This window comes from Nocardia sp. NPDC052566, from assembly GCF_044547285.1.
Taxonomy (GTDB): Bacteria; Actinomycetota; Actinomycetes; order Mycobacteriales; family Mycobacteriaceae; genus Nocardia.
In genome coordinates this window covers 634,388-692,058 of record NZ_JBIUAF010000001.1, presented here as the reverse complement: position 1 = coordinate 692,058, position 57,671 = coordinate 634,388, and the positions used below count along the sequence as shown (strand labels likewise).

At 65.8% G+C, this 57,671-nt stretch carries 48 protein-coding genes, 1 tRNA gene and 1 pseudogene (1 of these 50 cut by a window edge); 23 read left to right on the top strand and 27 right to left on the bottom strand.

From position 1 onward, the window contains the following. The first annotated feature begins 18 nt into the window (after window positions 1–18). Window positions 19–681, top strand: a complete 663-nt coding sequence (locus tag ACIG5A_RS02890; protein ID WP_397237017.1) for a GntR family transcriptional regulator — start codon at window positions 19–21, stop codon at window positions 679–681. Between the two features lie 42 nt (window positions 682–723). Beyond that, window positions 724–1,731, top strand: coding sequence for a 1-aminocyclopropane-1-carboxylate deaminase (locus ACIG5A_RS02885; protein ID WP_397237015.1), 1,008 nt, complete (start codon window positions 724–726; stop codon window positions 1,729–1,731). Here the strand turns inward: ACIG5A_RS02885 and ACIG5A_RS02880 are convergent. Further along, entirely contained in the window at window positions 1,710–3,041 is a 1,332-nt protein-coding gene (locus tag ACIG5A_RS02880) for a hypothetical protein (RefSeq protein WP_397237013.1), read from the bottom strand. The two genes, ACIG5A_RS02885 and ACIG5A_RS02880, sit on opposite strands and share 22 nt — an antisense overlap. A 142-nt stretch (window positions 3,042–3,183) precedes the next feature. On the opposite strand from ACIG5A_RS02880, the gene ACIG5A_RS02875 reads away from it, so the two are divergent. Genes ACIG5A_RS02875 through ACIG5A_RS02865 form a run of 3 tightly spaced genes read left to right on the top strand, consistent with a single transcriptional unit; the run spans window position 3,184 to window position 5,106 of the window. Next, a complete protein-coding gene (locus ACIG5A_RS02875) occupies window positions 3,184–3,756 on the top strand; it encodes a helix-turn-helix transcriptional regulator (protein WP_397237011.1) in 573 nt (190 codons plus the stop codon). Between the two features lie 49 nt (window positions 3,757–3,805). Further along, a complete protein-coding gene (locus ACIG5A_RS02870) occupies window positions 3,806–4,288 on the top strand; it encodes a group II truncated hemoglobin (RefSeq protein ID WP_397237009.1) in 483 nt (160 codons plus the stop codon). A gap of 11 nt (window positions 4,289–4,299) precedes the next feature. Next, entirely contained in the window at window positions 4,300–5,106 is an 807-nt protein-coding gene (locus ACIG5A_RS02865; protein WP_397237007.1) for an alpha/beta fold hydrolase, read from the top strand. A gap of 39 nt (window positions 5,107–5,145) precedes the next feature. Here the strand turns inward: ACIG5A_RS02865 and ACIG5A_RS02860 are convergent, their stop codons facing one another. Further along, window positions 5,146–5,871, bottom strand: coding sequence for a haloacid dehalogenase type II (locus ACIG5A_RS02860; protein WP_397237005.1), 726 nt, complete (start codon window positions 5,869–5,871; stop codon window positions 5,146–5,148). A 183-nt stretch (window positions 5,872–6,054) separates the two neighbouring features. On the opposite strand from ACIG5A_RS02860, the gene ACIG5A_RS02855 reads away from it, so the two are divergent. The 3 genes and pseudogenes from ACIG5A_RS02855 to ACIG5A_RS02845 all read left to right on the top strand — a co-directional run bounded on the left by ACIG5A_RS02855 (window position 6,055) and on the right by ACIG5A_RS02845 (window position 7,862). Continuing rightward, window positions 6,055–6,142: transfer RNA gene (locus tag ACIG5A_RS02855), tRNA-Leu, on the top strand. 317 nt (window positions 6,143–6,459) lie between these two features. After that, window positions 6,460–6,672 (top strand): annotated as a pseudogene (locus ACIG5A_RS02850) (GNAT family N-acetyltransferase); the annotation flags it as partial. Between the two features lie 45 nt (window positions 6,673–6,717). Beyond that, window positions 6,718–7,862, top strand: a protein-coding gene (locus ACIG5A_RS02845; protein WP_397237003.1) for an IS3 family transposase whose coding sequence is annotated in 2 segments (ribosomal slippage) — window positions 6,718–6,985 and window positions 6,985–7,862 — 1,146 coding nt in all. Because the reading frame shifts where the segments join, the coding sequence is not laid out codon by codon here. Between the two features lie 348 nt (window positions 7,863–8,210). On the opposite strand, the gene ACIG5A_RS02840 is transcribed toward ACIG5A_RS02845, so the two are convergent. Further along, window positions 8,211–8,669, bottom strand: coding sequence for a hypothetical protein (locus ACIG5A_RS02840; protein WP_397237001.1), 459 nt, complete (start codon window positions 8,667–8,669; stop codon window positions 8,211–8,213). A 178-nt stretch (window positions 8,670–8,847) separates the two neighbouring features. Between ACIG5A_RS02840 and ACIG5A_RS02835 the strand changes: the two genes are divergently transcribed. Further along, entirely contained in the window at window positions 8,848–13,119 is a 4,272-nt protein-coding gene (locus ACIG5A_RS02835) for a TIR domain-containing protein (RefSeq protein WP_397236999.1), read from the top strand. Between the two features lie 513 nt (window positions 13,120–13,632). On the opposite strand, the gene ACIG5A_RS02830 is transcribed toward ACIG5A_RS02835, so the two are convergent. The 4 genes from ACIG5A_RS02830 to ACIG5A_RS02815 all read right to left on the bottom strand — a co-directional run bounded on the left by ACIG5A_RS02830 (window position 13,633) and on the right by ACIG5A_RS02815 (window position 18,088). Further along, a complete protein-coding gene (locus ACIG5A_RS02830; protein WP_397236997.1) occupies window positions 13,633–15,483 on the bottom strand; it encodes a CHAT domain-containing protein in 1,851 nt (616 codons plus the stop codon). After that, window positions 15,480–17,180, bottom strand: coding sequence for a CATRA conflict system CASPASE/TPR repeat-associated protein (locus ACIG5A_RS02825; protein ID WP_397236995.1), 1,701 nt, complete (start codon window positions 17,178–17,180; stop codon window positions 15,480–15,482). Before ACIG5A_RS02825 ends, ACIG5A_RS02830 begins: the two co-directional genes overlap by 4 nt. Next, window positions 17,158–17,553 carry a CATRA system-associated protein gene (locus ACIG5A_RS02820; protein WP_397236993.1) on the bottom strand — a complete coding sequence of 132 codons (396 nt, stop codon included), beginning with the start codon at window positions 17,551–17,553 and terminating at the stop codon, window positions 17,158–17,160. The genes ACIG5A_RS02825 and ACIG5A_RS02820 overlap by 23 nt, the downstream gene beginning before the upstream one ends. Window positions 17,554–17,626: 73 nt before the next feature. Further along, entirely contained in the window at window positions 17,627–18,088 is a 462-nt protein-coding gene (locus ACIG5A_RS02815) for a hypothetical protein (protein WP_397236991.1), read from the bottom strand. Window positions 18,089–18,451: 363 nt separating this feature from the next. Between ACIG5A_RS02815 and ACIG5A_RS02810 the strand changes: the two genes are divergently transcribed. The 7 genes from ACIG5A_RS02810 (at window position 18,452) to ACIG5A_RS02780 (ending at window position 29,069) form a co-directional block, all read left to right on the top strand. Beyond that, the gene (locus ACIG5A_RS02810; protein ID WP_397236989.1) at window positions 18,452–22,207 is read left to right on the top strand and encodes a CHAT domain-containing protein; all 3,756 of its coding nucleotides are present in this window, start codon (window positions 18,452–18,454) and stop codon (window positions 22,205–22,207) included. Between the two features lie 483 nt (window positions 22,208–22,690). Next, the gene (locus ACIG5A_RS02805; RefSeq protein WP_397236987.1) at window positions 22,691–23,617 is read left to right on the top strand and encodes a DMT family transporter; all 927 of its coding nucleotides are present in this window, start codon (window positions 22,691–22,693) and stop codon (window positions 23,615–23,617) included. A gap of 222 nt (window positions 23,618–23,839) precedes the next feature. Next, complete coding sequence (locus tag ACIG5A_RS02800; protein WP_397236985.1) at window positions 23,840–24,808, top strand: phytanoyl-CoA dioxygenase family protein; 969 nt, start codon at window positions 23,840–23,842, stop codon at window positions 24,806–24,808. Continuing rightward, window positions 24,808–25,791 carry an L-histidine N(alpha)-methyltransferase gene (gene egtD / locus ACIG5A_RS02795; RefSeq protein ID WP_397236983.1) on the top strand — a complete coding sequence of 328 codons (984 nt, stop codon included), beginning with the start codon at window positions 24,808–24,810 and terminating at the stop codon, window positions 25,789–25,791. The genes ACIG5A_RS02800 and egtD overlap by 1 nt, the downstream gene beginning before the upstream one ends. Before the next feature lie 117 nt (window positions 25,792–25,908). Next, a complete protein-coding gene (locus ACIG5A_RS02790; protein WP_397236981.1) occupies window positions 25,909–27,810 on the top strand; it encodes an ABC transporter ATP-binding protein in 1,902 nt (633 codons plus the stop codon). Window positions 27,811–27,877: 67 nt separating this feature from the next. Next, entirely contained in the window at window positions 27,878–28,078 is a 201-nt protein-coding gene (locus ACIG5A_RS02785) for a hypothetical protein (protein ID WP_397236979.1), read from the top strand. 37 nt (window positions 28,079–28,115) lie between these two features. After that, window positions 28,116–29,069, top strand: a complete 954-nt coding sequence (locus tag ACIG5A_RS02780) for a helix-turn-helix domain-containing protein (RefSeq protein WP_397236977.1) — start codon at window positions 28,116–28,118, stop codon at window positions 29,067–29,069. On the opposite strand, the gene ACIG5A_RS02775 is transcribed toward ACIG5A_RS02780, so the two are convergent. Then, entirely contained in the window at window positions 29,056–29,331 is a 276-nt protein-coding gene (locus tag ACIG5A_RS02775; RefSeq protein WP_397238849.1) for a hypothetical protein, read from the bottom strand. The genes ACIG5A_RS02780 and ACIG5A_RS02775 overlap by 14 nt on opposite strands. On the opposite strand from ACIG5A_RS02775, the gene ACIG5A_RS02770 reads away from it, so the two are divergent. Beyond that, complete coding sequence (locus tag ACIG5A_RS02770; protein WP_397236975.1) at window positions 29,313–29,912, top strand: NUDIX domain-containing protein; 600 nt, start codon at window positions 29,313–29,315, stop codon at window positions 29,910–29,912. The two genes, ACIG5A_RS02775 and ACIG5A_RS02770, sit on opposite strands and share 19 nt — an antisense overlap. Before the next feature lie 4 nt (window positions 29,913–29,916). Here the strand turns inward: ACIG5A_RS02770 and ACIG5A_RS02765 are convergent, their stop codons facing one another. The 10 genes from ACIG5A_RS02765 to ACIG5A_RS02720 all read right to left on the bottom strand — a co-directional run bounded on the left by ACIG5A_RS02765 (window position 29,917) and on the right by ACIG5A_RS02720 (window position 40,541). Beyond that, complete coding sequence (locus tag ACIG5A_RS02765; protein WP_397236973.1) at window positions 29,917–30,603, bottom strand: pentapeptide repeat-containing protein; 687 nt, start codon at window positions 30,601–30,603, stop codon at window positions 29,917–29,919. Window positions 30,604–30,633: 30 nt separating this feature from the next. Then, window positions 30,634–32,457 (bottom strand): ATP-binding cassette domain-containing protein, encoded by a 1,824-nt coding sequence (locus tag ACIG5A_RS02760; RefSeq protein ID WP_397236971.1) that lies wholly within the window; start codon window positions 32,455–32,457, stop codon window positions 30,634–30,636. Continuing rightward, window positions 32,441–34,225 carry an ABC transporter ATP-binding protein gene (locus ACIG5A_RS02755; RefSeq protein ID WP_397236969.1) on the bottom strand — a complete coding sequence of 595 codons (1,785 nt, stop codon included), beginning with the start codon at window positions 34,223–34,225 and terminating at the stop codon, window positions 32,441–32,443. Before ACIG5A_RS02755 ends, ACIG5A_RS02760 begins: the two co-directional genes overlap by 17 nt. Beyond that, window positions 34,225–34,608 (bottom strand): adenosylmethionine decarboxylase, encoded by a 384-nt coding sequence (gene speD, locus ACIG5A_RS02750; RefSeq protein ID WP_397236967.1) that lies wholly within the window; start codon window positions 34,606–34,608, stop codon window positions 34,225–34,227. Before speD ends, ACIG5A_RS02755 begins: the two co-directional genes overlap by 1 nt. An 84-nt stretch (window positions 34,609–34,692) precedes the next feature. Beyond that, window positions 34,693–35,694, bottom strand: a complete 1,002-nt coding sequence (locus ACIG5A_RS02745; RefSeq protein ID WP_397236965.1) for a Gfo/Idh/MocA family protein — start codon at window positions 35,692–35,694, stop codon at window positions 34,693–34,695. Next, window positions 35,691–36,362 (bottom strand): PIG-L deacetylase family protein, encoded by a 672-nt coding sequence (locus ACIG5A_RS02740; RefSeq protein WP_397236963.1) that lies wholly within the window; start codon window positions 36,360–36,362, stop codon window positions 35,691–35,693. The genes ACIG5A_RS02745 and ACIG5A_RS02740 overlap by 4 nt, the downstream gene beginning before the upstream one ends. Next, window positions 36,322–37,593 (bottom strand): glycosyltransferase, encoded by a 1,272-nt coding sequence (locus ACIG5A_RS02735; protein ID WP_397236961.1) that lies wholly within the window; start codon window positions 37,591–37,593, stop codon window positions 36,322–36,324. Before ACIG5A_RS02735 ends, ACIG5A_RS02740 begins: the two co-directional genes overlap by 41 nt. Further along, entirely contained in the window at window positions 37,590–38,864 is a 1,275-nt protein-coding gene (locus ACIG5A_RS02730) for a nucleotide sugar dehydrogenase (RefSeq protein WP_397236959.1), read from the bottom strand. Before ACIG5A_RS02730 ends, ACIG5A_RS02735 begins: the two co-directional genes overlap by 4 nt. Before the next feature lies 1 nt (window position 38,865). Continuing rightward, window positions 38,866–39,849: an NAD-dependent epimerase/dehydratase family protein gene (locus ACIG5A_RS02725; RefSeq protein ID WP_397236957.1), complete on the bottom strand. Its 984-nt coding sequence runs from the start codon at window positions 39,847–39,849 to the stop codon at window positions 38,866–38,868. Next, window positions 39,846–40,541: a PIG-L deacetylase family protein gene (locus ACIG5A_RS02720; protein ID WP_397236955.1), complete on the bottom strand. Its 696-nt coding sequence runs from the start codon at window positions 40,539–40,541 to the stop codon at window positions 39,846–39,848. Before ACIG5A_RS02720 ends, ACIG5A_RS02725 begins: the two co-directional genes overlap by 4 nt. Window positions 40,542–40,658: 117 nt before the next feature. Between ACIG5A_RS02720 and ACIG5A_RS02715 the strand changes: the two genes are divergently transcribed. Further along, window positions 40,659–42,167, top strand: coding sequence for a class I adenylate-forming enzyme family protein (locus tag ACIG5A_RS02715; RefSeq protein ID WP_397236953.1), 1,509 nt, complete (start codon window positions 40,659–40,661; stop codon window positions 42,165–42,167). Here the strand turns inward: ACIG5A_RS02715 and ACIG5A_RS02710 are convergent. The 6 genes from ACIG5A_RS02710 to ACIG5A_RS02685 all read right to left on the bottom strand — a co-directional run bounded on the left by ACIG5A_RS02710 (window position 42,111) and on the right by ACIG5A_RS02685 (window position 49,722). Next, on the bottom strand, window positions 42,111–42,896 hold the full coding sequence (locus tag ACIG5A_RS02710) for a YqcI/YcgG family protein (protein WP_397236951.1): 786 nt from the start codon (window positions 42,894–42,896) through the stop codon (window positions 42,111–42,113). The genes ACIG5A_RS02715 and ACIG5A_RS02710 overlap by 57 nt on opposite strands. Before the next feature lie 79 nt (window positions 42,897–42,975). Continuing rightward, window positions 42,976–44,094: a hypothetical protein gene (locus ACIG5A_RS02705; protein WP_397236949.1), complete on the bottom strand. Its 1,119-nt coding sequence runs from the start codon at window positions 44,092–44,094 to the stop codon at window positions 42,976–42,978. Between the two features lie 33 nt (window positions 44,095–44,127). Beyond that, entirely contained in the window at window positions 44,128–46,170 is a 2,043-nt protein-coding gene (locus ACIG5A_RS02700; protein WP_397236947.1) for a carbamoyltransferase C-terminal domain-containing protein, read from the bottom strand. 5 nt (window positions 46,171–46,175) lie between these two features. Further along, window positions 46,176–46,454: an acyl carrier protein gene (locus ACIG5A_RS02695; RefSeq protein WP_397236945.1), complete on the bottom strand. Its 279-nt coding sequence runs from the start codon at window positions 46,452–46,454 to the stop codon at window positions 46,176–46,178. Window positions 46,455–46,633: 179 nt separating this feature from the next. Further along, window positions 46,634–48,250: a carbamoyltransferase gene (locus ACIG5A_RS02690; RefSeq protein WP_397236943.1), complete on the bottom strand. Its 1,617-nt coding sequence runs from the start codon at window positions 48,248–48,250 to the stop codon at window positions 46,634–46,636. After that, window positions 48,247–49,722 carry an aromatic amino acid ammonia-lyase gene (locus ACIG5A_RS02685; protein WP_397238787.1) on the bottom strand — a complete coding sequence of 492 codons (1,476 nt, stop codon included), beginning with the start codon at window positions 49,720–49,722 and terminating at the stop codon, window positions 48,247–48,249. The genes ACIG5A_RS02690 and ACIG5A_RS02685 overlap by 4 nt, the downstream gene beginning before the upstream one ends. A 67-nt stretch (window positions 49,723–49,789) precedes the next feature. Between ACIG5A_RS02685 and ACIG5A_RS02680 the strand changes: the two genes are divergently transcribed. The 3 genes from ACIG5A_RS02680 to ACIG5A_RS02670 are packed head-to-tail and all read left to right on the top strand — an operon-like array spanning window position 49,790 to window position 53,404. Next, on the top strand, window positions 49,790–50,794 hold the full coding sequence (locus ACIG5A_RS02680) for a polysaccharide biosynthesis protein (RefSeq protein WP_397236941.1): 1,005 nt from the start codon (window positions 49,790–49,792) through the stop codon (window positions 50,792–50,794). A 13-nt stretch (window positions 50,795–50,807) separates the two neighbouring features. Continuing rightward, window positions 50,808–52,127 (top strand): glycosyltransferase, encoded by a 1,320-nt coding sequence (locus tag ACIG5A_RS02675; protein WP_397236939.1) that lies wholly within the window; start codon window positions 50,808–50,810, stop codon window positions 52,125–52,127. After that, the gene (locus ACIG5A_RS02670; protein WP_397236937.1) at window positions 52,124–53,404 is read left to right on the top strand and encodes a glycosyltransferase family 4 protein; all 1,281 of its coding nucleotides are present in this window, start codon (window positions 52,124–52,126) and stop codon (window positions 53,402–53,404) included. The genes ACIG5A_RS02675 and ACIG5A_RS02670 overlap by 4 nt, the downstream gene beginning before the upstream one ends. 67 nt (window positions 53,405–53,471) lie before the next feature. On the opposite strand, the gene ACIG5A_RS02665 is transcribed toward ACIG5A_RS02670, so the two are convergent. After that, window positions 53,472–53,744 carry a hypothetical protein gene (locus ACIG5A_RS02665; protein WP_397236935.1) on the bottom strand — a complete coding sequence of 91 codons (273 nt, stop codon included), beginning with the start codon at window positions 53,742–53,744 and terminating at the stop codon, window positions 53,472–53,474. A 4-nt stretch (window positions 53,745–53,748) separates the two neighbouring features. Further along, window positions 53,749–54,840, bottom strand: a complete 1,092-nt coding sequence (locus ACIG5A_RS02660; RefSeq protein WP_397236933.1) for a DegT/DnrJ/EryC1/StrS family aminotransferase — start codon at window positions 54,838–54,840, stop codon at window positions 53,749–53,751. Between the two features lie 98 nt (window positions 54,841–54,938). Between ACIG5A_RS02660 and ACIG5A_RS02655 the strand changes: the two genes are divergently transcribed. Next, window positions 54,939–56,000, top strand: a complete 1,062-nt coding sequence (locus tag ACIG5A_RS02655; protein ID WP_397236931.1) for a DegT/DnrJ/EryC1/StrS family aminotransferase — start codon at window positions 54,939–54,941, stop codon at window positions 55,998–56,000. Window positions 56,001–56,002: 2 nt separating this feature from the next. On the opposite strand, the gene ACIG5A_RS02650 is transcribed toward ACIG5A_RS02655, so the two are convergent. Then, window positions 56,003–56,782, bottom strand: a complete 780-nt coding sequence (locus ACIG5A_RS02650) for a formyltransferase family protein (protein WP_397236929.1) — start codon at window positions 56,780–56,782, stop codon at window positions 56,003–56,005. Window positions 56,783–56,967: 185 nt separating this feature from the next. Here ACIG5A_RS02650 and ACIG5A_RS02645 point away from each other — a divergent pair, with 185 nt between their 5' ends. Beyond that, window positions 56,968–57,671, top strand: the 5' portion of a protein-coding gene (locus ACIG5A_RS02645) for a phytanoyl-CoA dioxygenase family protein (protein ID WP_397236927.1). It continues 214 nt past the right edge of the window; the window shows 704 of its 918 coding nt (coding positions 1–704); the start codon lies at window positions 56,968–56,970; its stop codon lies beyond the right edge, outside the window.

Below are 57,671 nucleotides of genomic sequence, written 5' to 3'. Positions count from 1 at the left end.
CGGCGTGCAATATGTTGCATGCCGATACCGGAGAGCCGCGGGATCGCCTCCCGATCGTTGTTGCGCGACAACGCCTATCGCGCCATCCGCGATGCCATCGTCGACGGCACGCTCGCCCCGGGCGAGCGGCTCAACGACGCCGATCTCGTGCAATGGCTCGGCGTCAGCCGCACCCCCATCCGGGAGGCGCTGACACGGTTGGAGCACGCGGGCCTGGTGCAGACGAAACCCGGCCACTACACCATCGTGAGCCCACTGGATATCCGCGATATCCGTGCCGCGCAGTCGGTCACGGGGGCCATGCACGAACTCGCGATACGCGAGGCGCTGCCGAACCTGTCCGGGGCCGAGGTGGCGGCCATGCGCGCGGCGAACAAACGGTTCGCGGACGCGTTGCGCCGCAACGACGTCGACGCGGCACTCGCCGCCGACGACGAATTCCACCAGGTGCCGGTGACCGCGAGCGCCAACGATGCCATCCATACCGTGCTCGAGCAGTTCACCCCGGTGCTGCGGCGGATGGAACGCCTGCGCTTCGCCTCGCTCGGCGGCCGGGCTTCGGTGGCCCAGCACGATCGCATCATCGACCGGTGCGCGGCCGGTGATGTCGACGGCGCGGTGGCCGCCGTCCGCGCGAACTGGCAGACGCTGCTGCCACTGCTCGACACCTTGTTGCCCTGACCGCTGTCGCACTGAAAATTATTGCCCCGAAAGGAATCACCGATGTCGCTCGACTCCTTCCCCCGCTATCCCCTGCTGTTCGGCCCGAGCCCCGTCCACCCGCTCGACCGGCTCAGCGACCATCTCGGCGGCGCACGCATCTGGGCCAAGCGCGAGGACTGCAACAGCGGACTCGCCTTCGGCGGCAACAAGACTCGCAAGCTGGAGTACCTCATCCCCGACGCGCTCGCCCAGGGCGCGGACACCCTGGTGAGCATCGGCGGCGTGCAGTCCAACCACACCAGGCAGGTCGCGGCGGCCGCGGCGAAGGTCGGCATGCGCGCGGTACTGGTTCAGGAGAGCTGGGTCGACTGGCCCGACGCGGTGAACGACAAGGTCGGCAATATCCTGCTCTCGCGCATCATGGGCGCCGAGATCCGCATGGTCGAGGCGGGTTTCGGCATCGGGTTCAAGGAAAGCTGGCAGCAGGCGATCGAGGACGTCCGCGCCGGCGGCGGCACGCCGTACGCGATCCCCGCCGGCGCCTCCGACCATCCGCTCGGCGGCCTCGGTTTCGCCGAATGGGCCTACGAGGTACAGCGTCAGGAACAGGAACTCGGCGTCTTCTTCGACACGATCGTGGTCGGCAGCGGCACCGGAAGCACCCAGGCAGGAATGATCGCCGGATTCGCCGGGCAGGACCGACCACGCCGGGTCATCGGCATCGATATCACCGCCACGCTCGCCGAAACCCAGGCACAGGTGGCCAAGATCGCCCGCGCCACCGCGGAACTCATCGGCGTCGGCCGTGACCTGCGCGACGACGAGATCATCGTGCTCGACGGCTGGGTCGGCGACCGGTACGGCATCCCCATCCCGTCCACCGTCGACGCCATCCGCCTCACCGGCCGCCTCGAAGGCGTGATCCTCGACCCCGTCTACGAGGGCAAGTCGATGGCGGGGCTGATTGATCTGATTCGCAACGGCGAGATCCCCAAGGACTCCCACGTGCTCTACGCCCACCTCGGCGGCCAGCCCGCGCTCAACGCCTACAGCGGCGCCTTCCACTGATTCGGCCGCTGTGGCACACCCGCGGCGGCGGTGACCACCGGCGTGGCCGCCGTCGCCGCGGCGTCGAGTGAGTTCATGATCGAAAGGTAGTGCCGCAGTGGCGGTGTCGGCTGCTGGGCGGCCTGTACACCGGCGGCGTCGAGCCGGTTCTCGCCCGCGCGGACAAGCTGCTCCACTCCCCCGACGCCGTAGGCCGCGACCGAGGTTTCGAGGGAGTAGATCGGAATCGACTCCGCGCCCATCGCGCGGGCCAGCCGCACATCGTCGACGAGGGCGGGCAGCGCTCGATAGGCGCCCTCGCCCGCGACGCCGAGGGTGAGCTGTCCGCGCACGGGGCCGAGCGCCTGCTGGGCCTGTCGCAGATAGTGCGCGATCAAGGCAGGGCCTGGATCGCCACCGATCGCCTCGGCGGTGCTCCGGTAGACCTGAAAATGCAAGGCCTGCGGCCCGTCCGGCAATCCCCACAGGTCGAGCGCATTCTGCAACGCGAGGTCGCCGTCGACCAGATCGTCCAGCGCCCACGGCACAGGCGCGCCGATCACCCGTGCGAAATGCCTCCGCGCATAGTCGTATACGGCCTCATGCCGCTCGATGGCGCGGCGCTGTGCCGCCGGGTCGATGCGACGGGCCAGCGCGCCGAGCTCGAATTCGCCTGCGGTGAGCGCGTTTATCGTGCTGAGCGGCGGCTCCATATCGTAGGCGATGCCCGCCAGATCGATCCGATTGTCCCGAACCCAGCCCTCGAGTGCGAGCGTGGCGGCGAGCTGATCGGGCGCGTTGTCCTGCGTGCCCCAGTAGCCGGCCTCGTAGGGCACGGCGACCCAGCCGAATACGGGAATGCCGAGCGCGTTCGCCTGCCTGATGATGGGCAGGGCGTCGTCACGGACCGGCGCTCCCGGCGGCAGCGCACCGAAGTCGCGACCGTAGCGAAGATGGAAATAGATCGGTACGTGGTTGCGCCGCAACAGATCCCACAACTCGGGGGTCCACATGCCGAGATCACGCTCGGCCCAGTAGTCGGCAGGAGTGGCCGGATAACCCTGCGGCGCACCGTTCACGAGGAATCTCTCGCCTGCCCAGAACCCGACCTTCGACCAATTGTCCTGCGGTGCGGGTGATTCCGCCGCCGCGATGGGTGTGCAGCCAAGGATCGCGAGCACCGCGCACCACAGCAGCAGCGGAACGGACCGGATGCGCGCAGGTCTGTGCCCCGCAGGAGCTGTGCCGCGCACCCGGGTTCCGCCGCGCGCACGGATGTTGCGGCGGCCGGCCGGTACGAGCCGGGTTTCGTCGAGCATGGGGACATTCATCGTCTGCCTTCTGGTTGGGGACGGGCCCGACCCGCGTGTCGTCGCCCGCCTGTCGCACATGAATGCACACACACCTAGATGCGCACACACTTATGGAGTGTAGGTGTGGGCACATAGGTGCGCAAACACATAGGATGGTCGGATGCTGGATCACGTCATCCTCGGCACGCTGGCGCTGCGCCCGATGTCGGGCTACGACCTGGGCAAACAGATGGACGGACCGGGCAGATTCATCGGCTACCGGGTCACCCGGCCGCAGGTCTATCGCACGCTCACCAAACTCTGCGGTCGAGGGTTGATCGAGTTCGAGGTCGATCCGCGCGAGGGCAGACCGGACGCGAAGGTGTACCGGCTCACCGCCGCGGGCAGGCGGGCGCTGCTCGATTGGGCGAACGCACCGTACGAGCCCGCGCCGCGACCGATGGATCCCGACTTCATGCTGCGATTCCTGTTCGCCGGGATCATCGGCCGCGACGTCACGGTGCGCACGCTGCGCACCGAACTCGACTATCGGCGGGCTCAGCGCCACGATCCGATGACCATCGATGAGTTGATCGCGATCAACGATCCGATCGCCGAGATCGATCCGGACTGGGCCGCACGGATCATGCGGACCGCGGACGGATATGGCAAAGCCTCCATGACCGCCTACATCGACTGGCTGGAGGCCACACTCGCGGAACTCGGCGAAGGCGATGTCTCGGCCGCGAGATAGGCTCTGTTCGTTGTGAATACAGCCGTGTCGTTCTGGATCGGAGTCATCGATGACGGAGGCAACTGAGGCGGGCAAGTCGGTCCCCAGCCTGTACGAATGGGCCGGTGGCATAACAGCTTTCGAGGCACTGACCACCGCGTTCTACCGCGAGGTGCTGAAGGACGAGCTGGTCGGCCCGCTGTTCCGCGATATGGACCCCGGCCACCCGAAGTTCGTCGCCATGTGGCTGGCCGAGGTGTTCGGCGGGCCCGCCACCTACAGCACCGAGCGCGGCGGCTACCACCACATGGTGCGCCAGCACCTCGGCAAGGCGATCACCGAACCGCAGCGCCGCCGCTGGGTCAACCTGCTGATGGACGCCGCCGACGAGGTCGGCCTGCCCGCCGACCCCGAATTCCGCGCCGCGTTCGCCTCCTACATCGAATGGGGCACCCGCATCGCGCACGCGAACTCGCAGCCCGATGCCAAGCCTCCGCTCGAAGCGCCCATGCCGCACTGGGGTTGGGGTGTGGCACCGCCGTACCAGCCGTAGTCTTGTGAACCATGCCGATTGCCACCCTCAACGGGATCCGACTCAGCTTCGACGTCACCGGAACCGGCCCGCTGGTACTGCTGATCATGGGAACCGGCAGCCCGGGGCGGGTCTGGCGCACCTACCAGGTGCCCGCCTTGGTCAAGGCCGGATTCCGGGTGGCGACGATCGACAATCGCGGGATCGCGCCCTCGGATGAGGGCGCACCCGGGATGAGCTTCGCCGACCTGGCCGCCGATGCCGCCGCGCTGATCGAACATCTCGGCGGCGGGCGCGCGCACGTCGTCGGCACCTCGATGGGTGGGCGGATCACCCAGGAACTGGCGCTGGCCCGGCCCGACCTCGTCGGCAAGGCGGTCATGCTGGCCACCGCGGGCAGGCCGCACCCGATGTCGCACGCGCTCAACCGCGGCGAGCAGGTACTGATCGAGCAGGGTGTGCAGCTGCCGCCGGAGTACGCGGCCTCGATCAAGGCGGTGCTGAACCTCTCGCCGCACACCCTCGAAGACCCCGCGAAAGCCCAGGAGTGGCTCGACATCTTCGAGTACGCCGCCTCGGCCAAACCCACCGCGGGCCTGCGCGCGCAGCTCGCCATCGACCGGTCGCAGAACCGCCTCGCCGACTACGCCAGGATCACCGCGCCGTGCCTTATCGTCGGATTCGCCGACGACCGGATGACACCGTCGTTCCTCGGCCGCGAGGTCGCCGCCGCCATCCCCGGCGCCCGCTTCGTCGAGATCGAGCGCTGCGGGCACTACGGCTACATCGAGCGCCCCGACGAGGTCAACCGCGTACTCGTCGACTTCCTCAGCGCGTAAACATCATCGGCTGACCGAAGCCGCACGAGCCTCCTGGGCTCAGCAGCCCAGGAGCTCGGCGAGTTCGATGTAACTACCAACGGTCACGTCGCTGACCGTGTCCGCACCCCGGTCGGCCTTGCGATGCGGCCCCTTCTCGGCGGGCCGCTCCAGGAAGGCCGTGCGGTTGCCCACCGCCCGTGCGCCATCGATATCCCACCCGTGCGCCGCGACCATCAGCACCTGCGCCGGATCGACATCGAGCAGCCCCGCGGCGGTCCGATACACCCGTGGCCCCGGCTTGTAGCTACGCGCAAGTTCAGCCGACACAATGCAATCGAACGGCAGCGCGGCCGCCTTGATCATCCGAGTCAGCAACGCGAACCCGCCGTTCGACAACGCCGCCACGGTGTAGCGACCACGCAGCCGGCCGATCCCCTCCACCGCATCCGGCCACGCGGGCAGCAGATGCCAAGCGCGGACGAGACGTTCGCGCGCCGCGTCATCGAGCACCGAGCCGATCCCATGCTCGTCGAGCAACGTGTCGAGCGATTCCCGATGCAACGTATCGAGATACACCCACTCCCGCTCGCCCTCCCGAACCCGTTGCATCGCGGGCAAATACATATCCCGCCACTCATTGGCGAACTCTCCGCCATCGAGCTCGACCCCGACCTCCCGGAAGACCGCCCCCGCCTGATCCGCGATCCCGCTGTACCAGTCCACGGTTGTGCCGAATACATCACACGCCACCACCCGAACACCGGCCCCATCGAACTCCGACATCCCTGCTCCTCCCGCCGAATACCATTGCCTCCCACCAACATCGCACACCCGATCACACCCCCTCCGCCGAACGCCCAACCCACCCCGGCACCGCACCGACCTCGCGATTAGGAATCTCCCCCACCCATGCCCTAAGCTCTTACCTCGCAGGCAACACAGCAATTCGCCTGCAACACAACACCTGTCCGGGTGGCGGAATGGCAGACGCGCTAGCTTGAGGTGCTAGTGCCCTTTATCGGGCGTGGGGGTTCAAGTCCCCCTCCGGACACCAGAAAGGTCGAATATCATTGCCCCACAATGATATTCGACCTTCCTTCATTTGACGACCCCGCCGGGCGGTCTTCCCCTGACCGGTCCGCGAATCTTGATGGCGGTTGTTTCTATTTGTTAGGTTGCCCGCCATGACCGCGCTCGGACCCGCCGCCTGGCCACCGTCCTCGATCAAGACCCAGCGACTGGTCCTCCGCGAGTTCGGAGCCTGCGACCGCTCGGCATTCATCGAACTGTTCACCTCGGCAAAGGTTGGCACATACATCGGCAGCGCGATGAACTCGAGCACACGATGCCCGAGGTGCCCGGACGCCGCCCGGACTCTTCGTGATCGAACACAACGCAGCGATGATCGGCATGATCACCCTCGACCGGCGCCACACAGAACGCCCGAGTCACGCCCGTCCAGATGCCGGAGATGTCGAACTCGGTTGCATGATCCTGCCGCAGGCGTGGGGATACGGCTACGCCACCGAGGCATGCGCAGCAGCAGTCGACTGGTTCGCACGGGACTGCCCCCGGTTTGGTTGATTCCTGATCTGTGAGGACTGCGTCCTCGCTGGAAGGATGTCCACCATGCCGAAGCCGTATCCGGAGGAGTTCCGCCGCGATGTCGTCGCTGTTGCCCGCAAGGGCAATGCCTCGATCAAGCAGGTCGCCAAGGATTTCGGGATCTCCGAAGCCTGCCTGCACAACTGGCTCAAACAGGCCGATATCGACGACGGCAACACCCCCGGCCTGAGGCGGGAAGAGTCCGCGGAACTGCGGGAGCTGCGCAAACGCACCAAGCAACTGGAACAGGAAAATGAGATCCTGCGCCGTGCCGCGGCGTTCTTCGCCCGCGAGCTGCCCTCAAAATGAGGTTCCCGCTGGTCCTCGACCTCGCCGCCGACGGGTTTCCCGTCGCGGTGACCTGCCGGGTCCTCGGCTTCACACCCCAAGCGTTCTATAAGTGGCAGCAAAACCCTGTGTCCCAACGTGATTGGGACGATGCCCACCTGATCGACGCCGAACGCGACATCCACGACGACGACCCCGCGTTCGGATATCGGTTCATCGCCGACGAACTCGGCGACCGCGGTATCAGGGCCGGCGAGAATCGGGTGCAGCGATTGTGTTCACAGCAGCGAATCTGGTCGGCATTCGCCCGCAAACGCGGGCTCAGCAGGCGGACGGGGCCACCCGTTCATGACGACCTGGTGGCTCGCGAGTTCACCGCATCGGCTCCAAACCAGTTGTGGCTGACCGACATCACCGAACATCGCACAGGTGAAGGGAAGCTCTATGTCTGCGCGATCAAGGACTGTTTCTCCAACCGGATCGTCGGCTACTCCATCGACGAGCGGATGACCGCCTCACTGGCGGTGACAGCCCTGCGCAACGCGGTCGCAATTCGCTCACCGATCGGCACCGTGGTCCACTCCGACAGAGGCAGCCAATTTCGGTCACGGCGATTCGTGCACGCGTTGTCGGCCAACGGATTACGCGGTTCCATGGGGCGCGTCGGGGCGTGTGGTGACAACGCTGCGATGGAGTCGTTCTTCGCGCTGCTGCAGCGCAACGTCCTCGACCGTCGACGCTGGGCGACCAAGGAGGAACTGCGCCTGGCAATCGTTATCTGGATCGAACGGACCTACCACCGGCGCCGCCGACAACGCCGACTCGGCCGCCTGACACCGGTCGAGTTTGAGACAATCAATCAGCCCGCACTCGCGGCCTGAAACACCACACCCCGCGAGTCAACCGAACTCGGGGCAGTCCCCACTGACAAACCTTGGTGTGCCGTTGACCCTCTGCACCCAGACCGCCAACGACCGCGCGATGCGCCTCGCAGCAAAGTTGGGGTTCGCCGAGGTGGACAGATTCGAGGAGTACGGCGCCGAGCAGTGGCTCGGCCTGTGGTCCCCGGTCACCGGGCCGTGCATTGGAAACCTTTCTCTCGCAAGAGAATACGGGCCGGGTCGCGATTCACGAATCTCGTGGTCACGAGGGGCAAGATGGGAACGTCCTTCGAATTGAGGTTGGCGAGGCTGCCATGCCGGTCGGCCTGTATCCAGCCGAACAGCAGATCAGCTGGGTGCGGGTTCAGAGTCGACACAGCCCGGTATCGCCCGCTTCGCCGAGTCCAGTTCCGGTGTCGGATACTTCTGGAGCACTTCCGTTTCCCGGGTTGCGCCGCCTAACAACGTTTGTTTGAGATCGGTTAACATCTGCTTCACGTTTGCGGATTCAGTAGTGCGAGTCGCTTCCGCAATGGACCTGACCTCGCGGGCCGTTCGACGCTGGTCATCCGCCAGCGCTTTGGCGCGGCCTGCCCCTTCACCGTTGGGTGGGTCGCCGAATTCCTCGTTCTTCACGGCGAGATCGTCCAATAGCCGTGCGAACCCGTCGATTGCATCGGCGAGTGCTGGTTGACCGTTCGGGACGATCGCCTTTTCGAGCAGCTTGCGAAATAGACCGGCAGCGCTGTTTTTGTACTCGCTCTCCGCTTTACAAACCGTGCGAGCGTAGTCATCCAGGTTTCTCACCGGTGTGCCAGGGCCCCCACAGCCGCTAGCGAGCATGAAGGCCACCACCACGGCTACGAGAAGCGAGTTCCGCCCGCGCATGTTTCCAGGGTTGCATGGTTGATGTGGACGGTAGCCTGGATCGCGCGAATCAGCGAATCATCGTGGCAAAGACCCACATACAACACCTCATGCGAGGATGATTTTCGGCGTGGCCCGGATTTTCATCAGCCATTCCAGCCGGGACAACACCGCTGCGGCTGAACTGAAGCAATGGCTGGTCGAAAATGAACCCGGGTTGCGGGACGAGATCTTTCTCGACTTCGATCCAGCCACCGGGATAGTGCCTGGCAGCCAATGGAAAGAAGCGCTGGCGCGGGCGGCGGACCGGTGCGAGGTCGTGATCTGCCTGATCTCGCTGGCGTGGGAGCAGTCCGCCGAGTGCCTCGCCGAAGCCCGCTATGCCGAGTATCTGAACAAACCGCTCTTCTGCGCCCGAATCGACCCGCGAGCGCGCGGAGAACGGATACGCACCTGGCAGATGTGCGACCTGTTCGCCGACGACGGCCGCCAAAGGCTACTCGACGGGCTGCGGCGGATTGGCATCGGCGCGGAACACTTTCCGTGGCCTCCACCCGGAGAACTGCAACGCGCGCCGTACCGTGGCTGGCAACCCATGCAGGACGAGGACGCGGCAATCTTTTTCGGGCGCACGCCACAGGTGCAGCGGGCAATGGACACCTTGCGGGGCATGCGCGTCGGCCGTACCGAGGAGTTGTTCGTCATCCTCGGCCCGTCTGGGGTGGGGAAGTCCTCGTTCTTGCGCGCGGGACTGCTACCCAGGCTTCGCCGTGATACCAGGAATTTTCTGGTGTGCGACATCGTGCGGCCGGAACGAGCTGCCCTCACAGGGAATTTCGGGCTGGCATCAGCTGTCCATCGGCTTCGAGTCGCGCGCCAGTTCCCGGAGCCCGTTCTCGGTGATATCAAGACCGCCTGTTTGCACGGGGATTCTACCAGGATCGCCGCGTTGCTACGTGAGGTGCAGGAGTCGGACGGTGCCGTCCCGACGCTCGTGATTGCCATCGATCAAGCCGAAGAACTTTTCACCGCAGACGCAGAACCGCAAGCCTCCCAGCTATTTTCTCTGCTTTCCGAGCTACTGGGCGCGGGGGCCGGGCCGAACCGGCTCGAGCTCATCGTCATTGTGACCATCCGCGCCGATCGCTACGAAGCCCTTCAGAGCACTCCCGAACTCGCATCGCTCCATAGCCGCGAGTTCGGTGAGCTCAAGCCGATGCCCGCTACTCGGTTCAAGGAGGTGATCGCCGGTCCCGCGATCCGGCATGGTCTACGGCTGGACGACGGACTGGTCGAAGCGCTGCTCGAGGACGTCGCGGGCGGAGGCGCAGACGCGCTGCCGCTGCTCGCGTTGACGATGGCGCGGTTGTTCGCCGACTACAGCGGCACCGGAGAATTGACGCTGCCCAATTACCAAGCCATGGGCGGCATGCCCGACGTGGTGCGGACCGAAGTGAACAGCCTGCTGTCCAACGATGCGGAGATCCGCAGCGTACAGCTCGAACGACTCCGTGCTGCCTTCATCCCGTGGTTGGCGACAGTGAGCCCGAGTTCGACCGCACCACTGCGGCGGGTCGCGCGCTGGCGGGAAATCCCGGCGGGCAGTCGAGAGTTGATCGATGCCATGGTCGAGAGGCGGCTGCTCGTCAAGGATGAACGCGAGGGTGGCGCGGTCGTCGAGGTTGCGTTGGAGAGCCTGCTGCGCCAGTGGGACGAGCTGGCCGAATGGCTAGCCGAAGAGCGCGATCGGTTGCAGACAGCCGACGCTCTGGACCGTGCCGCGGCGGATTGGACACGGCAGGGCCGAGACCCTTCATACCTGCTGGTCGGCACTCGCCTCCGAGACGGGGAGGAACTTGCCGCACACCCGCGTTATGGGGATCGCCTCGCACCGGCTTCGGAGTTTCTCGCCGAATCGAGAAGAGCCGAGGACGCCCGTGACGAAGCGGAACGACGCCGCGCTCGCGCCGAAATCGCCATCGCCGCAGCACATGCCACGGCGATGCAGCGGCGAGCGCGCATGTTGCAGGCGCTGCTGGTGCTGGCATTGGTGCTCACCTTGATCGCGGGAGCCACTTCCGTGCGGGCAGTCGTCGCACAGCACCAAGCCGACGCCCGATTCCGGGAAGCGACCGCTGCGCGACTGGCTGCCGAATCCGCAGCGATGCTCGGCGGCTCCAGTGCACGCGACGATACCCGGGCCATCCAGGAGGTGCTCGCGGCCGCAACTCTGTCGTCGGTCCAATCCGGCGCGCTGATCAGTACGCTGAAACGTCTGGTGTACACCGGCAAGATCATTCGGGTCGGCGCACCGGCACTCTCTGGGCTCGCTTTGGAACCGGAGAAAATCTTCGACCCCAAGCTCAGCGGGCTGGTGAACAGTGTGGCCTTCAGCCCGGATGGACGTCACATCGTTACGGGCGGGAGTCGAATTCGCTTGTGGGACGTGCAGACCGGGCAGCTGGTCACCAAGTCCTTCGACCGTGGATCGAATATCGACATTGTCGCCTTCAGCCCCGACGGGCGTCGAATCGTCTCCGGCGGCAATACGCTGCAGCTCTGGGACGCTGAATCAGGAGCATCGGTAGGCGAGTTCTCTGGGCACGTCGGCACCGTCAACGCCGTGGCCTTCAATCCCGATGGTTCTCTGGTGGTTTCGGCAGAAGGGGACGGGACCGTTCGTCTATGGGACGCCTCGACCAGGAACGCGGTTGGCGAACCGATGACCGGACACCACGGTGCAGTGGGCGCGGTAGCCTTCAGCCCCGATGGAAGGCGCGTCGTTTCTGGCGGTGATGACCAAACCGTACGGGTGTGGGACGCGTTCACTCGAATCCCGATCGGGCGGCCGGTCAATGTTGCCACGAGCGTCACGTCGGTTGCCTTCCACACCGATAGCCAACGCATCGCCGTCGCCGGTGGAGGCAGGGTCTGGCTATTCGACCCCGGTAGCGAGAGCATCGGGGAACCATTGCCGAGCGAGGGAACGGCCTCGAGCCAAACGCTGGCATTCAGTCCCGACGGTCGCGGGCTTGCCGCCGGTGGCGCGGATTCGCGGATACATCTGTGGGAAGTCCGTTCGCGCAAGGCCGTGGGGTCCTTGTACGGACATACCGGCTGGGTACAGAGTCTCGCCTTTGATGCGAGTGGGAATCGCCTCGCCTCGGCAGGCTCCGACGGCACCGTCCGACTGTGGCGGATGGACTACCACTCATCGGGTGGCAATCACGTCGTTGGTCCGGTCCCCCGCAGTGAGACACAGCCGGGCCCGCACTGGGTGGCGCTTGCACCGGACAGCCACCGCATGGTCGCGGGGTATGCCGATGGCACTGCGCGCCAGTTCGAGACCGACACAAGCCAACCGGTCGGCGCGACGCTAGGGCCGCACGATGGTGCGGTCGAGGTAACCGAATATAGTCCCGACGGTCGGCGGATCGCGGCGGGCGATCAAAGCAGCGTCAAGCTCTGGGACGCAAATTCCGGAGCGCTGATCCACATACTGACCGGCTTCAGCGCTCCGATCAGACAACTCGCGTTCAGTCCGGACGGCAAGCGAATCGTCACCGAGAGCACCGACAACGCAGTTCGGCTGTGGGACGCGGAAGCCGGCAAATCCATCGGATCGCCATTGAGCGGATTCGTCGGACGTCTCGCGAACCTGGTGTTCAGCCCGAACAGTCAACTCCTCGCCGGTGGCGGAGACGACAGGGTCGTTCACCTGTGGAACGCAACCACCGGCGAGCGGATCGCCGACTCTGCACAGCACGACTCCCCGGTCCACTATCTCGTCTTCAGCCCCGACAACCGTTACGTCATTTCGACCGGCTTCCTGACGCTGCAAATCCAGGAAACCAACACGCTACGAGTTGTCGGCCAAGCGAACTCCGGCCTCGAGCCGTTCACCAGCCTGGCGGTCGGCCCCGCCGGGGATCTCATATTCAGCGGCGGGTACCGGACGATCCGACGGTGGAAGATCCCCTCCGGCGAACCGATCGGCGGTCCGATCGGCGGGCACGACGGCACGGTATACGCCATCGCCGTGAGCACCGATGGTCGATACATCGTCTCGGGCGACGACGATCACACACTTCGGTTCCGAGATGCAGTCGATGGCAGCACTATCGGTGCTGCCCTGGTCACCGACCAACCCAAGATCAGATATGTCGAATTCAGCACTGACGCCAGGCGCGTGCTGTCACAACATGTCGCGGCCGACGGCACAGTCACCGCATGGTTGTGGCCCGGTCCCACGTCATGGCGCGCCGACCTCTGCGACAAATTGACGTCGAACATGAGCCCACGACAATGGAGCGAATGGATATCACCCAATATCGACTACATCACATTGTGCCCCGGCCTGCCGATCACATCGAACGAAAATTTCAAGTGACAGATCGAAGATGCGTCCAAATCTGACTGATGCCGACGCGCCTGGAACGGCGCGTTGAGGAAACTGAACGGTCTCCGTCGTTACGCAGTTGACTGTCGAAGTCGACCGCGGCGCCGACGTTTTCAGTGCCGCCCACATTGACGACGCGCGCGCCGGATTCTTCCTCCGCCCGCCACGACCGCTGGACCACCATCACCGTGGTCTTCCAGGACCTCTTCCGGCTCAGCGTGAGGCGACCATACCCAGCTCGACGACATGACCGGTTATAGGCAGCAACCAGCCTCGGCACGAAGGACCTCGCGGTGGTTACCGCACTGGCCGTTCGATACGAATCGTATCAATGCCCGCGCCACCTCCGAATCCCTTGTCGTCACGTTCACGAGCGAACGTGTGCTGGTGGGGATGTTGGTGATCATGGCTCAGCGGTCCCGTAAGCAGACGCGAACTGCATCAGCCCTCCAACAAATCAGCGAGTGTCGCCCCGGCCAGATGGCCGCGAGATCGTTCGAGGCGTCATGCGCCGTAGGCAGCGAATCCTGCCCAGTTGTAGCAGTGGTCGCCGCGCGTGCAGGCCGCCGTTATCGCACTCCGTAGCGCAGAGCGCCCGTTCTGTCCTGCATGGAGGGCGTGATGGACGTCCTGCAACAGAACGCGGGTCGCACGGGTGTCCAGGACGGGAGTCGTGGACGCGATAACAGTTCGCGCGCCGGCCGACAGAAAAGCCGCCGGGAAGCCCAGCAATTCATTGGGCAGGCTGGCCACGACACCACCCACTGAGCATCCCGACAACACGATCGTTCCACCGGGTGCCACGGGGCAGATCAGGAATTCGCTCAACGAAATCGGTGGGTCGCCGAGCATCAGTAGTGAGTTCTGCACCGGATCCTCGATGAGGCTGCCGTGGCAGGCCAGGTGCGCGATTGCCGCATTCTGAAGTGCGTCCAGGACGCTGCCGTCCGGATGGGGCGCGGCAGGGTATATGCCGGTTTCGGCGGGGCGCACGGGATTGACTCCGAACCAGCGTTCTTCGAGACGAACACGCCATGCGGACCTGCGATCCGCCGGTGGCCGGCGCGGTGTGGCTTGCAGATTCAGCACTTCGACCGCGTGGATAGCCGCGATGGCCCGCCCTTCCCGCACGACTTGCGGCAGATGGGTCTCTCCTGCACCGGGATCTGTTGCCACCAGCGCCGGGCCCGATTCGTTACGTGGGTGCAGAGTGGCGCTGAGCAGTGTCGGCGCGTTCGGGACGACAGTCAGGTCAAAGGTGAGCTGCGCCGGCTCCCGCCCTAGAGTCATAGCGCCGAGCGGAAGTGTGGCCACCACACCGACCGGTGCCAAGGCGAGCCGCGTCAGCTCGGGCCACGTGCCCCGGATCGGCTCCAGTACCGCGGCACCGATCTCGGCGAGGACCTGATGGAGTTCGGTATGCATTGCCGCGGAGCGTATTTCGCCCCGATCGTGGCGCTCGTACAAGCTTTCGATTCGGGTCCGCCAGTCACACACGGCGGCGGTGGCGAGGTTCGGCAGGTCGATGCCCGTAGTGCGGCCGATTCGCTCTGCGTCACAGTAGGTCCGGAACGCCACGCCACCCATGGGTGTGGCCGCGAGATGGACCACATCGCACCCGGACCGGACGGCGGCAGCCTCGGTGACACAGTTGTGTAGATCGGCTTCGGTCGGAAGGTATTCGACAGGGCCGTTCAGTACTTTGCTGACCTGGCGCGCACGGAACTCCTCGATCCGCTGATTGATCAGCGCGGTGTCGCGGTCTTGATGGTTCCACCATTCCTCACCGCGGAACTTCGATACGCGACGCTGGTATTTGAACGCGCGCCCCAGAATCTGCCACGCGTTCGTTCCACCCACACGCATCGCCGTCATGGCTTGAGTTGCGGAGTACAGACCACCAGAGACGTTCTCGAGCAGCATGATCGCCAGCGCCGGCATCTTGGCGCGATGGTTCGCGTACGCGCCGATCTCGAACACACCTTGGTTCGCAGCTCGAAGGTGCGTCACAATCTCGTTCTTCTTCCACAGCTGAGCCGTCGAGTTGGCGTAGGCGCCCGAATGCAGGGCGGACACCATGGCGACCCGAAACCAGTTGCAGTCGGGCAGCTTCGACTCCAAGAGGATGGCCCATCGCAGGACATCGGTCGCGACGATGCTCTTACGGAGGTCGCCACCCATCGTGGGAACGAATTCGAGGATGAACTGATTGAGTTCGGCGCAGGCTTCCCGAACCTTGGTGACGGACAACGATTCCTCGGCCACCTGTGCTCGGGCCCCCAGCTCGGACACTCGTTGCGTCAGCGTGGTGTCGATCGATGGTCCTGCGATGCTGCTGAAGATGTTCGCGATCACTGCTCATCGATCCACAGCCAGGCGGTCTTGTCGTACTCCTTGAGCCGCACTCGACATTGCTCGAATCGAAATGGCAGCAGCTGCTCGTATCCGAGCGCCACGGTGTCTTCGTGAAGACGCTCGGAGATCAGCAGCACCACATCCGATTCGGGGTTCTCCGCCAATGCCCGGTACACCGGATCGGACTCGAGGAGACGGCCGATCTCCGTAGCACCGGCGGCCAGGCCGATTTCCCCTCGGCTGAAAACGCGGATCGAGGCGACCGCCCGTAACCGCATGCGCTTGGCGAACTTTCGATTGTCCGCCGCGAGACGCGACCGCATCGCACTGATCAAGACGGCCAGCGCAGTCGGAATGTCAGCATCTGTGGGGAGGAGGGTGATGACCTGGTCACCGCGCAGCTCACGTTCGGTATCGGCGATGACATAGCCGAGGTTTGCGAGGATTTGCTCGATGACGCCGGCCAAACGGCCTTGCGCCTCACGGGCACCGGGCTCAAGGAGTTGACCGTAGCCGACAATGTCGAGGCCGAACCCGAAGCGCATCTGGGAGACGCCACGCGGGAGGCGCCCGTTGGGTTCGTCCGGCTCGACCGAAAGCATCGATTGCCGTACCGGTGGTGCACCGCCATCCACCTGGTTGACGTCGCGAAGTCTTTTACGGCTTTCGCGGACCAAGTCGAGCGTGTTCTGAAGATAGTAGGAATCGTCGTGGATTCGTTCCCGCAGGCCGATGGCGAGCACCTCGTCATGAGGGAAAGGCTTCGTCATGCAACGGGTCATGTTGGCGTAGGCGATCTCGGCGGTGTGATCCATGGCCTTCAGATCGGACACCGTCTTGCTGAGGTCCTCCTCCACGATGCTCAAAGCCGTTGCGAGCGAGTGCCCCTCGCGGCCGTCGGGTGTGTGCAGCAGCGGCCTTACCGCATCCACGTGGGCTCTGGCCTGAGTCGTCAGAGCCCGGATCTTGTCAGCGCTGGCATCGAGCAGGCGGTGCTGATACCGCAATTTGGTGGCATGCATCAAGTACCGGGCCAGGACGGGCAACTCGGCACCCCCGTCGCTCCACGTCCAGGTGGTCAGCTCGTTGTCGTAATAGGGCTGCGCGCCGGCGACGAAAAGTATCCGTCGTGCCGAGTCGCTCGGCGAATGGGCTTCCCACACGGCCCAATTCGTGGGATCAGGCCCCAATCGTGGCCCCCAGCTCGATTCCGAGGACGGAAACAGCTCTTCGAGGCGTTGCGGGAGGTCGTCGACAACATCGGTCTCGGCCAGAAGTACCACGACCAGCCCGAGCACGGCATCGACGCCTTCGAACGACAATGCCCGCCACCATCGTTCGAATTCGTGCCAGCCCGGAGTGACACTCGTTCGCCGTCGCCGACCAACTCGGTCGAGCGGGGCACCGAAGACCAATGACAGGTTCAGGATGTCGTGGAAACGGCGGGCGATGATCTGGAAGTCGGCACCTCGGTTCTGCGCGCATGCCACCACCCGGTCGCGCCCCACCGGAATTCGATTGTCCGGAAGGACTTCTCGGGCTCCCGCCGCGGGCACGATCTCGGTGACACGCAGTTGCCCGCGCGCCTGCGTCCATACGCCCTGCGCTTGCGCCCAGGCAGTATCGGCTCGCGGCCCGTCCAGCGGTAAGAACATGTGCACAACAAGTTCCTGATCAATCCCGGCGGGTGCGGTCACCGTCGCCTCCGTCTCCCGGTTCCACCACCGTCTGCGTGGGCGATGCCGAATCCGGACCGAGGAGATGCACCATCATGTTCACCCTGTCCCGTACCACCGGTGGGGCCGGTGTTCGGGGTTCCTCTCCGATCCGGCGAGCGCGTACCGGACCGAGGAGCTCGATTTCGATCAGCGCTTCGCGGACCGCAGGCGCCGCGCGGCCGCCGAGCGCCTGGTTCAAATCGTCTATAGCCGAGGCCACTTGGTCCCAGCGGGTCGAGATCATATGCCATTTCAGCAAGTCGTCGAGGACTTCGATGGCGTTGTCTTTGGTCTCCTCATCGAGCCAGGTGAGTACGAGGTCGTTCGACACACCCTCGTGCGGTCCGGTCATGGCGACCACCTCAACGAGAACATGGCGTGGCACAGCAGGATTATGGACATATTCGCGAATCCAGTCAGGCGAATTAAACAGACTGCCAGGTAGCAATTACGACACAGGCGATTCCGAGGATCAGCGTTATCACGAATCCGCGGAGCGCATTTCGGAAAGCAGCATACTTCCGGCCGGCGATTTGCGCCAGGAGATGATTGTGCGACCAGGCTTCTTCGAGGGTGGATCGTTGGTCGAGATTCCTCGGTGGCTGAGGTTCTGACGCGATGCTCGGCCACGAGAATCGATTCCGACCAGTCACCACTGTTCGTGGTACGAGGGCACTGTAGAGCAGACCTGTTGTCATCAGCACCGCGCCGAGCAACAGCATCAGCAGCGCGACCAGTATCCAAGTGGCGCAGGATGCTGGGTCCGCGAGCACACGGCGGAAGGTATCGGCTCGGGCCGCCAGCAAGGCAAGCATGACACCGAAAACCGCTGCGAGCACACTGATTTTCGTGTCGGCGTTCTTGATCCAGTTGCCGAACTCGGTCATCGCCAGTTTCGCGTCCTCCCAGGGTGGCACTGGCTGCGGCTCTGCGGGCAAGGCGTCCCGTCTGCGAAACATCGGTGACAACACCTTTCACTGACAGTCGCCCAGGCGTCTTCGAACTCGCCTGTGGCCCAGCGTGAAAGTCTAGCGATGAGTGACCAAAATGGGGTGCGGTCGGAGGCGGTTCCGCGTGTCTCACCGAACGGCGAGTCCTATCCAACTCCCTGCGTTCTCGGTACTCGCGTATGACAGCAGCAATGGCGAACGAGTGGAGCACAGGTCCATAGCGAGCAGTCCGCCGTAAGGTGTTGCTGACACCGCCGTTTCGCGCGGCTGAGGCCGCGCCGCACCTCGGGGGACTGCGACATGGGCACCGATCACCCGCGCACACCGGCAGCAGACAACGGTCGGCGAGCGCGCCTGCACACCGCCCTCGAGCGTCGGCTCGACCGCATCGACCGTGACCCGAACGCGGTGCTCGATCCCGGGGCCGCACAGGAGGCCGCCGAGCTGGCGACCCTACTCACCGACGGCGCGAAGGACGATGATGTGGCGTCGCGAGTGCTGTTGGGCCGGTTCTGGTGGTCTCGCGCGTTGCTGGGACCATCGGAGCAGGCCGCGGATGCGCGCGAGCGAGCGGTGGAGACGCTGATCCCTGTCTTCACCACTTCCGGCACCTCGCTCGACGGGGTACCCGCTGAGCTTGTTCGCACGCTCGCCGATACCAGTGTCGAACTCGCGCGGTCTCTGTATGAGCGGGCTCGGGCCGCCGACGACCCCGACCTGGTCACAGCGGCCGCGCAGCTGTGGCATCGGATCGTCGACGCCACCCCCGACGACCACCCGGACCTCACTGGCCGACTGTCCGCCCTCGGCCTCGCTTTGGTGAGACGGTTCGAGCGAGTGGGGGTGCAGGCGGATATCGACGAAGCAGTCGAGGTGTCACGGCGGGCGGTTGCCGCCACTGCGGCTGACCAGCCCGCTACGGCCGAGGTGCTCACTACCCTCGGCATCGCGTTGCGGGTCCGGTTCGGACGGACGGGAACGCCGGCGGATATCGACGAAGCGGTCGACATGGCCCGGCAAGCAGTCACCGCCACCCCAACGGGCCACCCCGATCTCGTCGCGGCGCTCGCCAACCTCGGCCTCGCCCTGCGGAGACGACTCGAGCGGACGGAAGCCCTCGGGGATATCGACGAGGCAGTCGATATGGCCCGGCAAGCAGTTACCGCCACCCCAACAGACCATCCCGGCCGGGCCGGCGTGCTCACCACGCTCAGTCTCGCCTTGCGGGTCCGGTTCGGGCGGACAGGTGTGCTGGCGGATGTGGACGAGGCGATCGACGTGGCTCGGCAAGCGGTCACCGCCACTCCCGCCGACCACCCCGACCGCATCAGCCAGCTCAGCAGCCTCGGCCTCACCCTGCAAAGACGGTTCGAGCGGACGGGAACGCTGTCGGATATCAACGAGGCAGTCGATATGGCCCGGCAAGCGGTCACCACCGCCCCGGACGACCACCCCAGCCTCGCGGGTTGGCGCACCAACCTCTGCGGCACCCTGCTGAGACGGTTCGAGCGGACGGGAGCGCTGGCGGATATCGATGAGGCAGCCAGCGTGGCACGGCAAGCGGTCACGGATACTCCAGCCGACGACCCCCACCTTGCTGGTTGGCTCAATAACCTCGGTCTTATCCTGCGGGTACGGTTCGAGCGGACGGCTGTGCTCGCGGATATCAACGAGGCAGTCGACGTGGCACGGCAAGCGGTCACCGCCCTTCCCGCCGACCACCCTCACCACACCGGCCAGCTCAGCAACCTCGGTCTCACCCTGCGGGTACGGTTCGAGCGGACAGGCGTGCTGGCGGACCTGGACGAGGCGGTCGACGTGGCACGGCAAGCGGTCACCACTCTTCCCGCTGATCACCCCCTCCTCGCCAGCCAGCTCAGCGTCGCAAGCCTCGCCCTCTGGAGACGGTTCGAGCGGACGGGAGCGCTGGCGGATATCGACGAAGCGGTCGACGTAGCCCGGCAAGCAGCCACCACCACCCCGGACGACCACCCCGCTCTCCCCATCTTTCTCACCAACCTCGGCCTCGCCCTGCAAACACGGTTCGAACGAACAGGTGCGCCGGCGGATATCGACGAAGCGGTCGACGTAGCCCGGCAAGCAGCCACCACCACCCCGGACGACCACCCCGACCTCGCCGGCTCGCGCAGCGACCTCAGTGTCGCCCTGCGCCGACGGTTCGAGCGAACGGGGGCAGCGCGGGACCTCGACGAGGCGGTCGATGTCGCCCGCCAAGCGACCACCGCCGCCCCTGACGACCACCCCGACCGCGCAGGCCTGCTTACCAACCTCGGCCTGGCCCTGCAAACACGGTTCGAACGTACGGGTGCGACAGCCGATCGGGACGCGGCCGTCGAAGCGCACCGAACAGCGGCCGGTTCGGCGGTGGCGTCACCTTCGCAGCGAATCCGGGCGGCTCGGCACGCGGCCGATCTGCTGGCAGCGTCGAGCCCTGCGGACGCAGCCGGACTGCTGGCTGGAGCGGTCCGGTTACTCCCCGAGGTCGTACCCCGCCGACTCCACCGCTCCGACCAGCAGTACGCCATCGGGCGGTATGCGCGACTGGCCGCCGACGCTGCCGCCTTGACATTGGCAGACCCGGACACCTTGCCCGATGAGCGGGCGGAATCAGCGATACGGCTGCTCGAGCTCGGCCGGGCGGTGATCATGAACCAGGCGTTGAACCTGCGCGGCGAAACCCGTCAACTCGCTGATACGCACCCGGACCTGGCAATGGAATTCATGCATTTGCGCGATCTGTTCGACCGCAATCCCATCCCGGACCCAACGGCGTCCACCACCCCTAGGACCGACCGGCGACAGGTGGCACACGAGTTGGAGCAGGTGCTGGCTCGCATCAGAGCCCATCCCGGGTTCGAATCCTTCGCCCTGCCACCTGACAGCGATGAACTGCTCGCCCAGGCCGGCGAGGGTCCGATCGTCGTGTTCAATATCAGCCACTACCGTAGCGACGCTCTGCTCGTCACCTCCGCTACGGTCACCTGCCTGCCTTTGCCCGGTCTGGCTCCCAGTGCGGTTGCTGACCGCGCCAGTGCGTTCCTGCAAGCCCTCGACGACGTGCAGCACGCGACCAGCCGGCCCGAGGTGAAGTCTGGCCAGCGGCACCTCAGCGACACCCTGGAATGGTTGTGGGACAACGCCACCGGCCCTGTCCTCGACGCACTCGGCTACCACGGTCCGCCAATTGCGGGCGAGCCGCTGCCGCGGCTGTGGTGGATACCGAGCGGCCCGCTGACCCAGCTGCCTCTGCACGCCGCCGGCTACCATACCCACCCCACCGACCACGCTGCTCCCACGCGCGCGGTCGTGGACCGAGTCGTTTCCTCCTACATCCCCACCATCACCGCCTTGCGCCACGCCCGCCGCCGCACGCACGGCACCACCGCACTCGAGGACGTCGCCGCGCTCGTGGTGACCATGCCGACCACCCCGGCTGGGGCCAGCCGATTGAGCCATGTTGCCCGCGAGGCCGCTACCGTAGCCGCCCGCATCCCTACAACAATCGTCCTCACCGAACCCGACGCCGACACCGCGCTGGAGGACGAGGGTCTGCTACCAACCAAAGCGAATGTTCTGACCTGGCTGCCGTCGTGCGCGATCGCGCACTTCGCCTGTCATGGTGTCAACGATCCCGCCGATCCAGCCCGCGGCCAGCTGCTCCTGCACGACCACACCAGCAACCCACTCACTGTTGCCGACCTCGACGCGATCCGACTCGACCACGCCCAACTCGCCTACCTGTCGGCCTGCGAAACCACGGCCGCCACCACCACACCGGAACTGCTCGACGAGTCCATCCACCTTGCCTCCGCCTTCCAGCTCGCCGGATACCCCCACGTCATCGGTACCCTATGGCCCGTCAACGACCGCGTCGCCGCTGCCATCGCCGACACCTTCTACCGGGCGCTGCCAGGCAACCCCTACCCCGAAACGAGCCACGCTGCCCACGCCCTGCACCACGCAATCGCCGCCACACGTCACCGATACCCCAGCACACCGTCACTGTGGGCGGCCCACCTCCATATCGGAGCATGACCTGCACCCGCTCACCTCCCAAACCCTGGCAGCACGAGCAACCTCAACCGGCTCCAGTCGACGAGACGTGCGCACACGAACTGCTCGAACAATGATCGATCGCGGGTACCCGGACGTACGGCCTCCGCCGCGCCGATCTCATAGACCGGGACCGATCGGCCGTTTCGCCGCGATCGCGCGGCGGTTTGCGCGCGAATAACGGAGGTAGCCACTCCGTGGTGAACACCCAGATCTCAGAGCTCACACTCGATAGTTACTTCTGGTCACCGTTTCCGCAGTTTGATTCGTGTGGTTAGCGCGTGTGTCCCCCTCCGGACACAGATTTTGCGCGATTTTCCTCCAGTTTCGTTGTCCTGTCACCGCTTGTGGCAGCTTCGGCCTCGGGTCGACTCTTCCTGTTTGCCCCTGTCTTTCGATGCTTCTGTATGGAAAGATGTTGCGGGAACGATATCGTCGCGTTAAAGCCTTTGGGGGGCAATCGAAGTGGCGCAGATCGTGCGGATCGGCATCCTTGCCGTGCTATGGGGTTCGACGTTTCTCTGGATCAAGGTCGCGCTGCGCGGCTTTTCCGCCATCCAGGTGACATTCGGCCGGATGATCATCGGCGCCGCCTTCTTGTGGCTGGTGGTGTGGCTGATCCAGCGAAACCGGCTACCGACCGGGCCCACACCGTGGTGGCATCTGATCGTGTCGGCCGCGTTGGCGAACGCGATTCCGTACACGTTGTTCGCCCTCGGCGAGGAAAGCATCGACTCATCCGCTGCCGGCGTGACCAACTCGAGCACGCCGATATGGACCATGCTCGTAGCCTTGCTGGTCGGCGACACTCGCGGGCACACGATTCGCCGAGCGAGTGGGCTCGTTCTCGGCTTCCTGGGCTGCGTGCTCATCTTCTCGCCGTGGCAGACCGGGGCGGACATCATGAGTTGGGGCGGCCTCGAATGCCTGATCGGATCCGCCTTCCTCGGCGTCAGCTACATCTATATGGCGAAATACCTGACCAACCGAGGAATCCCACCGCTGCTGCTTGCCGCCTATCAACTGTCCGCGGCCAGCGTGCTACTCGCCCCCGTCTTGCTGGTCGACGGCGTACCCACGCTGACGGCCCATCCTGATGCGCTGTTCGCGCTCGCCATCCTCGGCTTGTTCGGCACCGGCATCGCCTACATCCTGAACTTCCGCATCATCTCCGACGACGGTTCCGTTGCCGCGTCCGTGGTCACCTACCTACTGCCGGTGGTTTCGATCATCCTGGGCGCCGTCGCCCTTCAGGAGAACGTCACGGCGACGATGCTGATAGGCGTCGCAGTAGTACTTTTCGCGGTCGCGCTGACCCAGAACTGGCGGACGTCCCCAGACGAGGATGAACTCATCGATACCGATAGTGAACGATGTACCAACATGCGATGACGGATCACCCTCCGCTGCACGGTCTCCCAGTACCGCTCGCGTGAACCTCATTGCTACACCGCCACATTAGCGTCCGCTCATCCTTGCGATGCCGTCCGAAGCAGGAGCACGATGGATAATGGCACCCCAATTCCGAACGGGGAGATTGGTGTTGGTGCCGATCATGTTTGGCTCGGGAGCGGTCGAAACCAGCCGCATCGACGAAACCCGTTGGGGGAATAGATGATTACTGACCAGGCAGATACCGGTGCTGACGATCCCGGTACCGTCCAGTGGACCGGAGACGACCAGCAATGGTGGGACTGGTACATGACACTTGCCGACAATCCACCGATCGACGATGGCGCGGCCGAACCCGCGCCGGCGAGGCCGGACACCCGTGCGACATCCGACCGCGAAGTGTTCACGGCCCTCCAAGTTCCCTACGAACTGCCCGGCGCGGCCATCACGTTCTATCGGCGCAACGGCTACGTGCGACTTCCGAAAGTGATTCCCGCCGCGGTGATCGCGACACTCGCGGCACGCGCGGACCAGCTGCTGCTCAACGCAGAGGGGACCGCGCGTCCGGGCCGGTTTCTCGCCCTCGAGCAATTGTGGCGGCGCGATTCCTTGATGCTGATCGTGGCGCTGTCACGCAGAATCGGCGATATCGCCGCACAACTGATGGACGTCGACGCGGTGCGGCTCTATCACGACAACCTGCTGTCCAAGGAGCCCGGTTGCGGGCGCACGCCCTGGCACCGCGACCGCGACCACTATCCGCTGGCCTCCACGGCCGTGTGCACGTCGTGGCTACCGCTGCACGATGTGCCTGCCGCTATGGGGCCGCTCGCCTGCCTCCCCCGTGCCGCGGTGACCGCCGGCCTGCTATCGATACCGGTTACGGTCCAGGACCGGTCCTACGACGAAAGCGTTGCGGCCGAACTGCGCTCGCGCGCCGTGGAACCGGATGCCCGCCCGTTCGAGGTCGGCGAGGTGTCCTTCCATGCCGCCGACACGTTCCATACCGCCGGCGCCAACCGAACTACCGCACCGCGGCGGGTACTGTCCTCCACCTACTTCGAGGATGGCACCCGGGTGATCGAGCAGCCCACCGTGCTGAGCGGCAGCTGGACAGACTTCCTTCCCGGAGTCGCGCCGGGTGAACTCGCGTCCTCGCATCTCAACCCCCTGGTCGGGGCAGCCCGCTGATGAATTCATATGTGTACGAACCAGTACTGGAAAACCATCTTCACGAGGACCATCTCGCCGCCGCCCTGCGCGCCGACGTGCTCACAGGTCTGGGCGGTGCACCGAAGTCTCTGCCGCCCAGGTGGTTCTACGACGCACGCGGCAGTGAGCTGTTCGAACAGATCACCACGTTGCCCGAGTACTACCAGACGAGGCTGGAACGTGGGATCTTGCGGACCCGGGCCGCCGAGGTGGCCGAGCTGACCGCAGCGGCTACGCTGTCCGAACTGGGCTCCGGCTCGTCGGAGAAGACCCGGCTGCTGCTGGACGCACTGCATGCCGCGGGCTCACTGCGCAAATATGTTGCATTGGACGTGTCCGAAACGGCCCTGCGTGACTCCACCGGGGCGATCGCGCGGGATTACCCGAGCGTGCAAGTACACGGTGTCGTCGGCGACTTCACCAAGCATCTCGACCTGCTGCCCGCCACCGGACCCCGGCTTATCGCCTTCCTGGGTAGCACCATCGGTAATCTGCTGCCCGACGAACGGATCGAATTCCTTGCCAGCGTGCGAGATACGCTGAATCCGGGAGAATGGCTGCTTCTGGGTACCGACCTGGTCAAGGACCCCGACCCACTGGTGCGCGCCTACGCCGATGCCGCCGGGACGACCGCCGAATTCAACCGGAACGTGCTGCGGGTGCTCAATCGCGAACTGGGGGCGAACTTCGACATCGACTCGTTCGACCACGTGGCGCTGTGGGACGCCGAGCACGACTGGATCGAGATGCGGTTACGCGCCACCCGAAACATGCTGGTGCAATTGACCGTTCTGGACACCGAGGTGCGCTTCGACACCGGCGAGGAACTGCGCACCGAGATATCCGCGAAGTTCCGCCCCGAACGATTACAAGCGGAACTGGCCGACACCGGCTTCGAACTCACCCACTTGTGGACCGACCCCGATAACTGGTTCGGGCTCTCGCTCGCAAGGGCGGTGTAGCGCATAGACAGCTACCAACGGGCAATCGAGTCAAGTGGAGTGTTTCGTCCGATTCTCAACTCGCTACCCCAGAGTAAATAGGTATCGCGGAGCGACTGAAGCAATTAGCGTGAATCCGTGGTTACCGATGAGCCAACTGATTCGCTTGACAAGACTGCCGACCCGTGGGCGGCATATGACGAGACTGTCGCCGCGACCGGCTTCTGGACTATGGCCCGTCAGCTGCCGACCACCTTCGGCAGCGTGCTTGTGGAGTGCTGGCGGGTAAGTCGACGCGACACGGTCGCGTTGGTGCTCTGCACGCTGATCGCCGAGATAGGCACGGCGGTCGGCCTATTGGCGACGACAGAGATACTCGATCATCTCCTGGAGACGGGGCCGACTCCCGAGCGGATCCGCTCGGCGGCGCCCGCACTGCTGCTCGTGGCCGCGATGGTCGTCGGTCGCGGTGTGCTGCGAGAAGCCGCCGGATGGACCCGATCGCGACTCACCCCGCAACTTCGCCGCAGCCTCCAGACCCGATTACTGCGGCTGACCACCGCAGTCGAGCTGGTGGCCTTCGATGACGATGGCTTCCAGAACACCCTGCACCGCATACGCGAGCGTGCACCCCATGCGGTAGCAGCTCTGCTCGACGGTGTCCTTCGGTTGCTGTCCGGCGCCATCGGCGTGATCGTGATTGCCGGCGTGCTGGGTGTTCTACATCCCGTGCTGGTGCCGTTGTTGCTGCTCGCTCTTCTACCAACCTGGTGGGCGGCGGTGCGGTCGGCACGAATGAGTTACGAGATGTACGCGGCGATCAGCGGCGCCGAGCGCAGGATGGACACACTGTCCAACCTCATGGCCGATCGGGTGCCCGCCGCCGAGATTCGCGCCTACACCATGCGTTCCTTTCTTCTCGGCGAGTTTCACCGGCTGTCGACGCATGTCCAGGATCGGGCGATCCATCTGGAACGCAGGCACGCGGAGAACGGCGCCATCGGCGGTTCGCTCGCCGGTCTGGGCATCGGAGTGGTCTACCTGGCGCTCGGATTGCTGTTGTTCACTGCCGCAATGCCGCTGGCGGTGGCGGGAACCGCGGTCATCGCGATCCGCACCGCCATGTCCTCCTTGCGGGTGCTGGTGGACAGCATGAACTGGAGCTACGAAAACGCGCTGTTCTATCGGGACTACCTCGAATTCTGTCGAGGTGCCGCAGCACGGCAGGAGCGCAGCGGTGGCACAGACGCACCCGCGGATGCGGATCGGATCGTCGCCCGCGATATCGCGTTCACCTATCCGAATGCCGACCGACCCGCGTTGAACGGCCTGTCCATCGACATCGAACCCGGTGAGATCATCGCCATCGTCGGCGAGAACGGCTCGGGGAAAACGACTCTCGCCAAGATACTCAGCGGCCTTTACCAACCCGACGCCGGGTCCGTCACCTATGGCGGCGTGCCACTGCGCGAGATCGATCTGACATCACTGCGTGATCGGATCGCCGTGGTTGCCCAGAACTTCACCCACTGGCCGTTTTCGGCACGACAGAACGTCACCATCGGCCGCCACAACCATGCGGAAGCCGATACCGGATTCGCCGCGGCCATCAGCGCATCCGGCACCGATGACGTTTTCGCCGGACTGCCAAGGGGGGCCGATACCCTGCTCGACCCAACCTATCAGGGCGGCGTCGAGCTATCGGGTGGGCAATGGCAGCGAATCGCTGTCGCGCGCGGACTCTATCGCGATGCGCCACTACTGATCTGCGACGAACCGACGGCCGCGCTCGATGCGCGCACCGAGCACTCGATCTTCGAAACGATTCGCAAACATGCCGCGCAGCGCACCGTCGTTCTGATCACCCACCGCCTCGCCACCGTCCGGTACGCCGACCGGATATTCGTGCTCAAACAGGGCCGTGTCGTCGAACGCGGTAGTCACGACGAACTGATGGCCCGCGATGGCATCTACCGCGAGTTCTACACGCTGCAGGCGCAGGCGTACCACAACGATTCGCGGCAGACAGGCGATTCCTGATCCCTCGCAACGGTCGATGAGCCCACCGGCAGGCCCTCGGCGCACAACTTCGACCTAGCCTGGATCCATGCGCATTCGACTTCCCTTCCGCAAGCCCAAGCCGGCGCCGTCGGAGACCTCCGCCGGCTCAACCGCAGAGCGGGCACGCCGAGTTTCCAACGCGCTCGGGAAGATTCAAAAGACCAACCGCCGAAATCGCCGGTCCGGCTCGACCGGCTACGGCACCAACGATATTCCCTACGACGGCGGCGGCGCCTACGGCCCGTAGGTTCGTGCTCGACGAGGTTCTCACGAGGGAATGCGGTATGAAGCATTGGGTTGTCGATGATCCGGGCGATGCCGTCGCGATGGAGTTCGCCGTCCGCGCGCCGCATCCGCGATTGGCCGACCACGTGGTCATCTATGTAGGTCAGGATTTCACGCACCCCAACCCGATTCGACGACGTGTAGGTGCGTTGAATACGGTGACGCTGGCCATCGATTTCGAGCAGTCGCAGCGCCGGGAGATGATCGGCCCGGTGATCGGCCCGTGGCGGCGGTCCGGCTCCCCGGTGACCGGCCCGAGTGATCAACCGATGATGTTCGAGCAGTCGGGCCGAGAGTTCGGTATGAACATCGAATTGACCCCGCTCGGCGCGTACGCCCTCTTCGGCCTGCCACTGTGCGCGCTGACAAACCTCAGTGTCGACCTGGCCGATCTGCTCGGCGCGCACGGCCGGCGGTTGACCGAACAACTTGCCGAAACACCCGGATGGGCGGCACGATTCGACCTGCTCGACGACCACCTGACCACTCATCTGGGTCGCGGACCCGACCTACCGCCACAGGTATACGGTGCGTGGCAGAGATTGATCGCCACCTCCGGAAATATCGCGATCGGCGCACTCGCCGACGAGACCGGCTGGACTCGCCAACACCTGCGCCGCATGTTCCGTCAGCACATCGGACTGCCCCCGAAAACGGTCGCGCGCATCGCCCGACTGCATCGGACGGTGCGGATCATGACCCTACCGGGTGCACGCCTGCCCCAAATTGCCGAGGAATCGGGCTATTTCGACCAATCGCACCTCAACCACGACTTCCGTGCCCTCACCGGCTACTCGCCCACCGAATTCTCCGCACTGTTCGATTCGGGCCACCGCGTCTTCATGGGCGCGGGACTCGCCATGACCGTCAATGGCGCGATCGACCTCGAGCGCCCCACCAATACCATTGCGATAGAGCGCTTTACAGATCGACTCCAACCTACTGGCGCTTAGCATCAACTTCGGTGCCGAACCAAGGGCACCGCGTCTGCAGAGTCAGGCCGGTAGGTGATTCCCCGGCGAGTTCCCTCAGCGCTGGCGTGTCGATCCCGGCGACAAGCAGGTCACAGGCCAGCCAGACGGCTTCCTCGGGACTGAGAAGGTCCAATAGCAGGTCGGCGTTGAGGCGCGATACCCGGTCGCGCACCTCGTCGGGCAGGCTCTCCATGACATCCATCGAAACATCCGACTGCCCCGATGGATATCGAATATTCATCCGTCGTGAGTGTGGGAGGCTCGGTGGTCGTGGAGACAATTGGGAGTCGTGCCGTGTATGCGAATCCGTGGATGTCGGTGCGTGAGGATACGGTGCGCCGGGCCAATGGGGATGTGGGGATCTACGGGGTGCTCGACCGCGCGGACTTCGCCATGGTCATCCCGATGGACGGTGATCGGCTGCACCTGGTCGAACAGTTCCGGTATCCGATTGCGCGGCGCTGCTGGGAGTTTCCCGCTGGCACGCCGCCACCGGGGCGCCGGGCCGACCCGATCGACCTCGCGCGGGCGGAGTTGCGCGAGGAGACGGGTCTGCGCGCCGAGACGATGACCTACCTCGGTGTCATCGATGCGGCGCCGACACTGACCGCGCAGCGCGGACACGTATACCTGGCGACCGGCCTCACGGCGGGACCACCGGAGCGCGAACCCGAAGAGCAGGATATGCGGTCGAAGTGGTTCGCGCGCACCACCGTCGAGTCCATGATCCGCTCAGGTGAAATCGCTACCGCGGGAACGGTTGCCGCCTACACACTGCTGCTCCTGCACGAATCACACACGCGGAGTCGATCTCTCGAGTGATCCGTCAGATCACGGTGAGACCGAGGGCGCGGCAGATATCCGCGGCCTGTGCGGGCGAGATCACCGCACCGCGCAGCTGCCGAGGATCCTTGGCGATGATGCCGCCGAGGTCGGCGCCGCGCAGATCGGCGCCGCGCAGGCGAGTTTCGGAGAGGTCGACCTCCCGCAGTTTGCACCCCGTGAAGACGGCGTCGCGCAGGTCCGTGCGATAGAGATCGGCTTCGGTCAGATCGGATCCGGTGATGTGCACGCCACGTAGTTTCGCCTCGGCGAAGTTGGCCAACTGGAGATTGCAGTCCTCGATGGTCAGCATCACCGCTAGGCCACGCAGCGACGTGAGGTCGGCGCCGGTCATCTTGCACCCGGTGAATCGGGTCTCCGCCAAGAGCGCGTCGTTGAACCGAGCCTGCGACAGATCGACGTTCTCGAATACCGCCATGGTGAGGTCGACACCGCTGAAATCGGTGCGCAGAAAGCTCCCGCCGGTGATCTTCGCGTCGTCCAAGCGGCAATCGCGCAGGACCGCGTCGTCGAACGTGCAGCGGTCGATGACGACATCGGCGAGGTCGAGATCGCTGAGGTCGGCACCGGCGAAACCGCACTGCCGCAACGTCAGCATCTCGCCGGTCAGCGCCGCGATCTTCGCTCGGGCGTCGCTGCCCGAGAAATCCACTTCTTCGAGCACGTTCATGACTCGACCTCTCGACTCGATTCCGTCAGTTCAGGTTTGGTAGGCGCGCTGCTGAATTCCGTACAGCCGGGCGTAGGTGCCACCGAGTCGCATCAGCGAGTCGTGGTCACCGACCTCGGCGATCCGGCGGCCCTCGACCACTACTATCAGGTCGGCCATCCTGACCGTCGAAAACCGATGCGAGACAAGCACGGTGATCCGGCCATCGGCGCGCGCCGACTGGGCGGCCATGGCAAAGCCCTCGAACAGGCTGTGCTCGGTCTCCGCGTCGAGCGCGGCGGTCGGTTCATCGAGCACAACGAGCAGCGGAGTCGTCCGCATGAAACCACGGGCCAGCGCCAGCTTCTGCCACTGACCGAAGCTGACATCGACCCCCGACGGCCAGCGCGGTCCCAGCTGCGTAGCCAGTCCGTCGGGCAGGTGCGCGAGCAGATCGTCCGCGCCACCGCGCGCCACCGCCGCCCGCAGGGCCGATTCGTCGTCCATGGTTCGCACATCACCGATACCGATGGCGGTCCGGGCGGCGAATTCGAATGTCGCGAAGTCCTGGAACGCACCGGCGATCCGCCCGCGCCACTGCTCGGTATCGATCTGATCGAGCGGCACACCGTCGACCTCGATGACGCCCTCGGTGGCCGGATAGAACTTGGTCAGCAGCTTGACGAGCGTCGACTTGCCCGCGCCGTTCTCACCGACCACGGCGACCACCGAACCGGCGGGCAGCGTGAGGTCGGCGCCGATCAGCGTGGGTCGCGCCGCACCCGGATATCGAAAACCGACCTTGCGCAAGGTGATTCCGCTGGTGATGCGCGCGGGCGCAGGCAACGTGGCGGCCGACGCGACCGCACGCGCGTAGTCCTCCAGCCACATCAGACGGCGCGCCGCGTCCAGGAAAACGCCTCGAATGAAATCTATTTCGCCGATGGCCGCCGAAACGTAGTCCGACATTTGGATGCCCGCCGAGAGTACGAGCACCACCCCTGCCGCGGGTGCGTGCGCGATCTCGACCACGTAGAACAGCATCAACGCGTAGCCGAGTCCGAATATCGCCCACGCGAAGGCGTCCCACCCGGCGGAGACGGCTCGCGAACGGCCGATGGGCCGGTACCACCTGGCCCACGCCGCGGCCCGATCCGCGACCAACCGCGGCCCGATCCCGGCCAGCCGAACATCTTTCGCGGCGGCGGGAGTGGTCGCGAGGTCGAAGAGGTGATCGGCGAACCGGCCGTGGACGGCGACCCCCTCCTCGACGCGGCGCTCCACACCGGGGCGCAGCGCCGCGGTGACCAGCACCGGAATCGCGAACACGAGCAGCAGCGGTAGCAGCGGGTCGACGGTGCCGAGCAGCAGCACGATCATGCCGAGCTGGAAGATCCACACCGCGCTGATGACGATCGACTCGTACAGGTGATCGACCATGTACACCTGCTTGCGCAGCACCGCGAGCCGGTCCAGATACTCGGGCCGCTCGTGGTGCTCGATCGTATCGATCGAGGCGAACAACCGCGCCACATGGGTTTCCAGCGAAATCGTCAGCCGATCACGGAATCGGCGTCCCGCCCGCTCGGCGGCGATCGTGAGCAGCCAGCCGGCGCAGGTGGACAGCGCCATGGCGCCGAGGGCGAGATAGATCAGCACACCGCGGCGCTGCACGGCGCCCGCGGTCAGCATCCCCAGCCACACGACGGTGAGCGGCCGTGGCACCGCCGCGAGGATCTGCACCGCAAGCGATGTGATCATCAGCCGCGGCTCGAACCGGTAGCACAGTGCGATCAGCCGCCACATCGATGCCGGGCCACCGGGCAGCGCGACTTCGGAATCTCGCTCCGGCACAGCATTATTCGAGTACGACATACTGCGCACCGTCCTCGTCGTATTCGGTGGTGAACCGGCTGGCCTGCAGGTCGAACATCCGCCGGTAGTGCCCTTCGGCGGCCATCAGCTGATCGTGGTCGCCGAGTTCGGCGACCTTCCCGTCGACGAGCACGGCGATCTGATCGGCCAGCCGAACCGTGGAGAAGCGGTGCGAGATCAGCACCGTCGTCGTGCCTTTCGTCTCGGCGAGCAATCGGGCGAACACCGTCGCCTCCCCCGCGACGTCCAGGTTGGCCGTCGGTTCGTCCAGGATCACGAGCCGCGCCCCCGAGCGGACGCCGCACAGCACGCGCGCGAGCGCCACCCGCTGCCACTGCCCGCCGGACAGGTCGGTCCCGCCGGGATAGCCCTTGGCCATGGGGGTGTCGAGATCGATGAGGTGGTCGGCCCCCGCATCACGCAGCGATGCGCGAATCTCGTCGTCGCTACATCGCCGCCCGGGGTCGACGTTGTCGCGCAGGCTCCGTTCGAAATGTGCGAAGTCCTGGAACACGGCGGCGATCCCGGCGCGCCAGGCCGCCACGTCGAGATCGCGAAGGTCGGTGCCGCCCACCAGTATTCGGCCGCCGGTCGGATCGTAGAACCGGCACAGTAGCTTCGCGAGGCTGGTCTTGCCCACGCCGTTGGCACCGACGATCGCCAGGGACTTCCCCGCCGGAATCCGCAGATTCAACCCGGCGTAGACCGAACCCTCCGACCGGGGATAGCCGAAGCTCACCTCGCGCAGCTCCACCTCCACCTGTCGATCCGGCACTGTCGATACACCGGTGGCGAGGTGGCCCGCGGGACCGAGGAGCGGCTCGATCTGGTTCACCGCCCGCACGGCGGTCGCCGCGTCGTCGGCGGCCCAGGTCAAACCGCCGAACGCCACCCACTGCACGCCGACGGCCAACTGGACCGCCGAGATCAGTTCCGGCAGTGGCCAATCCCCCGCGATATAGCGAAAACCCATGAGGCCGAAGACCGCCATATTGCCGACGATCACCAGTGCCGCGGCACCAAGGACCGACCGTTCCCGCAGCCGGGTAGCCGAGTACTGGGCGTCATACAGTTCGAGACGCCAGCGGGCGAAGCGCTCGACCACCCAGTCGGGCAGTCCGAACAGCCGTACCTCCTTGGCGAATTCGGGTTCCATGGCCAGTTCGTACGCGTAATTGGCGTGCTGGCGGGTCAATTCGACCTCGGCGGTGTTGCGGTCCTTCCATACCGAACTCTCGCGCAGCAGCCAGTGCGTGGCACTCCAGATGGCCACCAGAGCCAGTGCCGCCCACCAGCTGTACACGACGAGGGTGGCCGCCGAAACGACGCCGACCAGAAACCGGTGCAGCGAACCGCGCACGAAGTAGATCGCGAGATACAGCGGTGGACCGCTCATACTGCGGTCGACATCGCGAATCGCGGCGAGGTCAGGATGCTCCAGGTGGCCGAGGCCCTCGGGCGCCACGCTGGCCCGCATCTGGCGCTCGTTCAACCAATTCGCCAGCCGCGAGCCGAGACTCATACTCACCACGGATTCGGCGTGCGGCAGCACCTGCATGAGCAAGAAGCACACACCCAGCGCGACGAGCGCGGGTACGAGGCGCCCACCATCCGGTGCGCTGACCCGGCCGATGACCTGCCCGGTGAGCACGGCGAAGACCGACGGCAGCACAGCGCCGATGATCAGCAGACTCCACCAGGCGACGGCGCGGTTCGGCGATGCCTGCCGCAGCGCGGCGAACAGCTGGACCATGGGGCGACTGTTCATCAGCCCGCACCTCGCGCATCCGCGAGGCGCGCACCGCCGCGCCGGATCACTTCGATCCGTACGGTGCTCGGCGACAACGCCTCTCGAAGCAGATCGACCGCCTTGGTCGCTCCGTCACCGATACTGCCGCAGGTGAAGACGTCGACGAAGATATCGCCCGATTCCGGATAGGTGTGGATCGAGGCATGCGACTCCGAAAGCAGTGCCACCACGGTGACACCCTGCGGCTCGAACTTCTTGTGCGCCACTTCGCAGATGGTTATCCCGGCTGCCAGCAATGATTTTCGGAGCGCCGTGTCGAGCCGCTCGAGATCGTCGCAGAGGCCTGCGTCGACACCACCGAACTCGGCCAGCACATGCCGACCGGTGAATTCCGCCGTCATGGGCAAACTCACTCTCGCTCAGCGCCACTGACATACGCGGTCAATGGCGGTAACCATGGCAGGCAGATGCCGCCGATATCCTGCTCACAACCAGCAGCGCGGCGAGCGCACGAGCGTCGCGACCTGCCGGGCCGAACCTTCGATCTGTGCTATCGCGGTGACCACACGCGCGGCGTCGACGGCCTTACGCAAGTCCGCTGTGCCGCGCACACCGGCGGCGAACTCCTCGAGTGCGCGTTCGATCGGGGTACCGCTGCCCGATTTCGCACTGCGGGACAAAAGCATTCGCCGGCCGTCTCTGATCAGCCACGCCGACAGGTAGCGGTCCGTCTCCTCCAGCCGGAGGCTGCCGCGTTCGCCCGCGATGACGAAGCCCCTGCGCTTGGTGCGGCTGATCCAGCATGCGTGCACCCGCACGGTGATCGCCGACGGTGTCCGGCCGGTGAGTGCCACGCATCCGGCGACCTGGCCGTCCATCGTCTGGCGGCATTCCTCGACCTCCAGACAAGGCTTGTCGCCCTCCCCCAGCACGCCGAGACGCACCAGGATGGAGATGTCGTGTATCGCCAGATCCCAGAGTGCGTCCACGTCGTAGCGGACCGGGCCGTCGGCGGCGCGCTCGACCGCCACCGCGACCACCTCACCGATCGCGTTGTCCGCCAGCGCCTTTCCCAGCGCCGCGACCTCCGCGCTCCACCAGTACTGGTGGTCGACGGTGAGCATGAGATCGCCGTCGCGCGCGAGATCGAGCAGTTCGGCGGAGTCCTCGGTGGTCACCGTGAACGGTTTTTCGGTGAAGACGTGTTTGCCCGCGCGCAGCGCCTGACGGATCGGTTCGGCGTGCGCCGACGCCGGGGTGGTGACGATCGCCGCGTCGCACCGCACGGCCGACAGCGCGGCGGAAAGCTCGCGCCATCCGGATAATGCTGTGGGCCCGGCGAATTCGTCGTCGCCGAAGCGTGGATCCACGACGCCGACGATCTCCAGCGCGTCCACCCGGCGCGCGATGTTCAGAAAGCGCGAACCCCAGTATCCGTAGCCGACCAGGACGGCTCTGACCGGTTGGGCGTCGACCACGGCGGTCACCTTTCGATTTCACGAACGAGCAGGAACGGCTCGGCCGCAGGCACTCCGATGACGGAGCCCCACAGCTGCGCCGATGCGCGGATCGCCTGAGCGGACCGCGGGTGCGGCCAATCCCGGTTCTCGGTGTCGTAGCAGGCGAATGCGCTTAGCTTGGCGTCGATTTCGGCGCTGATGTCGACGAACCAGGTCGGGATGAACGTACTGTCCTGCGCCGGGGTCCATTCGTTGCTGGACATCGGCGCGTAGGTGAGGAATCGGCCGACGCGGCTGCCCGGCCGTGGCCGGGCGGCCACCGCGGCGGACTCGAATACCGCACGGTGGTCACGGTTCACGTCCGGGTGGACGCAGTAGACGGTGTCGGCTTCGGTCTGCGCGATGGCCTCCTCGACGACCCGGTTGATCTCGACATGGGCGACGGTGTCCAGCCGCATATCGGGCAGCCCGCCCTTGATCCACTTGCGCACACCGAGCGTTTCCAGCGCGGCAGCGGCCTCAACGTACTTGCGCTCGACGATGTCGGGGCGCCCGGGATACTGCGTGCTGCTGCCGTCGGTCACCCAGACGACCGTGACTTCGTCCCCCTGCTTCACATGGCGCGCGATCGTGCCGCCCATGCCGAGGATCTCGTCATCGGGATGCGCCGCGACGACCAGTACTTGTTTCGGCATGATCGAATGTGCCCTTCCGTTCTCGGTGAAGTCGATCCAGCAGCGCGTCGACCGGATCGCGCTCGGCACGCATGGCGGTGCTCGCGGCCGTCAGCCGCTGTTCGATCATGTCGCTACCGATGGCTTCGTCAACAGCTCGGATGAACTCGTCGGCGGTCGGAGCGCTGCCCAGATCGATACCGAGCCCCTGTGCGGCGAGGGCGGCGGCGTTGCGGCGGCCGTCGGGCCACTGCGTCATCATCACCGAGGGCACCGCGCAGCGCAGCGCAGCGATCAGGGTTCCCATGCCGCCGTGGTTGACCGAGACGTCGGCGTAGGCGAGTACCTCGCGCAGGTTGGCTCGCGCAACGATCCTGGTGCCCGCGCCCGAGCTGAGCCCGGGAACTCGGCCACCGATCATGAGCACGCGATATCGCCCCCGATCGGCACGGTCGAGGAACTCCCGCAGTTGATCGGGCAGCGTTCTGGCCCAGCCGTCCCCGAGTGTGCAGACGACGACGGGCACCTCGCTCTCGGTGAGGAACCGCCTTGTCGGCTCGTCGAGCCGATGCCGGTCCGATCCGTAATAGTCGGGGTAGCCGACGATTTCGAAGGCGGGCGGTATGCCCGGGGGCAGCGTCGCCAGTGGTGACGCGGTCAGCACCAGCCCGCCCTCGCGATCCACCCTGGCGAAGGTGGCGCCGTCCGGCGCGGGGTCGAGGCCGATGTCGCGGCGGACCTCGGCGATCCGCGGCAACGCGAGCCGGTCGACCAGCCGCGCCATCCTTTCGTCGGGCCGCGAGCGCATGCCGCTGCCCGTCCCGGTGTCGAAGGTCGCGGGCACCGACGCGCCGAGGAACGTGGAAATCACCGGGATGCCCAGCATTTCGCCGCCCAAGCCGGCACCGAGGTGGTGCGAGGGCGCCACGATCGCATCGGGCCGTTGCGCCAACCGCGTCAGTGCCGCGACGAAATGCCGGGCACTGCGCAGCGACGCGTCGAAATACAGCCGGTGCGTGGCCAATTCGGTACTCGGCGTCGCGGGTCCGACCGGCACATTCTCGAACACGTGCGCACACTGGCTCCCGGTGGCGACCAGATGGAAGTCGAGCCCTGCCTCCTCGATATCGGAGGCGTACTCGTCGTACTCCAGCACGACGACCCGATGACCGCGCTCGACCAGGGACCGGCCGATGCCGAGCAGCGGATACAGGTCGCCGCGGGTGCCCTGGCCGAGCAGGGCGATGTTCACCGGCCGCCCCCGATGGCCGCGGCGACATTGCGGGTATCGACGATCGGGACCGAGCTGTTGCGCAGTAGCTTCCAGTCCACCGCGTCGTGCGCGGTGAGGATCACGAAACAGTCGTAGCCGCCGACGGCCTCGGCCGTGAGCGGAACAGACCGCAGCACACCGGTATCCAGTTGCAGCACCGGGACATGCGGATCGTGGTAGCTCGCCTCGATTCCGGCCGCGGACAGTTCGGCAAGGATCGGGATCGCCGGAGATTCGCGGACGTCACCGATGTTCGCCTTGTAGGCGACACCGATCGCCAGCACGCGCGCGGGTTTGCCCACGGGGTGCGAGCCGGCGAGCCGCTCGTGGATTCGCCGCACGATGACCGAGGGGCGCGCGTGGTTGGCGTTGATCGCCGAATCGAGCACCGGCGTGCCGACATCGTGTGACTTCGCGAAGTGCGCAAGGTAGCCCGAATCCACGGGGATGCAGTGACCGCCCGCTCCGGGGCCCGGATCGAAACCGTAGAAGCCGAACGGCTTGGTGCGGCACGCATCACTGATCTCCCAAGGATCGAGACCTAGTGAGACACACAGGGCTTCGTGTTCGTTCGCGAAGGCGATGTTGACCAGACGCCAGCTGTTCTCGTACAGCTTGGCCATCTCCGCGGCATGCGTACTCGACATCGGCCGCACGTCGTCCACCACGGTGCGATAGAACTCCGTGACCGCCTTCAGGCACTCCTCGGTGCATCCGGAGACCAGTTTCGGAATGTTCTTCATCGTCCAGTTCTGACTGCCCGGGTCGATGCGCTCCGGGGAGAATCCGACGAAGAGATCCACACCCGGCGTCCAACCCGCCTCGAGGAAGGGCGGAAGGAAGATCTTCTCGGTGGTGCCCGGATAGGACGTACTCTCCAGGACGACAACGGCATTCGGGGTGACCACCGCGGCGATCGCCTTCGCGGCCGCCGCGATGCTCGAGGTGTCGGGCAGCCCCGCGTCGTCCAACGGCGTCGGGACGGCGACGATCCACAGGTCGGCGGCGGGCGCGGTCTCGATGCTGGTGTACAGATCGACCAGGCCGTCCGCGACCGCCCTGCGGATATCGGCCCACTCGTCGGGCCCGCGTCCGCTGGTCTCGGCGCGAAGATCGTCGACGCGGTGCGGGTTGGTGTCGATCGCCGAGACCCGGTGGCCCGCCGCGCTCGACGCGAGACAGATCGCCACGCCGACATAGCCGACCCCGACGACATTTACTGAAACTACTTCTGCTGACGGCACAGCCATGTCAGACCGATCCTCCGACGGACGTATCTACGGGAGCCTCGACAATGCTTCGAATCACGGATTCCAGTGGGGTGGCACAGTCACGGCCGATGAGCTCGCGCAGCCGGGAGGTATCCGGAACCCGTCGACGGATATCTCGCGCACCGTGGCCGTGGACGCTGTCATAGGGCTCGTACCGCACGACCGACGACGACCCGGTCACCCGGATGACCGTCGCGGCCAGGTCGCCGATCGACGTCTCCTGATCGCTGCCGATATTGATCGTCTGCCCGTGCGCGGCCGAGGTGGTGAGTGTGGCGACGATCGCCCGCACCACGTCACCGACGGCGCTGAAGCTGCGCGTCTGCCTGCCGTCCCCATGGATGGTGATCGGCTGGTTGTCGCGAGCCCAGCCGATGAACCGCGGCACCACCAGGCCGTACTGGCCGGACTGGCGCGGTCCGATGGTGTTGAACAACCGGCCGAGCACGACCGGCCCTTCGGTGCGGCGCGCGTACTCGTTGACCAGCAGTTCGCCGACCCCTTTCGCGAACGCGTACGCGGATCGGGGATTGGCGGGCGGCGCGATGATGATGTCGGCGTCTTCGGCCAGCGGCTGCACGGCGGAATCGCCGTAGATCTCGCTGGTGGAGGCGAAGAACAGCGGGACACGCGTGGCGCCCGCGACCGCGAGCACGGTCCGCGTGGCCCGAATCGCTTCGAGCACAGTCTGTTCCGGATTCCGCTCGACGTACATCGCGCCGACCCGGCCCGCGAGGTGGAAGATGTGCGTCGCACCGGCCGCCACCGCCGCGGTGCCACGCTCGTCGGACACCGAGCCCTCGGTGAACTCGAAGTCCGGCGAGCGCAATGGTTCCCGCAGGTTCTCCATGGTGCCCGCCGAGAGGTCATCGATACCGCGCACCCGCCAGCCCGCAGCGAGCAGATAGTCGACCAGATGGGATCCGATGAAACCCGCCGCACCGGTGACGAGGGCCGTTCTCATGTCAGCACCCGGGTGAGTTCCGCAGGCGCTATCGACGACCTGACGAACTGGAACGACTCACCGTATCCACAACTCGCCTGGCTGCCCCGGAATTGCGCGAGACCGGTCAGCGCCTCGGTGGAACGCGGGCCCGGAAAATGCGCGTGCCGCGACGGCATCTCACCGAATGCCGCCAGCTTGGCTTCGAGTGATTCGGTGATGTCGACGGTCCAGTGCGGGTTGAATGCGGGCTCGGCTCCCGGAACATTCCAATAGGTTTCGGAAATCGTCTCGTACATCGCCGTCAACCGGATATCGCGGCCGCCCCGATAGGGACGGGTGGCCACCACGGCGGATTCGAAGGTGACGCGATGATCGATGTGGCGGTCGGGAAACGGCAGCAGCACGATATCGGGCCCGACATCGTTCATCACCTGCTGCATCCGGCCGTTCAGCTCCGCGACCGGAACCTGATTCACCGCCGTGGTGGGATAATCGAAGAAAATGGATTCGCGGACGCCGAGTACCTTGTGGGCGCGGCGCGCTTCGTTCTGGATCATGGCACGGTCCCCCGCCGCGAACACCGGTTCCAGCTCGGAGCACACGGTGACAACGGTCACCTCGGCACCGGCGCGAGTGAACAGCGCGATCGTTCCGCCCGCACCGAGGCATTCGTCGTCGGAATGCGGCGCAACTACCACTACTTTCGTCAAGGATGATTCTCCCTGCTGCCTTTCGGCACATCTGATGGGTGGTGAAGACATTCAGCTGACTTGTGAAGATACAAGGAGATTTACGTATGCTCCAGAGTCGTCAGCATCCCGAGGTTATTGGAGTATCTGTTGAATGTCGCCGAATCCCTTCGCCGAGCCGATCCAGCGTCGACGGCCATATCCGGCGCGGACGGCTCGTGCACCTATGGGCAACTCCTCGACAATGTGGCACGACTGTCCTCCGCGTTCCACCGAATGGGCCTGACCCGCGGCGACAGAATCTGTGTTGTGCTTTCCAACACGACGGCTCACATTCTCACATATTTTTCGGCGACGGCCGGAGGATATGTGGTCGTCTCATTGAATCCGAAGTCGACGGCCGCGGAAATCACCCGGGCATTCGAATTGACAAGGCCTGGCCTCGTCGTCACGGAAGCGAGCGCGCTGCCTCAGGTGCACCAGGCCGTGTCGGCGATGCCGTATCCGGTCCGGCTGATCAGCGACGTGCCCGTCGACGGCCTCCCGTCGTTGGCGGAGCTCATCGAAACAGCGCAGGCAGGCGCGGCGATCACCGCGATGTCGGCCGAGGATCCGGCCTCGATCATGTTCACCTCCGGAAGCACCGGACGCCCGAAGGGTGTCGTGCTCACCCATGCCAACGTGATCTGGGCGGCGCAGGCCAAGGCGTCCCGGATGCGGCCGAGCACGCGGGACGCCGTCGCGCTGCTCTCGCCGCTGCACCACACCTACGGCCAGAACGCCGTGCTCAACGCGGCCTTCTCCGGCGGGGCCGCCGTGGTGCTGTTCGACCCGCGCCGACGGCGGCAGTTGGTTGCCGATCTGGCCGAGTACGCGGTCACCGCGCTGCCGAGCGTGCCCGCGGTGTTCCAGCTGCTGCTCGATCTCGGCGCCGATCGGCAGCGGCTGCCACGGCTGCGCTACGCGCTGTCCGCCGCCGCACCGCTCCCCCAGCGGATGACCGGGGAATGGGTGCGCAGGTTCGGATACCCACTGCACGAGGGGTACGGACTCACCGAGACCTCACCGTGTGCGCTCTACAACGATCAGCACTCCGCCGCACCCGGTTCGCTCGGGAAACCCTATGCGGGAGTACGCATCAGGGTCGTCGACGAGTCCGGCGCCGACGTGCCGACCGGCGAGATCGGCGAACTCCTGATCGCAGGCCCCAACGTCATGCGCGGCTACTTCGAGGATCCCGCCGCCACCGCCGAGGCGATCGTCGACGGCTGGCTCCATTCGGGAGACCAGGTGCGCCGCGACGAGCACGGCGATCTCTGGCTGGCGGGCCGGAAGAAGAACATCATCATCGTCTCCGGTGCGAATGTCTTTCCCGCCGAGGTGGAATCGGTGCTGCTCGGCCATGCCGCGGTGGCCGACGCGGTGGTGGTCGGCCGGCCACACCCGGTCGTCGGGGAGACCGTCGTCGCCCTCGTCCACCTGCGCGAGCCCGAGCACACCGGGGTGGTCGCCGAGCTGCGCGAGCTCTGCAACACCGAACTCGCCGCGTACAAACGACCGTCGTCGATCCGGCCGATCGCCGCGGTTCCCCTACTCGCCTCGGGCAAGCCGGATCTGGAGCGACTCCGGCAACTCGCCCTCGACTGACCAGTCGTCTCGATGCCGGAACGGGCAGCTCTGCCCGTTCCGGTCATCGCCGTCGGGCAGGAAGTACTGCCGCCACTCGCGATTGTCCGGATCGCCGTAGTTCCCGAGCAGACCGGGCGGCGGCTCCCGGCGATCGAACTCGCGCAACCGTTTCCGGATGACCCGCCGTGCCGCCGCCCCGCGCGGCGTCGCGGCATCGATTTCCTCGAACACCCAGCGCGGCTGGAACGAGATCATGAAGGTCGGGCTGAACCGGCTTCTGCGCGACCGGTGCGCCGGTGTATTGCACACCACGAACAGCGGGGTGCCACCGAAGCTGAACTCCCATGCGGCATTGTCGGTGTCCTGCGGAATCTCGGCGGGCCAACTCGCTTCGTCACTGCCGTGCAGGAACTGCAACACCTCCCAGAACCGCTGCCGGTACCGGTCGATGTCGGCGACCGGCCGCGCGGAGCCGAAGAACACGATCAGCGCCGTCTCCCTATCGATGTGCCGGTAGACCCGCAGGTACTCGGTGAGAATGTCCGGCAGCCGCGCCCACGTCCGCTCGTCGTCGACGTCGTCGACGAAGCCGAAGCGCAGCGTGGACTTGCGGACCGCGGACACCGCGAAGAAACACGGAAACGGGTCCGCCCGGGACGCCAGGGTGGTGTGCAGGTCGTCAATGGCCGCTGTTCCCCAGCTCGGAAGCCTGCCGATCACCTGGGTGCGCGGGTTCTCGTTCGACAACAATTGATGCTCCATAGAAAACGGAGGAGACCGTGGCCACGATCGATCGAGCCACGGTCTCGGCGAATCCGGGGCATGATCAGCCCGAGAAATAGTCCTCGAGCCCGCCGGCGCGGCGAATGTCGAGCGTCACGCAGTGGAAGCCACCGCCGAGGCTGCGACCGTGCCGCCACCGGCACGGGACCGGGGTGAATCCGTGTTTCTCGAGGTCACGCATCAGCGGTTCCTGGATGTCTTGCACCACCACGTGCTCCTGGTCCAGCGACAGGACATTCATCCCGATCGTCTGGGAGGCCAGCAGCGGGATGCCGTCCTGGGCGATCTCGAGCGGACGGTCCAGCCACGAGTATCGAATGACGTCCCAGTTCCGTAGCGGAGCGGGCAGCAGATCGATATCGACGGTGTCGCGGGCGAGCAGCACACCAGGACGCAACGGCAACACCTCACCATCGATATGCGTGTCGGTGATATTCGTGAGGTGCACCCGATACTGATCACCGAGGTGCTGCGCGAGCCATCGCGCACCCATGCGATGGTTTTCCGAGGAGGCGTTGAATACCAGGTCCCGGCCGAGCCGCATCACCTGGGCGCCGTCGAACATGATCTCGTAGAACGGCGCCTGGGACGATTCCTCGTCGAACCCGATGCCGCGCAGGAAACCGGTGTCGAAGTTGTGGTCGAGCAGGCGCGACTTGGGCGCCACCGTCCACTTCGCACCCCGGTTGAAATACTCCGTGAACAACTCTTTGTAGAGCTCGGGCTCAAAATATCTGGCCCGCATCATCGGCGAGGTTTCGATGATCTCGTTGCCGATCACCAGAAAGATGTCCCGGCTCATCAGCGCATGGCCCATCGGGGCCTTCCAGTACGGCGACTGAACGACCGGAACCTCCTCCGAGACCTCCGGCCGCCGGACCGTGACCCGGAAATCGTCCATGATCTTGATGAGGTCGGAGATGTCCTCGAGACATTCTTCCTTCATCTGATTCGACGGACGAACCTTGCGCATATCGCCATCGGTGTTGATGGTCGATCGGTTCGTGTGGAAGAAGATTCGGAACGTGCGGTCGTTGTGGTAATCGAGGTGATAGGGAGTCCCGATGACGACTTCCTCCAGCGGATCCCATTCGTTATGGGTACTCACCGGGCTGGTCAGCTTTTCCTCGGGCACCGGTGTCTCGGCGAATTCCGCCTGCACTGAACGTCGACCTCCTCTGATCTGCGACAGAAACTATCGGGTGTGTTGCTGCATTCGGTCGGACACGAGCGGCATCAGGGTGTCCTCGGTCGTCCCGCCTTCGACGAAGCAGCCCTCGAAGGTCCCGCCGGGACCGAAGGTCGACTGAAGGTGGTCGATATAGGCGTGCCAGGCTGGGTCGCTGCCGATGGTGCGGTCGGCGAGCGCCCGCAACTTGAGCCGCGCCCGGTCACTGCCGAGCGCGGCGGCCAACTGCGGCGCGCGGGCGATCAGCGCCATCAATTCGACGCCGATGCCGCTCTCGCCGAGATCGCGCCACAGCTCGTCCCGTGCGCGCTCCTGACCCGCGAACAGATCCGCCCGGCGCGGCCGGGGACCGGCGACCGGCGCCTCGATCGCGGCCGCGGTCAGCTCGATTCGCTTGCCGTTCAGGTAGAGCACCGGCACGCCCTTGGCGAGGCAGAAGGCGATCGCCTCCGACGCCGTCTGCACAACGGGTTCGCCCTTCGCGTTCAACGACGTGTTGCACACCATCGGGACACCGGTGTGCTCGGCGAACGCCGCCACCGCGGCGAACAGGCGTGGGTCGTCGGCCTCGGTGAGGCTCTGCAACCTGGCGGTGCCGTCGAGGTGGGTGATCGCGGGCACCATGTCCCGTTTCGCGGCGGCGACCCGGAAGACCTCCAGCATGTACGGCGACCGGCGGTCACCGTCGAACCACTGGGCGACCTTGTCTTCCAGCACGATCGGCGCGACCGGCCGCCACCACTGCCGATCCTTGATCTCGTTCAGTCTGTCCTTGCTCGCCTGGCGCCGCGGATCGGCGAGCAGGCTGCGATGACCGAGTGCCCGCGGACCGATCTCGCTCGCGCCGTCCACCCAGGCCACCGGCCCGCGCTCGAGATCGGCGACGAACCGATCGCCGCTGAACTCGGAGATGTCGGCGATCGCCGCGGCATACGCGTGCCACGCCTGCTCGAATTCGATCTCCCGCGGGCCGAGATAGGGGCCGGGAAATACGAATTCCGCCGTGGGCAGCACGCCGTCGGCGTAGAAGCCGGCGAGCCCGATGCCGAGCGCCTGCCCGCCGTCGTTCGCGCAGGGCGGGCAGAGCAGTCCGCGAAATCCGAATTCGTCGAGCAGCCGGGAATTGGTGGGACAGTTCAGCGCCGAGCCGCCGCTCATGCCGAGATAGGCCGACCGGGTGTCGACGTCGAACTCCGCCGCCAATCGCTGGATATTGCGCACGGCGATGTGTTCGGCGATCTGCTGCACCCGCCACATGACCGCTGTTCGCACATGCTCGTCCGATGTCAGCCTGCGGTCACCGCAGGTACCGATCACGTTCGCCGCCAGCAGTTGGCCGGCCTCGTCCAGGGCGGTGGTCATCACGCGGGTGGCCGTCGCCCAGCCGTTGTCCCGCGCGCCGTAGAAGGTCAGCTCGTCGATCGCCGACTGCGACAGCGCGGGAATCTCGGCGCGGCATGAGCACAGCGAGGTCGCGGCCATCAGCGTGCCCGGCTCCTGGCCGAAGACCATGACCGCCGCCGTGTACAGCAACCCGGGCGATTCGACCGGGCGGATATGCACCTCACCGTTGCGAACCACCGCACCCGAGTACCAGTAGGCCGGAACTCGATCTTCCAGGACGAAGTCGGGTCCGCCGTCGATGGCGAGCGCGACGATCGTTTCCTCACGGAAGACGCGGGAGTCGAGCAGCAGGCAGGAGAACAGGTGCCCGATGCTGTGCACCGAGGTGCGCGCATCGTGTGCGAGCTGCCTGATCTTGCCGCTGTCGCCGGCATCGGGCAGCCCCCAGATGCCGCTGATATCGGCCATTGTCAGGCCTTCGGTGCGTACCAGCGCTTCGAACAGCAGGGTCCGTCGCTCTTCGGTGAAGAATGGCCAGACATGATGTTTGAGACCGCTGATGCGCTCCAGCTCCCAATATCGGATCAGTTCGACCCGCTCGCCCTCACGCCGCCACAGGGCGACGCACTGATCGTGGCGCTGCCAATACAGAGATCCGGGACCGACGGCGGAGACATAGGCCGACAAGAAGTATTCACCGGTCACGTCGATTAGTCCTCGGCCCTGGTATCCACGAATTTCGCGAGACCGGCGAGGGTCATCCCCCCGATTTCGAACATCTCCTCTTCATCGATCTCGACATCGAATTGTTCCTCGATATCGAGCGCCAGTTCGACCACCATCAGTGAATCCAGCCCGAGGCCGCCCTCGCCTATCCGAGTATCGGGTCCCGGCGGCGCGCCGTCGGATGGCCATTCCAATCCGACGAGGATCATCTTCACCAGCTTGTCCAGGGTGGTGATCTCCTGTGCTGCTGTCCGGGATTCCACGGAACTCTCCTCCCCCGACTGCTCAGAGTCAGACAGTTTCTCATCATTGCCGACCGATGCGGACAAGTAAATTCCTCCAGTCCGTGCTGCTGTTCGTATTCTCGACGTTAGCCTGGGAGAGCCGGGGCCGGTTCAACCTCGGAATTTCCGAGGTTGAACGTTCACTCTCGCCGCGGCCCTCATCGTTTGGTGACGAAGAAATTGTCGAGGACAAGGCAATCTATGTCGCTGCCGAGGAAACAGGCGATCGCGTCGCCCGGAGTTTCGACGATGGGCTCGCTGTCGTTGAAAGAGGTGTTCAGCAGTCCCGGCACGCCGGTCAGCGCCTCGAATCGGGTGATCAGTTCGTGGAACCGGGGATTCGTCCGCTCGGTCACCGTCTGATACCTGGCGCTGGCGTCGACGTGCGTGGCCGCGGCGAACCGCGGACGCGCGTCGTCGCGCACCTTGCCGTTCACGCACATGTACACCGACCGCGCGGAGGTATCGAGCACCTCCGCCTGCCTGGCCCCGAGGATGGCGGGCGCGAACGGCCGGAACCCCTCGCGGTGCTTCACCACGGAGTTGATCCGGTCCTTCATCTCCGGCCTGCTCGGATCGGCCAGGATGCTCCGGTTGCCCAGTGCACGCGGACCGTACTCCGATCGCCCCTGGAACCAGCCGACCACACCCCCGCCCGCCAAAACGCCTGCGGCCCTGGCACAGACGTCTTCGTCCTCGAGCCAGTCGACCCCGGCCGCCGCCCGGAGGGCGGCCAGCGTCTCGTCACGGGCGTAGCGGCGGCCGGTGTAGATCAGCTCCTCGGTGTCGGGCAGCTTTCCGGTGTGCTGGTGGTAGCCGTACAACGCGGCGCCGATCGCGGTACCGCTGTCACCGGTCGCCCCGTGCAGATAGCAGTCATCGAACGGGCCCTCATCGCGAATGCGCTGGTTGGCAACGGAATTGAGGAATACACCGCCACCGACCGCGAGCGCGTCGCGCTCGCCGCGCCGGTGCAGATCCCGAACGCGCCGCAGCAGCGCCTCCTCCAGCACGGCCTGCACCGCCCTGGCCACATCGGCCTGATGCTTCCACTCCTCCGTCGCGGCGGGTTCGGCCGCGATCAGCAGGCCCAGCTCCGCGCGGGTGACGTCGTCGAACCGCACCCGGCCGATCGGATCGACGTCGATGATCCGGTGGAACTCCTCGACGAGACGCTCGGACCCGTACGGCGCCAGCCCCATCGTCTTTCCCGCGTCGTGCAGGCCGAAGCCGATGCCCTCGGTGACGAAGGAGTACAGCTCGCCGAGCGAGTGCTCGACGAAATCGAAGTTCTGCCAGCTGAAAGGCCGGTCGGCGTGAATTCGGCGGACCCGGTTGGTCTCTCGATGGATCAGCCGCGGCACCCGGTCCTCGTCGGTGACGAAGTAGGAGACGGTCTCCGCCTTCCCGCCCCGCATCGAACCGAACCCGTCCACCACCAGAATCGCCTGCCGCGCCTGCGGCGACAGGTAGCTCACCAGGGCTGCGTGACTGAGGTGGTGATTGATCGATGTGACCGCGGGCAGCGACCGCAGCGCCCCGCGATAGACCAGGTCGTTGGCGATCACGAGGTCGACGTCGTCGAGGGTCGCGCCGATCTCGCGCAGGCAGTAGTCGACCGAACGCAGCCGCATGTCGGAGACGCGCAGGCGTTCCAGGGAGTGGTGTTTGATGCGCGACAGGCGCTCTTCCTCGACCGCGATCCGCACCTGGCCGTCGACAAGGACGCAGGCGCTGAAATCGTGGGTCGAGCCGCCGATACCGAGAACGATCATCGTTCGGATCCGGTCTCGCAGTGGCGCCGCGCCTCGTCCCGCAGCAGCTGCCGCATGGCTCTGACCTCGGGCGCCAACGGCCGATCGATGCCGAGTCGCGGTGTCGCGGTGAGCATTTCCGCCAGCCACGGCCGATCGGCACCCGGCCGGTACTCGGTGATGTGCGCCAGCTGAGCCACGCCGAGCGCGAGTGAGCCGAGCACCAATTCCGAGCGCTCCAGCTGACGGGCCACCCGCAACGCACCCATCAGGGCCATCGGAACGACGTCCTGGTTGTCGAGGTTCGTCGGCACCGGCGTCGTCGTCGCGGGCGCGCTGAGCTGCCTGATCTCGGCCAGGAACGCGGTCGCGGCCAGCTGCACCCCGGCCAGTCCGCTCGTCGCGCCCGGCTGGGCGGCCAGCAGCGGGTGGCGTCCGCCGTTGCTCGCCGGGTTCAGGATCAGCGCGAGCTGACGTTCGGCCATGAAGGCGATCTGGTGCAGCAGCGTCGCGTGCTGATCCGAGACCAGTCCGGCCGTGATCGCGTAGAAGTTGCCCGCGTGAAAGATGCCGTCGGCACTGACGATCGGGTTGTCCGAGCAGCCTGCGCGCTCCCGGCCCAGCATCAGCGCGAACGCGTCGAGGAAGTCGAGCACCGATCCGACGATCTGCGGTGCGCACCGCAGCGAGTAGGGCTCTTGGAGTTGGCGCGCGGAACCGGCATCGCGCGGGTCGGTGATCTGGGCCCTGATCCAGGCGGCGGCCGCGGCATGTCCCGCCGAGCCGCTCCGCGCCTGACCGACCACATCGTGGTAGGCCTCGGTATTGGCGTGGAGCAGGTCGGCGATCAGTCCGGTCAGCGTGGCGGCGATCCAGCACTGCTCGCGCAGCCTGTCCTGATTGCGCAGCGTGGCCGCCAGGCTCGCACTCGTCCCGTTGACGAAAGCCAGCGCCTCCCGCGCGCCCCAGGTGATCGGCTCCAACCCCAGCTGCCGCAATTTGCGGTCCGCGGGCACCTGCGCCGGCGTATCCGAATCGAGGTCCCAGGCGAGGCCGTGCCCGGACATCGCGCTCGCCGCGTGGGCGAGCGGGATGAGATCGCCGCTCGCGCTCACGCTGCCGAGCGACGGCACGACCGGGACGAACCCGGACCGCAGCACGTTGACGATCTCTTCCCAGCGCTCCGGATCGATGCCGGAGTAGCCACGCGTCATCCCACTCAGGCGCAGGTCGAGCATCAACCGCGTGGTCTCGATGTCGAGGTCCTCACCCTGTCCGGCGGACAGGTGCGAGATCAGGCCGAGACCATGTCGGTTCGCGTCGGTGTCGGCGTCGAATTCGGCGAGGGGACCGAAGCCCCTGGAGACACCATAAATCGGTGCTTCGGTATCGAGCGCAGCCGACAGAACTTCGTAGCTGCGCTTCATTCGCTCACGAGCGGTATCATCCAATCCGTAGAATTCCGGGGGACGATTAGATGTCCATTCACCCATTTGGGATGCAACCATGGAGACAAATGTGCACGGCCGGAGAAAACATAGTCAAGGGATGCGGATGAGGGTGGATGACGTTCTGAAATTGCAGCTGAACGGCCACGGGCAGTACGCGAATCACATAAGGTCGGTACCGGTCGATTTCGATATATTGGCGGGCAAACGGGTATGCGTGACCGGTGCGGGCGGATCGATCGGCTCGGCGTTCTGCCGCGCCGTTGCCGTCATGCCCGCCGCCGAGCTGGTCATGCTCGATCGCGACGACTCGGCCCTGCACGCGTTGCAGCTGAGTCTCGCTGACCTGCAATGCATTCCCACGCAGACCTACTACCTGCGTGACATCTGCGACGACGAAGCGATCAGCGAGGTCTTCCATCGCGAACGGCCGGAGGTGGTCGTCCACGCGGCCGCGCTCAAACATGTGCCGCTGCTCGAGCAGCACCCGTCCGAGGCATATCGCGTCAATGTGCTCGGCACCCGGACGGCATTGGCAACGGCCGCGAAATGCGGTACCGAGATCTTTGTGAACGTATCCACCGACAAAGCATCCAACCCGACGTCGGTGCTCGGTATCACCAAACGGCTGAGTGAACGATTGACCTCTCATTTCGGCGCCACCTACAATCGCCGTTTCGCCAATGTCAGATTCGGCAATGTGCTCGGTAGTCGCGGTTCATTTCTGCCGACGTTCATGGAAAAGATCGAGAACAACAAGCCACTGCACGTCACCCATACGGACGTGACCCGATTTCTCATGAGCATGGACGACGCGGTCAAGCTGATCGTGCTCGCGGCCGAGCACGGCCGCAGCGGCGAAACCCTGCTCGCCGATATGGGTGAGCAGGTCCGCATCCTCGATGTCGCGAAGACGCTGATCGACAGCGCGGGCGCGGACCTACCCGTGGAGATCGTCGGGCTGCGACCGGGCGAGAAACTGCACGAGGACTACCTCGACGACTCCGAATCGCCGGTGCGCGACCTGGTGACCAACGGCTTGGTCAGGGTCAGGGTGGAGCCGCTCGACCCGGAGTCGGTGCGGTTCGAGGACTTCCTGCAGGCGAGCGAACTCTGAGAGGCCCGAGCCGATGACCGTCCGGATTGGTGTGCATTTCATTCGGCGCCGCATCCTTCGCGCCGCCGAGAGGTTCGGCGGGCCCGCCGTGCACAGCAGCGTGTTCCGCTGTGCCAGGGGATTCGACGCCGTCAGCGCGGCGCCCGCGTCCGGGGACACCGTGTTCGAGGCGTGGGACGAGCGAGAACCGGCCGACGAGTTCGTCGGCCGGGTCGACGCACTGGTCGGCATCCCGGACATCCGCCTGTTGAACGCGCGGGACCGCGCCCGGCACCGGCCGCCCTATCTCGCGCTCGTCATGGGCGACGCGACGCGCGCGGTCCCCTGGCGCGCGGCGCTCATGCGCCGGTTCCAGTCGAACGACACGCTCGTCTGCAGCTGCTCCGCCGACCGCGAGATCCTGCGGACGTTTCTCGACCCGCCGTGGGAATCCAGCGTCGACGTCGCGCCCATGCCAACGGATTTGGGACTGTTCGTGCCGAAAGAACCAGCGCCCCAGGCACTGACACAGGCGCTCGCCGGCTTCGACCATCGGCGTCCCGTGCTCCTCAGCGCCGAGCGCATGAAACCGGAGAAGGGGGTGCATCACCTCGTCGCGCTCGCCGCCTACCTTCGCGATCACGGCCATCGCCCGGTGCTGGTTTTCCTCCACGGCGCCGAGGGTGCGGCGAAGACCGCGTATCAGGCCGAGCTCGAGGTGTCGCTCGCGACGGCGGGGCTGGCCGACTCCTCGGTCTTCCTGCCGTTCCTCGACGCGGGCGGGCTCGCCGCGGCGTACGCCAGGTCGGCGTTCGTGGTGTCGGCATCCACGATCTACGACAACAACTTCGGCTACGTCCCGATCGAATCGCAGGTCGCGCGAACGCCACCCATCGTCACCGACTGGGGTGGTTACCGCGACAGCGTGCTCGACGGCAGGACCGGCGTGCACATGCCGACCACCGTCGAGTTCGACGGCAGCGTGACCGTCGACTGGCTGCCCGCGGCCCGCGCCGCCGCCGACCTGCTCGCCGACCCGCAGTTGTACGACCGGACCGCCGAGGCCGGGTGGCGGCATGCGCAGGACCGGTTCTCCATCGAGGCGTCGCTGCGGATCTACTCCGCGCTCGCGATGCGAGCCATCGAGCGCGACATCGACGCGGCGCCCGCCTGGCGGATCAACGAGCTCGGGCAGCACGCGATCGATATCGGCTGGACCGACCAGACCGATACCCCCGACCGCACCGGCCGCCAGCGTTGGCGCGACCTCGGGCACGCCGCGCAGTACGACGCCATCCACCAGGTGATCTATGGAAAGTACGCCACCCATTCGAAGGTGATGAGCCAAGCATGACCCAAGACCAGTCCCCCACCGCGGTACTCGACCAGTTCGGCTTCCCCGCGCGGTGGTCGGTACACACCCGGCGCGAGATCCGCAGGGTCGCAAGGGTACTCGACGCGCTGTCCCCGGTGGACCGGATACGCCTCGCCGAGGGCCGCCACGCTGCCGACGTCCTGGTCGGCGATCCAGCCGATCCGGCCTCGGCCACCGCCGCGCCGATCACGAACCGGCGACTCGTGCTCGTCCTGCCCTTTCCCGTCCAGACGGGCGGCATGCGCGTACAGCTCGAACTGGCGAAGATGCTGCGCGACCAAGGCGCCGAGGTGCACGTCCGCCAGGTCCGGGGCGACGACTGCCTGGACGAGAAATACGACCGGTACGGTTTCGCCTCCCGCGCACCGCTGTCCGACCCGCGCGCGCTGGCAGGCGCGCTGCGTGAACTGGCACCGGCGACGCTGCTGGTGGGCTGCTGGATCGACTATTTCGCGGCGCTGGAATCCGGAGCGGGGCCGGTCATCGGGTACTCCGCGGGCGAGCCGACCCTGCGGCGAGACCCCGACGGATTCGACCGCGACTTCATCGATTTCGCGTTCCGCATGCATCAGTTGCCGGTGACGCTGTGGGCAGGCTCCCAGTCCATGGTGAACATCTTCCGACAGCGCTTTCACCGTGCGGCCGCACTCATTTCGGTCCCGATCGCGAGTGCGATGTTCGATCAGGACCGCACTCCGGCGCCGCAGCCGCCGTTCCGTGTCATCGTCGTCGGTCCGGAGCATGTGACGAGCAAGGGCATACCCGCTGCGCTACAGGCGCTTTCGCCGCTGCGCCACGAGGGGGTCCACCTCGTGTGGGTGTCACCGGGGCCGCCATCGGAGCAGCTCGCGTGCCTCGTCGACGAGCTGCGCGTCGGACTGAACGCGACGGAGGTGGCGGCCACGATCGGCTCCTGCCACGCGCTGGTGTTCCCCAGCAGGGTCGAGGGGCTCGGCAATCCCCCATTGGAGGCGATGGCCCTCGGTGTTCCCTCGGTGCTCTGCCCGAACGGCGGCTCGGCGGAATACGCGCTGCCGGAACGGAATTGCTTGCAGGTGCCGTACGCGGACGCCGAAAGCCTGCGCGCCGCGGTACGCAGGCTGCGCGATGATCCGGCACTCGCGGCCCGGCTGCGCACGGCGGGTTTCGACACGGCCGAGCGCTACCGGCCGGAGAATATCCATCGGATCGTCGGCGAGTTCATGGCCGCCAAATTCGAACAGCTGCCGTTCGTTCCACTCGACGGGGCCGACTGACCGCGGCCGGGCGTCCCGTCGCGCCGCGATCGACGTGACGCCCGGACCCGCAGCCCATGCCGAACACCTACAGGCGTTGCCCTGCCGTCCGATCCCGTCGATCTCTGCCGTCGACTTCACGCAGCGCATAGGTGGCCACCGTCACGGCGGCCCGAGCGCAGCCGAGAATTCCACTCGCCGTGGATGATTCGGGTCGGTTGAGCAACGCGAGCGCGTCCATGGCACAGCGCACGAGGTGGGTCGCCGCCGAGGCGAGCGGATCGTCGACCGGGGCGGCGGTCAGCTCCTCGTATGCGGCACGGAGCAGATTCTCGGCCTCCGTGAAAGAACCCGCGGGCATATCCTCACCCCTTGGGCGCGGTCAGATCGTTCACCTCGTTGGCCACCCGGAGGAGATCCTCCCGGTCCAGCGTCGGGAAGATCGGCAGCGCGAACATCGTGCCCGAGACCGCATCCGTCACGGGCAGATCGACGGCTGCCCGCAAAGGTTCGAGGCGGTGACAGGGCACCGGATAGTAGGCGCCGGTCCCCACCTGCCGGTTCGCGAGCTCCTCGCGCACCAGGTCCCGATCGACGCCGTCGGGCACTCGAACGCTGTACTGATGGAAGACATGCTCCGCATGCGGGCTCACCGAGGGAACATGCACACTCGTCAGTTCCGCCGAATATTGCCCGGCAATTCCGCGTCGCCGTTCGTTCCACCCGGCCAGGCTTTTCAATTGCACCCTGCCGATTGCGGCGGCGGCCTCGGTCATTCGATTGTTGAAGCCGACGATCTCGTGATCGTAGGCTTTTCGAGCGCCCTGATTGCGCAGCAATCTCGCCTTTTCCACCAGGGCACTGTCGCCGGAAACGATCATTCCGCCCTCACCCGTGGTCATATTCTTCGTCGGATAGAAGCTGAAGGCGCCGAATGTGCCGAAACTACCGACCGGGCGGCCACGCCAGGTCGCACCGTGCGCCTGACAGGCATCCTCGAACAATGCGATACCCGCCCCCTCGGCCAGCGAGACGAATTCATCCATATCGGCCGGATGACCGAACAGGTGCACCACCATGATCGCCGCGGTGCGCGGGCCGATCAGCGCGCGCACCGATTCGGGGGAAGCGCAGTAGGTCTTCTCATCGATATCGCAATAGACCGGTTGAGCACCCGTCAGTCGCACCGCGTTGGCGGTACCCGCATAGGTGAACGATGGCACGATGACCTCGTCACCAGGGCCGATTCCGGCGGCGAGCAGGCCGAGATGGAGCGCGCTCGTGCCGGAGTTGACGGCGACACAACCGCGGTCGGCGACAACCGCCCGGGAGAATTCGTCCTCGAACGCTTTCACCTCCTCCCCCTGCACGAGCTTGCCGCCGCGAAGTACTCGATCCACCGCACGGCGCTCTTCCGCACCGATCGTCACCAGGGTCTGCGGAACAGGTTTGATCATCTCGCTCCTCCATTTGTGAATAATTGATGGATAGATAAGGATTTCATCTCATGTCATTCTCTAAGCCGCCATTCCGAATCCGGTTCGCGCAGCCAATCATGGGAGAACCGGAGCTGCAAGCCGTACAACGAGTGCTGTCGTCCGGGTTCCTCACCAACGGACCCGAGACGGCGGCATTCGAGGCAGAATTCGCGCGAGCGCACGCGGTGCCGCACGCCGTGGCATTCGCGAACGGAACGGTCGCGTTGACCGCGATGCTGCTCGCACACGGAATAGGGCCCGGCGATGAGGTCATCGTGCCCTCGTTCACTTTTCTTTCGACGGCGACCGCCGTCGTCCATGCCGGAGCACGCCCGGTGTTCGCGGACGTACACACCGACATCATGAACATCGACGCCGATCACGTCGCCGCGCTGATCACCGCGCGGACCAGGGCGGTCATCGCGGTGCACTACGCGGGCCAGGCCGCCGATATGGACGAGCTGCGCGCGGTGACCGACCGTGCCGGGATCCTCCTGCTCGAGGACGCGGCCGAGGCGCACGGCGCGAGCTATCGCGGCCGTCCCGTCGGCGGTCTGGCCGACGGCGCCATGTTCAGCTTCACCCCGACGAAGAACATCACCACCGGCGAGGGCGGCATGGTGACCACCAACGACCCGGACTACGCCCGGCGCATGCGGCAACTGCGCAACCACGGTGTCGCCGAGGAGGGCAGCGCCCGAACCGCGATCGGCTACAACTGGCGAATCACGGAGATGCAGGCCGCGATCGGGCGGGTGCAGCTGACCAGGCTCAGCGGCATCATCGAACGCAAACAGGCCAACGCGCAGGTTCTGGCCGCCGCACTGCGCGACGCCGATGTCCTGTTTCCGCCCAACCGCCCCGACCGGACAGCGACCTACATGCTGCTGACCCTGCGATCGACCGCCCGCCGCGACGCGATCGTGCATGGTCTGCGCGAGCGCGGCATCGAGGCGCGCGTGTACTTCCCGCCCGCACACCTGGATACGGTGTTCGCCGCGGACCAGGTCACCCTGCCGCGTACCGAACAGATCGCGAGCACGGTCTTCTCCATCCCGTGCCATCCCGCGCTGACCGGCGACGACCTGGCGCAGATCGCGAAGGAGATCACCACGCTCGCCCCGCGCGGCGAAAACTGAGGTCAGGCAGGCAATTCCGCGGCGGCGTACTCCAGGCAGACGAAACCGTCGGCGCACGAGACCACCGCCGCCTGTTTCGTCTCCGCGACCACCGCGCCGATGTCACCGGCGGGCAGGCCGTCCGGCAACAGATACGCGTTGCGCACCTGCCTGCCGCGGAAGGTCGGCAGCTGGAAACCGGGAAAGGTCATGGCCAGGCATTCGGCGCGCACCACCGCGGCGGGCCTGGCGAAATCGGTGATCTCGGCGCGCGTGAAGTCCACATCCGCACGCCGATGCGCGGGTTCGCCGGGGTCCTGCTGCGCCCGCGCCGTGTAGCTCCCCTCGATCAGGATTCGGGCCTGTTCGGTAAGCATCTCGAACGCGTGATCATGGAACATCTCGAACAGGTCACCCGCGGAGGCGAATTCGGGCAGCGGGAACTCCCGCGCCGCGATGATCGGCCCCGCGTCCACCCCCTTGGTCAACTCGTGCAACGTCACACCGACCGTGTGCTCCCTGCCCGCGATCGGCCAGTAGCAGGGCAGGCTGCCGCGGTGGCGCGGCAGCAACGCGAAATGGAGGTTGACCGCCCGCGCTCCCCCGAGGTCCGCGATCCGGATGACCGACGGATACTGCAGGGACACCAGCAGATCCGCGGCATCCAGGCCGGCCGCGCCGACGCTGTCGTGCGTCGGCCAGCCATTGGCCAGGGCCGCACGGCGCAGCGAGGGCCGCCAGCCGTCCTTGCCGTCGTCGTCGGCCGACGGCACACACACGAGTTCCGCGCTGGCACAAGTCATTTGCGAAAGCACGCTGAACAAGTGGGCTCCACGAACAGCAAGCCGTCCACGGCCCGCGATGACAATCTTCATTGTGCGCCTTTGTCTTTCAGTGTCGATGATTGATCACTTGCGGCGTTTTCTCCCCGGATGGAACGATACAACAACGAAATCCCGGGGATAGCAAACGCATAGGAGACCCGTCTATGGTTGGGACGCTGACTGCCGAGCAAATCGAGTCGTATGAGCGAAATGGGTTGCTGATCCTCGAAAATGTGGTGTCGCAGGAAGCACGCGACGGAGTCGCCGAGCTCTTCCGGAGAATCGTCGACGAATACGCGCGCGAATTGTTCGACAGCGGCGAGCTCTCGCGGTTGTACGACGAATTGCCGTTCGAGTGGCGCTGGGCGGCGATCCGGGCGGAGGTTCCGGCATCCAGGCCGATCGTGTGGCGGCGCATACTCATCGACCCCGCGGTATATCGACTGTGGTTCGAGCCGGGTCTGCTCGGCGCGGCGCAGTCGATTCTCGGTCCGGAGATCCGCGCCTACCACCTGTTCAACGGCAGGCCGCGCGAACCGCACGATCCGAGCCAGACCATCGACTGGCATCAGGACGCCTTCAATTGCGACGACTGGAATGCCGAGGACAGCCGAATACTGACCTGCTGGATCCCGCTGGTACCCGTCGATGCCGAATCCGGTTGTCTCGCGGTCGTACCGGGCTCGCATAGGCAGGGCGTACTGCCGAAGCACACCGACGAATTCGGGATAACCACGATACGCGACGCGGCCGAATTCACCGCGGAACCGTTATCGGTACCACTGCGACCGGGCGACGCGCTGATATTCAACGAACTCGTCCTGCATCGCTCACTCGACAACGTCTCCGATCGGGTCCGCTGGAGCGT

Bases quoted from the DNA above. Each gene is read 5' to 3' on its own strand.
- ACIG5A_RS02655 (WP_397236931.1), top strand. From the start codon at position 54,939: ATGGGAGAACCGGAGCTGCAAGCCGTACAACGAGTGCTGTCGTCCGGG.
- ACIG5A_RS02755 (WP_397236969.1), bottom strand. From the start codon at position 34,225: ATGAACAGTCGCCCCATGGTCCAGCTGTTCGCCGCGCTGCGGCAGGCA.
- ACIG5A_RS02870 (WP_397237009.1), top strand. From the start codon at position 3,806: ATGACGGAGGCAACTGAGGCGGGCAAGTCGGTCCCCAGCCTGTACGAA.
- ACIG5A_RS02660 (WP_397236933.1), bottom strand. From the start codon at position 54,840: ATGATCAAACCTGTTCCGCAGACCCTGGTGACGATCGGTGCGGAAGAG.
- ACIG5A_RS02765 (WP_397236973.1), bottom strand. From the start codon at position 30,603: ATGAACGTGCTCGAAGAAGTGGATTTCTCGGGCAGCGACGCCCGAGCG.
- ACIG5A_RS02880 (WP_397237013.1), bottom strand. From the start codon at position 3,041: ATGAATGTCCCCATGCTCGACGAAACCCGGCTCGTACCGGCCGGCCGC.
- ACIG5A_RS02665 (WP_397236935.1), bottom strand. From the start codon at position 53,744: ATGCCCGCGGGTTCTTTCACGGAGGCCGAGAATCTGCTCCGTGCCGCA.
- ACIG5A_RS02740 (WP_397236963.1), bottom strand. From the start codon at position 36,362: ATGCCGAAACAAGTACTGGTCGTCGCGGCGCATCCCGATGACGAGATC.
- ACIG5A_RS02670 (WP_397236937.1), top strand. From the start codon at position 52,124: ATGACCCAAGACCAGTCCCCCACCGCGGTACTCGACCAGTTCGGCTTC.
- ACIG5A_RS02675 (WP_397236939.1), top strand. From the start codon at position 50,808: ATGACCGTCCGGATTGGTGTGCATTTCATTCGGCGCCGCATCCTTCGC.
- ACIG5A_RS02865 (WP_397237007.1), top strand. From the start codon at position 4,300: ATGCCGATTGCCACCCTCAACGGGATCCGACTCAGCTTCGACGTCACC.
- ACIG5A_RS02650 (WP_397236929.1), bottom strand. From the start codon at position 56,782: ATGACTTGTGCCAGCGCGGAACTCGTGTGTGTGCCGTCGGCCGACGAC.
- ACIG5A_RS02690 (WP_397236943.1), bottom strand. From the start codon at position 48,250: ATGATCGTTCTCGGTATCGGCGGCTCGACCCACGATTTCAGCGCCTGC.
- ACIG5A_RS02890 (WP_397237017.1), top strand. From the start codon at position 19: ATGCCGATACCGGAGAGCCGCGGGATCGCCTCCCGATCGTTGTTGCGC.
- ACIG5A_RS02860 (WP_397237005.1), bottom strand. From the start codon at position 5,871: ATGTCGGAGTTCGATGGGGCCGGTGTTCGGGTGGTGGCGTGTGATGTA.
- ACIG5A_RS02815 (WP_397236991.1), bottom strand. From the start codon at position 18,088: ATGACCGAGTTCGGCAACTGGATCAAGAACGCCGACACGAAAATCAGT.
- ACIG5A_RS02835 (WP_397236999.1), top strand. From the start codon at position 8,848: ATGATTTTCGGCGTGGCCCGGATTTTCATCAGCCATTCCAGCCGGGAC.
- ACIG5A_RS02810 (WP_397236989.1), top strand. From the start codon at position 18,452: ATGGGCACCGATCACCCGCGCACACCGGCAGCAGACAACGGTCGGCGA.
- ACIG5A_RS02760 (WP_397236971.1), bottom strand. From the start codon at position 32,457: ATGTCGTACTCGAATAATGCTGTGCCGGAGCGAGATTCCGAAGTCGCG.
- ACIG5A_RS02800 (WP_397236985.1), top strand. From the start codon at position 23,840: ATGATTACTGACCAGGCAGATACCGGTGCTGACGATCCCGGTACCGTC.
- ACIG5A_RS02775 (WP_397238849.1), bottom strand. From the start codon at position 29,331: ATGAATATTCGATATCCATCGGGGCAGTCGGATGTTTCGATGGATGTC.
- ACIG5A_RS02770 (WP_397236975.1), top strand. From the start codon at position 29,313: ATGGATATCGAATATTCATCCGTCGTGAGTGTGGGAGGCTCGGTGGTC.
- ACIG5A_RS02725 (WP_397236957.1), bottom strand. From the start codon at position 39,849: ATGAGAACGGCCCTCGTCACCGGTGCGGCGGGTTTCATCGGATCCCAT.
- ACIG5A_RS02685 (WP_397238787.1), bottom strand. From the start codon at position 49,722: ATGGGTGAATGGACATCTAATCGTCCCCCGGAATTCTACGGATTGGAT.
- ACIG5A_RS02820 (WP_397236993.1), bottom strand. From the start codon at position 17,553: ATGACCGGACCGCACGAGGGTGTGTCGAACGACCTCGTACTCACCTGG.
- ACIG5A_RS02780 (WP_397236977.1), top strand. From the start codon at position 28,116: ATGAAGCATTGGGTTGTCGATGATCCGGGCGATGCCGTCGCGATGGAG.
- speD (WP_397236967.1), bottom strand. From the start codon at position 34,608: ATGACGGCGGAATTCACCGGTCGGCATGTGCTGGCCGAGTTCGGTGGT.
- egtD (WP_397236983.1), top strand. From the start codon at position 24,808: ATGAATTCATATGTGTACGAACCAGTACTGGAAAACCATCTTCACGAG.
- ACIG5A_RS02885 (WP_397237015.1), top strand. From the start codon at position 724: ATGTCGCTCGACTCCTTCCCCCGCTATCCCCTGCTGTTCGGCCCGAGC.
- ACIG5A_RS02785 (WP_397236979.1), top strand. From the start codon at position 27,878: ATGCGCATTCGACTTCCCTTCCGCAAGCCCAAGCCGGCGCCGTCGGAG.
- ACIG5A_RS02875 (WP_397237011.1), top strand. From the start codon at position 3,184: ATGCTGGATCACGTCATCCTCGGCACGCTGGCGCTGCGCCCGATGTCG.
- ACIG5A_RS02730 (WP_397236959.1), bottom strand. From the start codon at position 38,864: ATGGCTGTGCCGTCAGCAGAAGTAGTTTCAGTAAATGTCGTCGGGGTC.